This is a genomic window from Agrococcus sp. UYP33, from assembly GCF_054060915.1.
On record NZ_JBSSDR010000001.1, the window covers coordinates 726049 to 781117 of the forward strand.

At 73.5% G+C, this 55069-nt stretch carries 57 protein-coding genes (2 of these 57 running past the window's edge); 26 read left to right on the top strand and 31 right to left on the bottom strand.

Annotated features, from left to right (window positions below):
* From ACVWW9_RS03510 to ACVWW9_RS03535, 6 genes are all read right to left on the bottom strand, one after another.
* Positions 1-319 carry the start of a serine hydrolase domain-containing protein gene (locus tag ACVWW9_RS03510; protein ID WP_456514390.1) on the bottom strand. It extends 866 nt beyond the left edge of the window, so only the first 319 of its 1185 coding nucleotides appear in the window; its start codon is at positions 317-319; its stop codon lies off the left edge, out of view.
* A 5-nt stretch (positions 320-324) separates the two neighbouring features.
* Complete coding sequence (locus ACVWW9_RS03515) at positions 325-1083, bottom strand: SDR family oxidoreductase (protein ID WP_456514391.1); 759 nt, start codon at positions 1081-1083, stop codon at positions 325-327.
* Between the two features lie 149 nt (positions 1084-1232).
* Positions 1233-3428: a DEAD/DEAH box helicase gene (locus tag ACVWW9_RS03520; RefSeq protein ID WP_456514392.1), complete on the bottom strand. Its 2196-nt coding sequence runs from the start codon at positions 3426-3428 to the stop codon at positions 1233-1235.
* A gap of 204 nt (positions 3429-3632) precedes the next feature.
* Positions 3633-4778: a DUF2510 domain-containing protein gene (locus ACVWW9_RS03525; protein ID WP_456514393.1), complete on the bottom strand. Its 1146-nt coding sequence runs from the start codon at positions 4776-4778 to the stop codon at positions 3633-3635.
* 82 nt (positions 4779-4860) lie between these two features.
* A complete protein-coding gene (locus ACVWW9_RS03530; RefSeq protein ID WP_456514394.1) occupies positions 4861-8169 on the bottom strand; it encodes an efflux RND transporter permease subunit in 3309 nt (1102 codons plus the stop codon).
* A gap of 73 nt (positions 8170-8242) precedes the next feature.
* Positions 8243-8986 (bottom strand): MerR family transcriptional regulator, encoded by a 744-nt coding sequence (locus ACVWW9_RS03535; RefSeq protein WP_456514395.1) that lies wholly within the window; start codon positions 8984-8986, stop codon positions 8243-8245.
* A gap of 83 nt (positions 8987-9069) precedes the next feature.
* Here ACVWW9_RS03535 and ACVWW9_RS03540 point away from each other — a divergent pair, with 83 nt between their 5' ends.
* From ACVWW9_RS03540 to ACVWW9_RS03555, 4 genes are all read left to right on the top strand, one after another.
* Complete coding sequence (locus ACVWW9_RS03540; RefSeq protein ID WP_456514396.1) at positions 9070-9465, top strand: CrcB family protein; 396 nt, start codon at positions 9070-9072, stop codon at positions 9463-9465.
* Complete coding sequence (locus tag ACVWW9_RS03545) at positions 9462-9836, top strand: fluoride efflux transporter FluC (protein ID WP_456514397.1); 375 nt, start codon at positions 9462-9464, stop codon at positions 9834-9836. The genes ACVWW9_RS03540 and ACVWW9_RS03545 overlap by 4 nt, the downstream gene beginning before the upstream one ends.
* Positions 9837-9976: 140 nt before the next feature.
* Positions 9977-10201 carry a DUF3073 domain-containing protein gene (locus ACVWW9_RS03550; RefSeq protein ID WP_354258375.1) on the top strand — a complete coding sequence of 75 codons (225 nt, stop codon included), beginning with the start codon at positions 9977-9979 and terminating at the stop codon, positions 10199-10201.
* A 70-nt stretch (positions 10202-10271) separates the two neighbouring features.
* Complete coding sequence (locus tag ACVWW9_RS03555) at positions 10272-11732, top strand: L-serine ammonia-lyase (RefSeq protein ID WP_456515401.1); 1461 nt, start codon at positions 10272-10274, stop codon at positions 11730-11732.
* A gap of 70 nt (positions 11733-11802) precedes the next feature.
* Here ACVWW9_RS03555 and ACVWW9_RS03560 read toward each other — a convergent pair whose 3' ends face one another.
* From ACVWW9_RS03560 to purM, 3 genes are all read right to left on the bottom strand, one after another.
* Positions 11803-12180, bottom strand: a complete 378-nt coding sequence (locus ACVWW9_RS03560; protein WP_354258372.1) for a hypothetical protein — start codon at positions 12178-12180, stop codon at positions 11803-11805.
* Positions 12181-12266: 86 nt separating this feature from the next.
* Positions 12267-12866 (bottom strand): DUF4190 domain-containing protein, encoded by a 600-nt coding sequence (locus ACVWW9_RS03565; RefSeq protein ID WP_456514398.1) that lies wholly within the window; start codon positions 12864-12866, stop codon positions 12267-12269.
* A gap of 109 nt (positions 12867-12975) precedes the next feature.
* Positions 12976-14073 carry a phosphoribosylformylglycinamidine cyclo-ligase gene (gene purM / locus ACVWW9_RS03570; RefSeq protein ID WP_456514399.1) on the bottom strand — a complete coding sequence of 366 codons (1098 nt, stop codon included), beginning with the start codon at positions 14071-14073 and terminating at the stop codon, positions 12976-12978.
* A 159-nt stretch (positions 14074-14232) separates the two neighbouring features.
* Here purM and tdh point away from each other — a divergent pair, with 159 nt between their 5' ends.
* From tdh to ACVWW9_RS03590, 4 genes are all read left to right on the top strand, one after another.
* A complete protein-coding gene (gene tdh, locus ACVWW9_RS03575; RefSeq protein WP_456514400.1) occupies positions 14233-15321 on the top strand; it encodes an L-threonine 3-dehydrogenase in 1089 nt (362 codons plus the stop codon).
* 3 nt (positions 15322-15324) lie between these two features.
* Complete coding sequence (locus ACVWW9_RS03580; RefSeq protein ID WP_456514401.1) at positions 15325-16503, top strand: glycine C-acetyltransferase; 1179 nt, start codon at positions 15325-15327, stop codon at positions 16501-16503.
* A 7-nt stretch (positions 16504-16510) separates the two neighbouring features.
* On the top strand, positions 16511-17107 hold the full coding sequence (locus ACVWW9_RS03585; RefSeq protein WP_456514402.1) for a hypothetical protein: 597 nt from the start codon (positions 16511-16513) through the stop codon (positions 17105-17107).
* A gap of 158 nt (positions 17108-17265) precedes the next feature.
* The gene (locus ACVWW9_RS03590; RefSeq protein WP_456514403.1) at positions 17266-18951 is read left to right on the top strand and encodes a hypothetical protein; all 1686 of its coding nucleotides are present in this window, start codon (positions 17266-17268) and stop codon (positions 18949-18951) included.
* 24 nt (positions 18952-18975) lie between these two features.
* Here ACVWW9_RS03590 and ACVWW9_RS03595 read toward each other — a convergent pair whose 3' ends face one another.
* Positions 18976-20160 carry a glycosyltransferase family 4 protein gene (locus ACVWW9_RS03595; RefSeq protein ID WP_456514404.1) on the bottom strand — a complete coding sequence of 395 codons (1185 nt, stop codon included), beginning with the start codon at positions 20158-20160 and terminating at the stop codon, positions 18976-18978.
* 184 nt (positions 20161-20344) lie between these two features.
* On the opposite strand from ACVWW9_RS03595, the gene purF reads away from it, so the two are divergent.
* Positions 20345-21802, top strand: coding sequence for an amidophosphoribosyltransferase (purF, locus tag ACVWW9_RS03600; RefSeq protein WP_354258350.1), 1458 nt, complete (start codon positions 20345-20347; stop codon positions 21800-21802).
* A 13-nt stretch (positions 21803-21815) separates the two neighbouring features.
* Here the strand turns inward: purF and ACVWW9_RS03605 are convergent, their stop codons facing one another.
* The 6 genes from ACVWW9_RS03605 to ACVWW9_RS03630 all read right to left on the bottom strand — a co-directional run bounded on the left by ACVWW9_RS03605 (position 21816) and on the right by ACVWW9_RS03630 (position 26199).
* On the bottom strand, positions 21816-22886 hold the full coding sequence (locus ACVWW9_RS03605) for a hypothetical protein (protein WP_456514405.1): 1071 nt from the start codon (positions 22884-22886) through the stop codon (positions 21816-21818).
* Between the two features lies 1 nt (position 22887).
* Positions 22888-23403 (bottom strand): hypothetical protein, encoded by a 516-nt coding sequence (locus tag ACVWW9_RS03610; RefSeq protein ID WP_456514406.1) that lies wholly within the window; start codon positions 23401-23403, stop codon positions 22888-22890.
* A gap of 88 nt (positions 23404-23491) precedes the next feature.
* Positions 23492-24418: a hypothetical protein gene (locus ACVWW9_RS03615; RefSeq protein WP_456514407.1), complete on the bottom strand. Its 927-nt coding sequence runs from the start codon at positions 24416-24418 to the stop codon at positions 23492-23494.
* Positions 24419-24487: 69 nt separating this feature from the next.
* On the bottom strand, positions 24488-24880 hold the full coding sequence (locus ACVWW9_RS03620) for a sterol carrier family protein (RefSeq protein ID WP_456514408.1): 393 nt from the start codon (positions 24878-24880) through the stop codon (positions 24488-24490).
* 9 nt (positions 24881-24889) lie between these two features.
* On the bottom strand, positions 24890-25720 hold the full coding sequence (locus ACVWW9_RS03625) for a cytochrome c oxidase assembly protein (RefSeq protein ID WP_456514409.1): 831 nt from the start codon (positions 25718-25720) through the stop codon (positions 24890-24892).
* Positions 25717-26199 (bottom strand): DUF2243 domain-containing protein, encoded by a 483-nt coding sequence (locus ACVWW9_RS03630; RefSeq protein WP_456514410.1) that lies wholly within the window; start codon positions 26197-26199, stop codon positions 25717-25719. The genes ACVWW9_RS03625 and ACVWW9_RS03630 overlap by 4 nt, the downstream gene beginning before the upstream one ends.
* Before the next feature lie 163 nt (positions 26200-26362).
* Between ACVWW9_RS03630 and purD the strand changes: the two genes are divergently transcribed.
* Both purD and ACVWW9_RS03640 read left to right on the top strand, forming a co-directional pair.
* A complete protein-coding gene (purD, locus tag ACVWW9_RS03635) occupies positions 26363-27622 on the top strand; it encodes a phosphoribosylamine--glycine ligase (protein WP_456514411.1) in 1260 nt (419 codons plus the stop codon).
* Positions 27619-28509 (top strand): phosphoribosylaminoimidazolesuccinocarboxamide synthase, encoded by an 891-nt coding sequence (locus ACVWW9_RS03640; RefSeq protein WP_456514412.1) that lies wholly within the window; start codon positions 27619-27621, stop codon positions 28507-28509. Before purD ends, ACVWW9_RS03640 begins: the two co-directional genes overlap by 4 nt.
* A 30-nt stretch (positions 28510-28539) precedes the next feature.
* Here the strand turns inward: ACVWW9_RS03640 and ACVWW9_RS03645 are convergent, their stop codons facing one another.
* Complete coding sequence (locus tag ACVWW9_RS03645; protein ID WP_456514413.1) at positions 28540-29595, bottom strand: epimerase; 1056 nt, start codon at positions 29593-29595, stop codon at positions 28540-28542.
* A 94-nt stretch (positions 29596-29689) separates the two neighbouring features.
* Between ACVWW9_RS03645 and ACVWW9_RS03650 the strand changes: the two genes are divergently transcribed.
* On the top strand, positions 29690-30391 hold the full coding sequence (locus ACVWW9_RS03650) for a DUF4166 domain-containing protein (protein WP_456514414.1): 702 nt from the start codon (positions 29690-29692) through the stop codon (positions 30389-30391).
* 11 nt (positions 30392-30402) lie between these two features.
* On the opposite strand, the gene ypfJ is transcribed toward ACVWW9_RS03650, so the two are convergent.
* Positions 30403-31305 carry a KPN_02809 family neutral zinc metallopeptidase gene (ypfJ, locus tag ACVWW9_RS03655; RefSeq protein ID WP_354258322.1) on the bottom strand — a complete coding sequence of 301 codons (903 nt, stop codon included), beginning with the start codon at positions 31303-31305 and terminating at the stop codon, positions 30403-30405.
* A 136-nt stretch (positions 31306-31441) separates the two neighbouring features.
* On the opposite strand from ypfJ, the gene purS reads away from it, so the two are divergent.
* From purS to ACVWW9_RS03685, 6 genes are all read left to right on the top strand, one after another.
* Positions 31442-31714 (top strand): phosphoribosylformylglycinamidine synthase subunit PurS, encoded by a 273-nt coding sequence (purS, locus tag ACVWW9_RS03660; protein ID WP_123696361.1) that lies wholly within the window; start codon positions 31442-31444, stop codon positions 31712-31714.
* The gene (gene purQ, locus ACVWW9_RS03665) at positions 31711-32400 is read left to right on the top strand and encodes a phosphoribosylformylglycinamidine synthase subunit PurQ (protein WP_456514415.1); all 690 of its coding nucleotides are present in this window, start codon (positions 31711-31713) and stop codon (positions 32398-32400) included. Before purS ends, purQ begins: the two co-directional genes overlap by 4 nt.
* A 174-nt stretch (positions 32401-32574) precedes the next feature.
* A complete protein-coding gene (locus tag ACVWW9_RS03670; protein ID WP_456514416.1) occupies positions 32575-33069 on the top strand; it encodes a DUF3817 domain-containing protein in 495 nt (164 codons plus the stop codon).
* A 137-nt stretch (positions 33070-33206) separates the two neighbouring features.
* Positions 33207-35507, top strand: coding sequence for a phosphoribosylformylglycinamidine synthase subunit PurL (gene purL / locus ACVWW9_RS03675; RefSeq protein WP_456514417.1), 2301 nt, complete (start codon positions 33207-33209; stop codon positions 35505-35507).
* Between the two features lie 120 nt (positions 35508-35627).
* Positions 35628-36065 carry a DUF1761 domain-containing protein gene (locus ACVWW9_RS03680; RefSeq protein WP_354258310.1) on the top strand — a complete coding sequence of 146 codons (438 nt, stop codon included), beginning with the start codon at positions 35628-35630 and terminating at the stop codon, positions 36063-36065.
* Entirely contained in the window at positions 36062-36532 is a 471-nt protein-coding gene (locus ACVWW9_RS03685) for an SRPBCC family protein (protein ID WP_456514418.1), read from the top strand. The genes ACVWW9_RS03680 and ACVWW9_RS03685 overlap by 4 nt, the downstream gene beginning before the upstream one ends.
* Positions 36533-36565: 33 nt before the next feature.
* On the opposite strand, the gene ACVWW9_RS03690 is transcribed toward ACVWW9_RS03685, so the two are convergent.
* Both ACVWW9_RS03690 and ACVWW9_RS03695 read right to left on the bottom strand, forming a co-directional pair.
* Entirely contained in the window at positions 36566-36856 is a 291-nt protein-coding gene (locus ACVWW9_RS03690; protein ID WP_123696366.1) for a chorismate mutase, read from the bottom strand.
* A 9-nt stretch (positions 36857-36865) separates the two neighbouring features.
* Positions 36866-37456, bottom strand: coding sequence for a GNAT family N-acetyltransferase (locus ACVWW9_RS03695; RefSeq protein WP_354258303.1), 591 nt, complete (start codon positions 37454-37456; stop codon positions 36866-36868).
* A gap of 89 nt (positions 37457-37545) precedes the next feature.
* On the opposite strand from ACVWW9_RS03695, the gene ACVWW9_RS03700 reads away from it, so the two are divergent.
* A complete protein-coding gene (locus tag ACVWW9_RS03700) occupies positions 37546-38172 on the top strand; it encodes a maleylpyruvate isomerase N-terminal domain-containing protein (protein WP_456514419.1) in 627 nt (208 codons plus the stop codon).
* 6 nt (positions 38173-38178) lie between these two features.
* Here the strand turns inward: ACVWW9_RS03700 and ACVWW9_RS03705 are convergent, their stop codons facing one another.
* Together ACVWW9_RS03705 and ACVWW9_RS03710 are read right to left on the bottom strand one after the other, a co-directional pair.
* On the bottom strand, positions 38179-39696 hold the full coding sequence (locus ACVWW9_RS03705) for a glycosyltransferase family 2 protein (protein ID WP_456514420.1): 1518 nt from the start codon (positions 39694-39696) through the stop codon (positions 38179-38181).
* A 196-nt stretch (positions 39697-39892) separates the two neighbouring features.
* Positions 39893-41179 (bottom strand): adenylosuccinate synthase, encoded by a 1287-nt coding sequence (locus ACVWW9_RS03710; protein WP_456514421.1) that lies wholly within the window; start codon positions 41177-41179, stop codon positions 39893-39895.
* A 286-nt stretch (positions 41180-41465) separates the two neighbouring features.
* Between ACVWW9_RS03710 and ACVWW9_RS03715 the strand changes: the two genes are divergently transcribed.
* Entirely contained in the window at positions 41466-41960 is a 495-nt protein-coding gene (locus ACVWW9_RS03715; protein ID WP_456514422.1) for an FBP domain-containing protein, read from the top strand.
* Between the two features lie 36 nt (positions 41961-41996).
* Here the strand turns inward: ACVWW9_RS03715 and ACVWW9_RS03720 are convergent, their stop codons facing one another.
* From ACVWW9_RS03720 to ACVWW9_RS03735, 4 genes are read right to left on the bottom strand one after another with little or no spacing between them, the layout of a single operon-like run.
* Complete coding sequence (locus tag ACVWW9_RS03720; RefSeq protein WP_456514423.1) at positions 41997-42938, bottom strand: sugar kinase; 942 nt, start codon at positions 42936-42938, stop codon at positions 41997-41999.
* The gene (locus tag ACVWW9_RS03725) at positions 42935-43561 is read right to left on the bottom strand and encodes a bifunctional 4-hydroxy-2-oxoglutarate aldolase/2-dehydro-3-deoxy-phosphogluconate aldolase (RefSeq protein ID WP_456514424.1); all 627 of its coding nucleotides are present in this window, start codon (positions 43559-43561) and stop codon (positions 42935-42937) included. Before ACVWW9_RS03725 ends, ACVWW9_RS03720 begins: the two co-directional genes overlap by 4 nt.
* Positions 43558-44313, bottom strand: coding sequence for an SDR family oxidoreductase (locus ACVWW9_RS03730; RefSeq protein ID WP_456514425.1), 756 nt, complete (start codon positions 44311-44313; stop codon positions 43558-43560). The genes ACVWW9_RS03725 and ACVWW9_RS03730 overlap by 4 nt, the downstream gene beginning before the upstream one ends.
* Positions 44310-45332, bottom strand: coding sequence for a zinc-dependent alcohol dehydrogenase (locus ACVWW9_RS03735; RefSeq protein WP_456514426.1), 1023 nt, complete (start codon positions 45330-45332; stop codon positions 44310-44312). The genes ACVWW9_RS03730 and ACVWW9_RS03735 overlap by 4 nt, the downstream gene beginning before the upstream one ends.
* Before the next feature lie 154 nt (positions 45333-45486).
* Here ACVWW9_RS03735 and ACVWW9_RS03740 point away from each other — a divergent pair, with 154 nt between their 5' ends.
* Genes ACVWW9_RS03740 through ACVWW9_RS03760 form a run of 5 tightly spaced genes read left to right on the top strand, consistent with a single transcriptional unit; the run spans position 45487 to position 50006 of the window.
* Positions 45487-46512: a TRAP transporter substrate-binding protein gene (locus tag ACVWW9_RS03740; protein ID WP_354258276.1), complete on the top strand. Its 1026-nt coding sequence runs from the start codon at positions 45487-45489 to the stop codon at positions 46510-46512.
* Between the two features lie 17 nt (positions 46513-46529).
* Positions 46530-47048, top strand: coding sequence for a TRAP transporter small permease (locus tag ACVWW9_RS03745; RefSeq protein WP_456514427.1), 519 nt, complete (start codon positions 46530-46532; stop codon positions 47046-47048).
* On the top strand, positions 47045-48352 hold the full coding sequence (locus ACVWW9_RS03750; protein ID WP_456514428.1) for a TRAP transporter large permease: 1308 nt from the start codon (positions 47045-47047) through the stop codon (positions 48350-48352). Before ACVWW9_RS03745 ends, ACVWW9_RS03750 begins: the two co-directional genes overlap by 4 nt.
* A 23-nt stretch (positions 48353-48375) precedes the next feature.
* Positions 48376-49209 carry a 5-dehydro-4-deoxy-D-glucuronate isomerase gene (gene kduI / locus ACVWW9_RS03755; protein WP_456514429.1) on the top strand — a complete coding sequence of 278 codons (834 nt, stop codon included), beginning with the start codon at positions 48376-48378 and terminating at the stop codon, positions 49207-49209.
* An 8-nt stretch (positions 49210-49217) separates the two neighbouring features.
* Positions 49218-50006, top strand: coding sequence for an IclR family transcriptional regulator (locus tag ACVWW9_RS03760; RefSeq protein ID WP_456514430.1), 789 nt, complete (start codon positions 49218-49220; stop codon positions 50004-50006).
* 127 nt (positions 50007-50133) lie between these two features.
* On the opposite strand, the gene ACVWW9_RS03765 is transcribed toward ACVWW9_RS03760, so the two are convergent.
* The 3 genes from ACVWW9_RS03765 to ACVWW9_RS03775 all read right to left on the bottom strand — a co-directional run bounded on the left by ACVWW9_RS03765 (position 50134) and on the right by ACVWW9_RS03775 (position 52471).
* A complete protein-coding gene (locus tag ACVWW9_RS03765; RefSeq protein WP_456514431.1) occupies positions 50134-51462 on the bottom strand; it encodes a TIGR01777 family oxidoreductase in 1329 nt (442 codons plus the stop codon).
* 63 nt (positions 51463-51525) lie between these two features.
* Positions 51526-52008 (bottom strand): SRPBCC family protein, encoded by a 483-nt coding sequence (locus ACVWW9_RS03770; RefSeq protein WP_456514432.1) that lies wholly within the window; start codon positions 52006-52008, stop codon positions 51526-51528.
* A gap of 40 nt (positions 52009-52048) precedes the next feature.
* Complete coding sequence (locus ACVWW9_RS03775; protein ID WP_456514433.1) at positions 52049-52471, bottom strand: SRPBCC family protein; 423 nt, start codon at positions 52469-52471, stop codon at positions 52049-52051.
* A 141-nt stretch (positions 52472-52612) separates the two neighbouring features.
* Between ACVWW9_RS03775 and argG the strand changes: the two genes are divergently transcribed.
* Positions 52613-54034 (top strand): argininosuccinate synthase, encoded by a 1422-nt coding sequence (gene argG, locus ACVWW9_RS03780; RefSeq protein WP_456514434.1) that lies wholly within the window; start codon positions 52613-52615, stop codon positions 54032-54034.
* Positions 54035-54078: 44 nt separating this feature from the next.
* Here the strand turns inward: argG and ACVWW9_RS03785 are convergent, their stop codons facing one another.
* Together ACVWW9_RS03785 and ACVWW9_RS03790 are read right to left on the bottom strand one after the other, a co-directional pair.
* Positions 54079-54777, bottom strand: a complete 699-nt coding sequence (locus ACVWW9_RS03785; RefSeq protein ID WP_354258253.1) for a glycosyltransferase — start codon at positions 54775-54777, stop codon at positions 54079-54081.
* A 14-nt stretch (positions 54778-54791) separates the two neighbouring features.
* Positions 54792-55069, bottom strand: partial view of a PIG-L family deacetylase gene (locus ACVWW9_RS03790; protein ID WP_354258250.1) — the final stretch only. Its footprint extends 1024 nt past the window's final position; the window shows 278 of its 1302 coding nt (coding positions 1025-1302); its start codon lies off the right edge, out of view; the stop codon is at positions 54792-54794.

Consider the following 55069-nt stretch of genomic DNA (forward strand, 5'->3'; position numbering starts at 1 on the left):
CGGTGTCGTCGAGCTCCGCCGCCGGATGCCGCAGCACGCGCGGCTCGGCGAGCTCCGGCAGCCACTCGACGACCGGCGCGTCGAGTCGCAGCACGCCGCGGTCGACGAGCGCCAGGGCGGCCGCGGCGATGATCGGCTTCGTGACCGACGCGATCCGGAAGACGGTGTCCCGCGTCATCCGGGCACCGCCGATGGCCCGCTCGCCGGCGACCGCGATGGCTGTGCCCTCGGCGTCGGCGATGGCCGCCACGACGCCCGGCACGCCGTGCTGCTCGACCGCCTCGTCGGCGACCTGCTGCAGCGCGTCCCGGAGCTCCATGGCGGTCAGCGCCTGCGCGCCAGCCACTCCTCGAACGAGACCTTGCCCTTGCGCTCCTCGGTGAGGTTCGCGCCGCTGCGCAGGTAGTCGAGCATCGTGGGCGGGAACGGGCCGTTCACGATGAGGCCGCGCGCGCCGGTCGCGGTCTGCCAGGCGCGGGCGAGGTCGCGGGAGACGCGCACCTGCGGACCGGCGAAGTCGATGATCTGCTGCCCGGACGGCGCCGTCGCCTCGTCGGCGACGAGCTCGGCCACCTCGGCGACGTCGACCGGCTGGAGCCGGCCGCCGAGGAACACGGGGATGGCGCCGACCGCGGCGCCCGCCTCGAAGAAGTCGACCGACCACTCGTGGAACTGCGACGCCCGCACGACGGCGACCTCGAGCGAGGAGCCGAGGTAGGTCAGCTCCTGCTCGTGCTTCTTGCGGTGGTACTGCAGCTTCGAGCGGTCCACGCCCAGGATCGACAGCAGCACCGCACGGTGGACGCCCGCGCGCTCGGCGGCGGCGACCACGTTCCTGGCGCCGATCGTGAAGGGCTTGAGGTCGAGCGGATTCCGCGAGTTCGAGGCGTCGACGACGACGTCGGCGTCCTCGAGCGCGGCGTCGAGCCCCTCGCCTGAGACGATGTCGGCCTTCGCGCCGGGGGCACCGGCGATGGCCTTCCCGGAGCGCGACACCGGCACCGCCTGCGCGCCCCGACGGCCGAGCGCCCGCACGATCGCCGCTCCCGCATTCCCGGATCCACCGATGACGACGACGCGCATGCCTTCACGCTACGCCAGCGCCAGCACAACGCAAGCCCGTTCGGGCGCACGCGCGGCAGACGGCCCGGATCACGAGGATCCGGGCCGTCTGGCCCTGACGGGCGTGCGTCGTGCGGCAGGCGTCCGGAGGACCGGATGCCCGCCGGGGCTCACTCCGCGGCGGCCTCGGCCATCTGCGCGTCGGCGGCTGCCGAGCCGGCCGTGAGCGTCTCGAGGATCTCGGAGGCCGGGCGCACGGGGATCATCGGCGCCTTGATCTCTGCCCGCTGCAGCAGCTGCTGCATGCGCTTCTGGCGCGCGGGTGCGATCACGGTGACGACGCGACCGTCGTTGCCCGCGCGGCCGGTGCGGCCCGAGCGGTGCAGGTAGGTCTTGTACTCGTCCGGCGGGTCGGCCTGCACGACGAGCGCCACATCGTCGATGTGGATGCCTCGAGCGGCGACATCCGTCGCGACGAGCACGTCGATCTTGCCCCGGCGCAGCTTCTCGAGCGCGCGGTTGCGCTGCGACTGCGACAGGTCGCCGTGGAGGCTCGCCGCGGCGATGCCCGCGTCGTCGAACTGCTCGGCGAGCCGGTCGGCGTAGGCGCGGGTGCGCGTGAAGACGATGATGCGACCCGGGTTGCGCACGATCTGCTCGAGCACCGCATCCTTGTCGAAGCGGTCGGCCACGAGCACCTGGTGCTCGATCGTCGACGTCGCCTGGTCCTCGCCGGCGACCTCGTGCACCGCGGGCTCCGGCAGGAACTCGCGCACGATGGTCGCGACCTCGGAGTCGAGCGTCGCCGAGAAGAGCAGCTTCTGGCTGCCGGGGCGCGTGCCCCGGAGGATGCGCTGCACGGGCTCGAGGAAGCCGAGCTCGCACATGTGGTCGGCCTCGTCGACCACGGCGATCTCGACGCCGCCGAGGTTGAGGCGGCCCTGCTGGACGAGGTCCTCGATGCGACCGGCGGTGCCGATCACGATGTCGACGCCGCGGCGCAGCGACTCGACCTGGCGGTCCTGCTTGACGCCGCCGACGATGACGGTCGTGAAGACGCCCACGGCGCGGCCGAGGCCCATGACCGTGTGGTTGATCTGCTGCGCGAGCTCGCGCGTCGGCGCGAGGATGAGCGCGCGGGGCGGGCGGCCGATCTCACGGCGCTCCGGGCGGTTGCGCATGAGCAGCTCGATGATCGGGGCGCCGAACGCGATCGTCTTGCCGGAGCCGGTGCGGCCGCGGCCGAGCACGTCGCGACCCGCGAGCACGTCGGGGATCGTGGCGGCCTGGATCGGGAAGGGCGTCGGTGCGCCCATCGACTTCAGCGCACCGGCGATGCCGGTGCCGAGGCCGAGGTCGGCGAAGGTGATGCCCTCGATGTCCTCGGCGCGGGTGGCCTGCGCCTCGAGGCGCTCGAGGACGACGTCCTCCTTGGGCGCGAAGGGCTTCGACTCGGCCGACGGGTAGTACGTGCTGTCGCGGCGCGGGCGCTCGTCGAAGCGGCGGTCGTCGCGGCGCGGGCGGTCGTCGCGGGCGGGACGGCGGTCGTCGAAGCGACGCTCGCCACCGCGGTCGTCACGGGCGGGACGGCGGTCCCCACCACGGTCGTCACGAGCCGGACGGCGGTCGTCGAAGCGACGCTCGCCACCGCGGTCGTCACGGGCCGGACGGCGGTCGTCGAAGCGACGCTCGCCACCACGGTCGTCACGAGCCGGACGGCGGTCGTCGAAGCGACGCTCGCCACCACGGTCATCACGAGCCGGACGACGGTCGTCGAAGCGACGCTCACCACCGCGGTCATCACGAGCCGGACGGCGGTCGTCGAAGCGACGCTCACCACCGCGGTCATCACGGGCCGGACGGCGGTCGTCGAAGCCACGGTCGTCGCGGGCGGGACGGCGGTCGTCGAAGCGACGCTCCCCACCGCGGTCGTCACGAGCCGGACGGCGGTCGTCGAAGCGACGCTCACCGCCACGGCTGTCGAAGCCGCGCTCGGGGGCGGCGCCCCGTCCGCGACCGTTGTGCTCGTCGCGGGCACGGTCGAAGCCGCGCGGCCGCTCGCCGCGGTGCAGGCGGTCGTCGCGCTGGTGGTCGCGGCCGCCCTGGGCGCCGCCGCGGGTGCGGAACGCCGGACCGCGACGATCGTCGCGGTTGCGCTCCTCGGGCGGGGTCCAGTTGGGGCGGCGCGAGGCGCTCTCGGCGCCACGGCCGGCGTCGCGGCGGTCGCGGTCGTCGCGGTTCCAGCGGCTTTTCGAGGGCTGCTCGTCGCGGTGCCCGCGGTGCCCGGGGCTGCGGGAGCCGGGGCGGTTCGTCTGTCGGTCGGTCGATCGGTTCGCGCCGTAGGGGCGCTCGTCATTCCGTGCCATCGCTCATCTCGGGATTGCGCGCAAGATCGAAGCTCGCGCTGGTAGAGCCGCAGTCATCGCGGGATCATCTGGTCAACCGCGAGGACGCTCGCGGGAACTCCGGCCGCGGCGACACTCCATGTGGCGCACACAAACACGCCTGTCCCGAGCCGACCTGTCCACCTTACGGCATTGGCGTGGCGAGCGACAGGGGCAAAGGTCCGGTCAGCCCGGCAGGTCCTGCACGCGCACCCCTGCTCGCATGACCGACGACGTCCACTGGCGACCGTCGAACCAGCGGGCATCCGCACGCCGGTAGGGGTCGGGGTACCAGGCGGGCTGAGCCTGCCCCGTGCTGGCCGTTGGCAGCCCGACCGGGCGCGGGGCGCCGTCGTGGGGTGTGGCGGCGGCGGCGCGCGTCCCCGGCGCGGCCTGCGCGTGCTGCTGCGCGACCCAGGCCTCGTAGGCGCGCGCCTGCTGCTCCTGCGCCTCGCGCTCCAGTCGGTCGAACTCCGCGGGCGTGAGGATGGGCGGGGGCTGCTTCCGCTGCCCGAACGACGGGGGCTGAGCCTGCGGCCGCTGCTGCGGCGGCGCTGCGTGCTGCGAGGGTGGCGCCGACCGTGGCGGCACGGCCTGCTGGGGAGCCGGCTGCTGCGGTGCCGGCTGCTGCGGTGCCAGCTGCTGGGGTGCAGGCTGCTGGGGCGCAGGTCGGGACGTCGGCTGCGACGGCGACGGCCGGGAGGCCGGCACGACCGGGTCGACGAGCGCGCCCTGCTGCTGGCCGAACGACGAGGCGCGCGGCGGCACGGAGGCGGTCGAGCCCGGTGTCGGACCGACGGGCGGCAGCGGCGCGGGCTGCTGCGTCGCCGCCGGCTGCACGGGTGCCGACTGCATCGGCGCCGACCGCACGACAGGCGAGGCAGGCTGCGGCGGCGGCATCGTGCCTGCCATCCGCAGCCCCGCCTGGGCCACCTGCCGGCCTCCGCCAATGTGCGGCGTCGGCACCGACGAGGCGGCGGGCGGCGCGAGCGTGCGGGCGTCGCGCGCCGCGTAGTAGTGCATCGACGAGTCGGCCGGCCATTGGCCGTCGATCCGCAGGTGCGAGGCGCCACCCGGCTGCATCGGCGGAACGAAGGTGAGCCGGGTGCCGGTGCCGGCAGGCGCGCGCACCGTGATCTTCGCGCCCTCCACCTGGCCGGAGGTGCGGGTCACGAACACCGTCACCGGCAGGTCGCCCGCGGGCACGTGCAGGGTCGTGTCGCCCCAGTCCAGCGGCACGCGCAGCCCGCCGATGTCGAGGGTCGGCGGCTGCCGGTAGGCGTCGATGCGACCGTCCTGGCTCGCGCAGTGGACGATGAGGAAGCTCGGCACCGGCATCCTCCTTCCCTGCTCGACGGGATCGACGGGCAGGGCCATTCAACCAACGCGCTGTGCGCGTGGGCTGTGAGTGCGGTCAGCGAGCGCCTGCCTCGGCGAGCTCGCCGCGCCGGTCGGCCCGCGTGCCCTTGCCGACGCGGATGCGCCGGCGCTCGATCGCGCCCTCCACGACGAGGTAGAGCACGGGCAGCACCACGAGCGTCAGCAGCGTCGACGAGATGAGGCCCCCGATCACGACGATCGCGAGCGGCTGCGAGATGAAGCCGCCCTGACCGGTGAGCCCCGCCGCCATCGGGATGAGCGCGAAGATCGTCGCCGCCGCCGTCATGAGGATGGGCCGCAGTCGGCGCTCGGCGCCCTCGACGAGGGCATCGCGCACGCTGAGCCCCCGGTCGCGGTACTGGTTCACGAGGTCGATGAGCACGATCGCGTTCGTCACCACGATGCCGACGAGCATGAGCACGCCGACCATCGAGGCGACGCCGAGCGGCACGCCGGTGATGAGCTGCATCGCGATCGCGCCGGTCGCGGCGAACGGCACCGAGACGAGCAGCAGGAACGGCTGCAGCAGGCTCTTGAAGGTCGCGACCATGACGACGTAGACGAGCAGCACGGCGATGAGCGCCGCGATCCCGAGCTGCGTGAACGCATCCGTGATCTGCGTCGCGACGCCGCCCACGGTCGCGGTCGCGCCGTCTGCGAGCTCGAGCTCGCCGAGCGCGCTCTGCACGCCGCCCGAGATGCCGCCGACGTCGGCGGCGTCCGGCGTGACCGTCACGGTCGCGGTGCGGGCGCCGTCGCTCGTCTCGATCGAGACGGGGCCCTCGATCTGCGAGACCTCCGCGACGTCGGCGAGCGGGAGCGGGCCGTTCGGGGTCGGCAGCTCGAGCTCGCGCAGCTCGTCGAGCGTCGCGGCAGGCGCGATCGCGTCGAGCCAGATGCGCACGAGCGAGCCCTCGAGCTGGATCTCGCCCACCGGGGTCGGCTGCATCGCCTGCGCGACGAGGCCCGAGACGGCGGCTTCGCTCAGCCCCAGGCTCGCGGCGAGCTCGCGGTCGACGGCGACCTGCACGAGCGGCTGCGCGCCCTCGAGCGAGTCGGTCACCTGCGCGACGCCCTCGAGGCCCGTGACGGCGTCGACGACGGATGCGGTGGCCGCGTCGAGCGCGTCGGGCGTCGGCGCCTGCACGTCGATCGCGATGTCGCTGCCGCCGAGCCCCGCGGACTGGCCGACAGTGATCTCGCCCTCCGCGCTCTCGGCGGTGGCGAGGATGCGCTCGCGCAGCGCCGGCATGTCGGTGCCCTCCGCGGCGATCACGCCGTAGGAGATGGCGCCGCCACCACCGCCGCCCGTGAAGGCCGCGAACGAGGAGGCGCCGCTCGAGACGGTCGCCGAGACGGTCTCGACGCCCTCGAGCTGCTCGAGCTCGGTCGTGAGCGACTGCGCGGCGTCGAGCTGCGTGTCGAGCGATGCGCCCGGCTCGAGCGCCTGCGAGACCTGCACGGTGGTCTGGCCGTCGTCGCCGAGGAAGTTCGTCGCGAGGAGCGGGAACGCCGCCACGCTCGCGCCGAGGATCGCGACCGCGCCGACGAGCACGAGCCACGGGCGGCGCAGGGTGGCGAGCAGGATCGGCCGGTAGCCGCGCCGCAGCCGGTCGCGGCGCTCCGGGGCGTCCGCGGGGCGGGGCGCCGCCTCGTCGGCGACGGCCGACGTGGCGGTGGCCGACGTGGCGGTGGTCTCGGATGCGCGGTGACGGCCGGGCAGGCGGCGGCCGAGCAGGCGGCGGCGGCGCGTCGGGCGCGGCTCGGCGACGACGGCAGCGGCGGGGGCGGCCGCCGCGGCCTGGGCGTCGACGTCCACGGCCTCCTTCGGCCGCTTGAGCAGCCACGAGGCGAGCACGGGCACGATCGTCAGCGAGACGATGAGCGACGAGAGCAGCGCGAGCGTGACGGTCAGCGCGAAGGGCCGGAAGAGCTCTCCGGTGATGTCGCTCACGAAGGCGAGCGGCAGGAACACGATGACGGTCGTGATGGTCGAGGCGGTGATCGCGCCGGCGACCTCGCGCACCGCATCCACGATCGCCCGCGACCTGCTGGCGCTGAAGGCCAGGTGGCGCTTGATGTTCTCGATCACGACGATCGAGTCGTCGACGACGCGGCCGATCGAGATCGTGAGCGCACCGAGCGTGAGCACGTTGAGCGAGTAGCCGAAGCCCCACATGCCGATGAAGGTCATGAGCACGGAGATCGGGATCGACACCGCCGTGACGAGGGTCGAGCGCAGCGACCAGAGGAACACGAGGATGACGAGCACGGCGAAGACGAGGCCGAGCACGCCCTCGACGGCGAGCGCCTCGATGGAGTGCTCGATGTAGGGCGCCTGGTCGAGCACCGTCGTGAAGGTGACGTCGTCGCCGAGCTCGGACTGCAGGCCGGGCAGCAGCTCCTGCACGGCGTGGGAGACGTCGACGGTGTTCGACGCCTGCGTCTTCGTGATGGAGAGGATGATCGCGGGCTCGCCGTCGACGAGGGCGATGGACGAGACCGGGTCCTGCTCGAGGGCGACGTCGGCGACGTCGGCGATCGTCAGGGTGTCGGCCGGCGGTGCGTTCGCGGGGTTCGCGGGATCGGGCTCGGCGGCCTGCTCGCGGCTGAGCGGGAGGCTCGCGACATCGTCGACGGAAGCGAGCCGCTCGCCGATCTGCACGCTGAGCGTCTGGTCGCCGTCGTCGACCGTGCCGCCGGGCAGCAGCTGGCCGTGCTCGTCGATCGCCTCGGTGATGTCGAGCCGCGACAGGCCCGCGGCCGCGAGCGCCGCGTCGTCCGGGTCGATCGTGATGCGCTGGCCCGGGGCGCCCTGCAGCTGCACTGCGCGCACGCCCTCGGTGCGCTCGAGCTGCGGCACCGCGACCGTCTCGATGCGGTCGACGAGCGCAGCCTGGTCACCGGGGCTCGAGATCGCGATGCGCAGCACCGGGAAGTCGGCGATCGAGCCGGTGAGCACGGTCGGCTCGGCGTTCTCGGGCAGCTGGGAGAGGATGCGGTTGACCGCCTGCTGCACCCGCTGCTCGGTGGTCGGGATGTTGATGCCGTAGGTGAACTCGGCGAACACGACGCTCGAGCTCGTCGACGACGTGCCGGTCGTGCCCTCGAGCCCTGGCACCGACTGGATCGCGCGCTCGATCGGACCCGTGACGTCCTCGCTCATGATCTCGGGGCTCGCCCCGGGCAGCGTCGTCGTGACGACAACGGCGGGGAGCTCGAGCTCGGGGGTGAGCTCGGTCTTGAGGCTGGAGAGGGCGACCCCGCCGAAGATGGCGATGCAGATCGTCGCGAGGACGATGAGCGCACGGTTCTTCAGGCTGGCGAGCGAGAGCAGATGCACCTGGCGATCCTCGCATCACCGGCTGTGGGGCGGATATGGGGGCTGACCCCCGCATCCGCCCCACGTCCTGCGCCTACCGCTGCCGCCGCTCGGCGAACACCCGCATGGCGTCGCGGACGTACTCGGCGCCGTCGGCGCCGCCATAGTTGGCCGCGAACCGCGGGTCCGCGACGTACATGTCGCCCATGCTCGCGAACATCGCGGGGTCGGGCTCGGCCGTCTGCCAGCCGGCGCCGATCCAGCGGTAGTGGCGCTCCGCGAGCGCCTGCACCCGCTCCGAGTCGGCGGGCTCACCCGCCTCGCGCGCCGCGGCGTAGCCCGCGGCGATGTCGCGGTGCTCCTGCTGGAAGCCGCGCTTGTCGTCGTCCGACATGCCCTTCCACCAGCGCTGCCCGCGCTGCCAGGCGTCGGCGCCCCAGCGCTCGGTCACCTCCTGCTCGTACTGGCCCTGGTCGAACCCGTCGAGCGCTCCCTCTGCCGTCATGGCGGCTCCTCCCTCTCGTGCCCGCAGCGTCTGCTCGACGGCGCGGATCTGCCTCTGGATGCGGTCGGCCTCGCGCCCGAGGTCGGCGAGGTGCCCCGAGAGCGCCTCCTCGTCGGACGCGCGCTCCAGGCTCTCGGCGATCGCGGGGATCCCCACGCCCAGCCCGCGCAGCAGCAGGATGCGCTGCAGGCGGGCGAGCGATGCCTCGTCGTACCAGCGCATCCCGCCCGCGTCGGTGCGGGCGGGGGCGAGGATGCCGACGGCGTCGTAGTGCCGCAGGGTGCGGCTCGAGACGCCGGCGAGCTTCGCGATGCGCTGGATCGACCACTCCATATCGACGACGCTACGGGTTGACGTTGCGTCAACGTCAACCCCCTCGCGTCGGCCCGCTCGCTCCGCCGCCTACGCTGGCTCGCATGCGCCTCGCCCGTTCCGTGCTCGCCGTCGCGGCGGGCGGCGCGATCGGCACGGCCGCGCGAGCGCTGCTCGAGGCCGCGATCGCCGACTGGTGGGCGCTGCTGGCGGTGAACGCCGTCGGCTGCGCGCTGCTCGGCCTCGCGGTCGCCGCGCTCGCGGGCGCGCCCGACTGGCTGCGGCACGGGATCGGCGCGGGGCTCCTCGGCGGCTTCACGACCTTCAGCGCGATCGCGGTGGCGAGCGCCTCGGCGAGCGCCGCGGGCGACGGGTGGTCCGCGCTCGTGCCGGCGCTGCCGGGCATCGCGATCGCTGTCGGCATGCTGCTCGCCTGCCTGCTCGCCGCCTGGGCGGGGCTCGCGCTCGGCCGTCGCCTCGCCCGCGGGCGGGCCGCGTGACGCCGCTCGAGCTGCTGGCGATCGCCGGCGCGGGCGGCATCGGCGCGGTCGTCCGCTTCCTGGCGGGTGCGCTCGCGCGCGAGCGCCCGGTGCGTGCCACGATCGCCGTGAACCTCGTCGCGAGCCTGCTCGCCGGCATCCTCACGAGCCTGCTCGTGCTCGACGACGCGTGGCGCGCGATCCTCGTGACCGGCTTCTGCGGCGGACTCTCGACCTACTCGGCGTTCGCGGTGCAGGCGGTCGAGCAGCTGGAGCACCGGCGCACCGGCCAGGCGCTCGCGACGGTCGCGGTCACGGTCGTCGGCGGGGCGATCGCCGCATCCGCAGGCCTGCTCGTTGGCGCGATGCTCGCGCCGGCGACCGCGGCCTGAGGAAGCGGAACCCTATCCCCACGCATCGCGGGGCCACAGCCGACAGGCGGGCTCGATGCTAGGATGGAGGTTGGACTTAAACCGCAGTTCTCTCACCGTTCGCCGGCCCCGGGCCGGCGCAGTCCGCAAGGGGGTCCAGCATGGGACGTGGTCGGCAGAAGGCCAAGCACACGAAGCTGGCGCGCGAGCTGAAGTCGTTCAGCCCGAACATCAACTACAACGTCCTCGCGGCAGAGCTGGGAGCGACCCCCGAGGCCGGCCCCGACGCCGAGAAGTGGGCCGACTACGCGGAGTACGCGCCGGCCACCGAGACCGACGACGACGACGACTACGCTGACGAGTACCAGACGGGCCGCAGCGCCTGAGCCACCACCCCGGCTCCGCTGCGCCTAGGCGAAGGAGCCGATCGTGACCTCGCACGTGCCCACCGCACCGCTGAACGCGCCCGCCGCCCTCGGCAGGCATGCCACCGAGACGGCGCCGGTCTTCGAATCGCTCTCGGTGCTCGACCTGTTCAAGATCGGCATCGGCCCGTCGTCGTCGCACACCGTCGGCCCGATGCGGGCCGCGCTCGACTTCGTCGTGCAGGCGGATGCGTCGGGTCGCTTCGACGAGATCGTACGGCTGCGAGTCGACCTGTTCGGCTCGCTCGGCGCGACCGGCTCCGGGCACGGCACCGACACGGCGATCATGCTCGGCCTCTCGGGCCTCGCGCCCGACACCGTCGAGACGCCGCAGATCGCCGAGACGCTCGAGCGCATCCGCTCGACCACCGAGCTGCGCCTCGGCGGCCGCCGCCCGGTCGCGTTCGACGAGGCGAAGGTCTTCGTCTTCCGCCCGCTGACCGTGCGCCCCGAGCACCCCAACGCGCTGCGGATCACCGCGTACGACGCCGACGACGAGACGATCGCGACCGCCGGATACTACTCGATCGGCGGCGGCTTCGTCATGCGGCACGACGAGGGCGACGTGCTCTCCCCCGTGCCGGCGCCGGCGATCCAGGCGCATCCGATGCCCTTCCCCTTCTCGCACGGCGACGAGCTCGTCGCGCGCTGCCGCGAGACCGGCATGTCGGTCGCCGAGCTCATGCTCGAGAACGAGACCGCCTGGCGCCCGCGGGAGCAGACGATCGCGCAGCTCGAGCGCATCTGGGAGGTCATGCAGGAGTGCGTGGCGCACGGCATCGCCACCGACGGCATCCTGCCGGGCGGGCTCGACGTGAAGCGGCGCTCGAAGGACTGGCAGGAGAAGCTGCTCGCGCGCGACGCCGCCCCGAAGACCGGCAGGCCCGACCTGCTCGAGGGCATGGAGTGGGTGAACCTCTACGCGCTCGCCGTGAACGAGGAGAACGCCGCGGGTGCGCGCGTCGTGACCGCGCCCACGAACGGCGCCGCGGGCATCATCCCCGCCGTCATGCACTACGCCGACCGCTTCGCGAACTGCGTCGACGACGAGGTGCCGTGGCACGTGCGCTTCCTGCTCGTCGCCGGTGCGATCGGCATCATCATCAAGTCGAACGCGTCGATCTCGGGCGCGGAGGTCGGCTGCCAGGGCGAGGTCGGCTCGGCGTGCGCGATGGCCGCGGCGGGGTTCGCCGCGGTGCTCGGCGCGACGCCCGAGCAGATCGAGAACGCGGCAGAGATCGGCATCGAGCACAACCTGGGCCTCACGTGCGACCCGATCAAGGGGCTCGTGCAGATCCCGTGCATCGAGCGCAACGCGATGGCGAGCGTGAAGGCCATCAACGCGGCGCGGATGGCGCAGCAGGGCGACGGCACCCACTACGTGAGCCTCGACACCGCCGTCGAGACGATGCGCCGCACCGGCGCCGACATGAGCGACAAGTACAAGGAGACCTCGCTCGGCGGGCTCGCCGTGGCGTTCATCGAGTGCTGAGCGCGGCATCCGCCGCCGCGCACGACGAAGGGCCCGCCGATCGGCGGGCCCTTCGTCGTCGAGCGATGGGTCAGTAGCCGGTGGTCGCGTAGGGCGCGACCGCGGCGAAGATGATGCCGAACAGCACGACGGGCCAGAAGATGAACGCCCAGATGAAGCCGAGCACCGAGGTCACGAGGCCCCAGATCGCCATCGTCTTGCCGGCGGGCTCCTTCGCGAGGCCGATGCCCGAGAGCACCGCGCCGGCGATGGCGTTGATCCAGATGGGGATGATGATGCTGGAGATGCCGAGGATGAGTCCCCACATCGACAGCTTCTTCGAGGTGGAGGGAGCAGCGCTGTAGCTGGGCGAGCTGCCCTGGTAGGGCTGGTAGCCGCTGGCGGGCTGGTAGCCGCTGTCGGCCGGCTGGTAGCCGCCCTGGGGCTGCTCAGGAGGGGTGTAGGTCATCGTGGTTCCTCGCGTGACGAAGGCTGGTGCAGGGACGCGGGACGCGTCGGCTCCAGCGTAGGGCCGATCGCCGGACGACGGCAGGGTCAGACGGCGCCGGCCGTGAGGACCATCGCCATGAGCACGCCGAAGAGCGGCAGCAGGTAGAACAGCAGCACGAAGAGCAGGCCGATCGCCGAGGCGATGAGCCCCACGATCGCCATGACCCTGCCGGCCGGCTCGCGCTTGAGGGCGATGAAGCCGAAGACGATGCCGAGGATCGGCACGACGACGAGCGTCCACGCGAAGACGAACGAGCAGAGCCCGAGCACGAGCGCGGTGATCGACAGGCCGCGCTGCGGCTGCGGCGCGTAGGCGTAGACGGGCGTGCGGTAGACCGGTGCGCCGTAGTGGGTGACGCTCGACGCCTGCGCGGCGGCGGGGTGGATGAGCGGCGCGTCGCGGCCCTCGAGCGGCGGCTGGCCGTAGCGGGCCGTGGGCTGCGGCGGCGCGTAGCCGGGGCCGGGGCGGGCCTTCGCGCTGCCCGGCCGCGGGTCGTTGTACTGCTGCGGGGCGCCGTACTGCGGCGCCGCGTAGCGCTGCGGCTGCCGCGGCTCGCGCTTCGGCTCGTCGGCGCTCGCCGACGGCGGCGACTGCACGGCCGGCGACGCGTCGCGCGGCCGGAAGCGATCCGGATCTGGCTGCATCCCGTACCTCCCTGTGCTCGTCGACGTGTGCTGCTCGGCTCGATGCAGGGCAACCATAGGCCGCCCGGGTCCGAGTCTCCTGGACGTCCCGTGGCAGCTGCGTGGGCGCTCAGCGGTAGGCGCCGGCCAGTCGCACGGCCCCGCCGTCGACGCCCTTGGCGCCCTGCACCCATCCCGCGCCCTGCAGCGCGTCGGTGCCGATCGGCTCGACGCGGCCGACGGTGGCGGCGGCGATGCCGGCCCGCTCGCTCGCGGCGACGACCGACGTGGCGTCGGCCTCGTCGACGACGACGAGCATCCCGAGGCCGAGGTTCCAGGTGCCCTCGGCCTGCGTGAGCGGGAAGCCGCCCAGCTGCGCGAGCGCGCCGAACACCGCGGGCACCTGCCAGCCGCTGCGGTTGATCTCGGCCGACATGCCCTGCGGCAGCACGCGCGCGAGGTTGGCGGCGATGCCGCCGCCGGTGACGTGCGAGATGGAGCGGATGCCGAGGCCCTCGTCGAGCATGCCGAGCAGCGGGAGCGTGTAGAGCCTGGTCGGCTCGAGCAGCACCTCGGCGGCGACGCCGCCCAGGTCGTCGACCCGGTCGGTGAGGGCGATGCCGCGCTCCGCGAGGATGTGGCGCACGAGCGAGAACCCGTTGGAGTGCAGCCCCGACGAGGCCATCGCGACCACGACGTCGCCGGTCTGCACGCGCTCGGCGCCCAGCACCGCATCCGCCTCGACGATGCCGACCGCGGCGCCCGCGACGTCGTAGTCGTCGGGCTCCATGACGCCCGGGTGCTCGGCCGTCTCGCCGCCGACGAGCGCGGTGCCGGTGGCCTCGCAGCCGAGCGCGATGCCGCGCACGATGTCGGCGATGCGCTCGGGCACGACGCGGCCGCACGCGATGTAGTCGGTCATGAAGAGCGGCTTCGCGCCCACCACGACGATGTCGTCGACGACCATGCCCACGAGGTCCTGGCCGATGGTGTCGTGCTTGTCGATCGCCTGCGCGAGCGCGATCTTCGTGCCGACGCCGTCGGTCGACGTGGCGAGCAGCGGCTTCGCGTAGGCGCCGGCCGCCGAGAGGTCGAACAGGCCGGCGAAGCCGCCGACGCCGCCGAGCACGCCGGGGCCGTGCGTGCGCGACACGGCGGCCTTCATGAGCTCCACCGCGCGGTCGCCCGCCTCGGTGTCGACGCCGGCGGACGCATACGGATCGGTCATGCTCCCAGGCTACCGAGCCCCGACACCGCGGGTGATCCTCGACGGAGCGATCGGCGGCGCGAGGGGATCGTGCCCTCGCGCCACCAGCTGCTCCGTTGGGAGTCCAGCGCGGATGGTTGGATGGGGGCGGCACACCCACCACTGTCGACGGAGACGCCCATGCATGCACTCGTGACCCGAGGCAGGCCAGGACTCGAGCTGATCGAGCTGCCCGAGCCCGAGACCCCCGCTGGCCACGTCAAGGTGCGCGTGCTGCGCGCCGGCATCTGCGGCACCGACCTCCACATCGACGCGTGGGATGCGTGGGCGCAGTCCGCGGTCACGCCCGGCCTCACCGTCGGGCACGAGTTCTGCGGCGAGATCGTCGAGGTGGGCGAGGGCGTCACCGACTACGCCGTCGGCCAGATCATGTCGGGCGAGGGCCACGTCGTCTGCGGCCACTGCCGCAACTGCCGCGCCGGGCGCCGTCACCTGTGCATCCGCACGTCGAACCTCGGGGTGCAGCGCGACGGCTGCTTCGCCGAGTACGTCGTGCTCCCCGCGTCGAACGTGTGGGTGCACCCGGGCGTGACCGCCGGCTCGGCGACGCCCGACCAGCTCGACGTCTTCGGCATCTACGACCCGTTCGGCAACGCCGTGCACACGGCGCTGAAGTTCCCGGTGATCGGCGAGGACGTGCTCGTCACCGGCGCCGGCCCGATCGGGCTCATGGCGGCGATGGTCGCCCGGCACGCGGGCGCGCGCCACATCGTCATCACCGACATCGCCGAGCCGCGCCTCGAGCTCGCGCGGTCGCTGGGGTTCCGCGCGCTCGACCCGCGCGGCGACGCCGATGGGCGCTCGCCGCTCGCGGCCGTGCAGCACGAGCTCGGCATGCAGGAAGGCTTCGACGTCGCGCTCGAGATGTCGGGCGCGCCGAGCGCGCTCGGGAACATCATCGAGAACCTGAACTTCGGCGGCCGGATCGCCGTGCTGGGGCTGCCGTCGCGGCCGATCGAGATCGACTTCGGCAAGGTCGTCTCGCACATGCTGACGATCCAGGGCATCTACGGCCGCGAGATGTACGAGACCTGGTACGCCATGTCGGCGATGGCGCAGACCGGGCTCGACGTGGCCCCCGTCATCACCGACCGCTTCGCCTTCGCCGACTGGCAGGGCGCGTTCGACCGCGCGCGATCGGGCGCGGCCGGCAAGGTCATCCTCGACTTCACCAGCACCGACACCAGCACCGACTCACAGGGAGCCTGAACCGTGTTCTCCGCCCGCGCATCCATCACCGAAGAGCTCGCCGACATCGAGGCCGCGGGCCTCACGAAGCGCGAGCGGCCGCTCGACTCGCCGCAGTCGGCGACCGTCGTCGCGGGCGGCGCGGAGGTGCTCAACTTCTGCGCGAACAACTACCTCGGCCTCGCCGACCACCCGCAGATCGTCGAGGCGGCGAAGGCCGCGCTCGACGACTGGGGCTTCGGGATGGCCTCGGTGCGGTTCATCTGCGGCACCCAGACCCAGCACCTCGAGCTCGAGTCGCGGCTCGCGACGTTCCTCGGCCAGGACGCCTGCATCCTCTACTCGTCGTGCTTCGACGCGAACGGCGGGCTCTTCGAGACGCTGCTCAGCGCTGACGACGCCGTGATCTCGGACGCGCTCAACCACGCGTCGATCATCGACGGCATCCGGCTGTCGAAGGCCGCCCGCTACCGCTACGCCAACCGCGACATGGCCGAGCTCGAGGCGCGGCTGCAGGAGTCGGCCGGCGCGCGCCGCCGCCTCATCGTCACGGACGGCGTGTTCTCGATGGACGGCTACCTCGCCCCGCTCGAGGCGATCTGCGACCTCGCCGAGCGCTACGACGCGATGGTGATGGTCGACGACTCGCACGCGGTGGGGTTCACCGGGCCGTCGGGCGCCGGCACCCCCGAGCTCGCCGGGGTGCAGGACCGGGTCGACATCATCTCCGGCACGCTCGGCAAGGCGCTCGGCGGCGCCTCCGGCGGCTACATCGCGGCGCGCGCTGAGATCGTCGACCTGCTGCGCCAGCGCTCGCGGCCCTACCTGTTCTCGAATGCGCTCGCGCCGTCGGTCGTGGCGGGATCGCTCGCCGCGCTCGACCTCGTCGAGGGCGCTGGCGAGCTGCGCGAGCGGCTGCAGCGCAACACCGTGCGCTTCCGGGAGGGCATGGAGGCGGCGGGCTTCGAGCTGCTGCCCGGCGAGCACCCGATCACCGCGGTGATGTTCCACGACGCGCGGCTCGCGGGCCGGATGGCGGATGCGATGCTCGAGGAGGGCGTGTACGTCACGGCGTTCTCGTTCCCCGTCGTGCCCAAGGGCCAGGCGCGCATCCGGGTGCAGCTCTCCGCAGCGCACTCGGACGACGACGTCGATCGCGCGGTCGCGGCCTTCGCGGCCTCGCGCGACCGCGTCGCCGCCTGATCGCGCCGTGGGGCTGCTCGACCGCTGGCGACGTCGCCGCACCGACGTCAGCGTGCGGCTGAACCTGCCGCTCGAGCCGATGCATCGCGGCGACTGGTACGAGGATGCGCTCATCCGGCGCTTCAAGGAGCAGCGCCGCGGCAACCGCATGACGGGCGGCGGCACCGAGCTCGACGCGGATCGCCGCATCGTCGCGGCGGTCGTCGACGTCGCGCTCGTCGATCCCGTCGACGACGAGCTCGACGACCTGATCGACCTGCTCGTCGAGCAGTGCGCACCGAGGGGCTCCTCCCTCTCGATGCTCGGCCGCGCGAAGGTCGAGTTCGGCGAGTGCGGCGTGCTCGCGCTGCACCTGCCCGCCGCGGCGCCGCCCGATGTCCGCTACGAGCACGTGCCCTGCACGTACGCGGCCATGGACTTCATGGAGCAGCTGCCCGACGCCGCCGACGGCGTCTTCGTCGTGCAGACGTGGTGGAGCGACGCCGACGGGACGACCGTGTACATCTCGGCGCCCGATCTCGAGCGGGCACGGGCGATCGTCGAGCCGATGATCGCGGCGCACCCGGTCGGCGCCGGCCACGCGTTCGAGGTGCTGGTGCCCTGAGCGCGGGGCCGTCGTGAGCCGGCGGCGACCGCGGGCGAACGCGCATCCGCACTCGCCGCGACCACCATCGGGGTACACGAGGTCATAGACGCCCGCCCTGGCCGCGCGTACCTTCGACGCCATGTCGCGGATCGCGACCGAGCGCGGAGGAGGTCTGCGTGGCGAGCGACGTCGAAGGGCCCGCGCGCCGGGACCGCCGCTGGGCGAGGGTCGCCGCGGCCGCACTCGGCGCGCTCGCCCTCTGCTCGCTCGGCGTGCCGCTGCTCCACCAGACGCTGACGCAGGCCGCCGCCACGCGCCTGAGCGACGGCACGCTCGCGGCACCGGACCTCGGCACGGTCGACCTCGGCGGGCTCGACGGCCCGGCGACGGGCGGTGACGCCCCCGGCGACCGCTCGCTGGTCGCGGTCGCCGACGGCACCGCTGCTCGCGGCGACGGCCCGGCCGTGCACGTCACGGCCTTCGCGGGCGGATCGCGCACGGAGACGGCGCTCGGGCTCCGCGGCGATGTGCTCGGCGTCGCCCTCTCGCCGACGGCGGACCTGCTCGCGGCCGTGGACGCGACCGGCGCGCTGTCGCTGTTCGAGGTCGAGGGTGCCGACGCGTCACCGCTCAGCGCGACGACCGTGGAGCTCGACGGCGCGGCCGGCGCGGCGGTCGCGACGAGCGCCGACGGCGCGTACGTGGCGGTGGCGCCCGCGGGCTCCCACCGGCTGCAGCTGCGCAGCCGCGGGAGCGGCCCCGCTCGCGAGGTGGACCTCGATCGGGAGATCACCGCCGTCGCGGCCGGACCGGCATCGACCGTGTACGCGCTCACCGACAACGCGGTGTTCGTGCTCGACGCGGCGGCGGGGCGTGTGCTCGACTCCGCCATCCCCCCGAGCGGTGGCCCGACGGGCGTGGCGCTCGTCGACGACGGCGCCGCGGTCGCCGTCTGGAACGACGCCGAGCTGCTGCTGCTCGACCCCCGCTCGCTGCACGCCTCCGCGCGCTACGACCCCGCGGATCCGATCAGCGGCGCCGCCGACGGGTCGACGGTCGGCACGCTCATGGTCGCCACCGGCGGATCCGTCCCTCGCCTGGCGCTCGTCGAGCTGGGCTCGGGCGCGACCCTCTCGGAGATCCGCCTCAGCACCCCGCTGGCGACGGCCGCCCTCGGCCACACCCGCGACGCCGGGTCGCTGCTCGTCGCCACGACGCACGGCGTCGCGCTCGGCTCCTGGAGCGCGTCGCGCGTGCCCTGGGCGACGTGGTGGGCGGTCGCGGCCTCGCTCGCGCTGCTGGCCGGCGTCTGCGTCGTCCTCGCCGTGCGGGCCGACCGCCCGCGCGCGATGGTCGCGACGGCCCCGATCATCGCCGAGACCTACCCGGCGGTGCTCGCGGTGCCGACCCGCGAGCTCGCCGAGCGCCTGACGCAGCCCGGGCTCTCGCGAGCGCCGCCGGAGGACGCGCCGCGACCCGGCGAGTCCATCGCCGACCGCATGGCGGCGCTGTCGTTCGACGTCGTCGCACCGGCGGACGAGCAGCGGGTCGTCGAGCTCATCCGGTCGGAGGCGCTGGGCACGACCGACGACACGACGCAGCTCGCCGTCGACCGCATCCTCGTCGGGAGCACGGTCACCGGCGGCGTGCGCAGGCACGGCGTGCGGGTGGCGACCTTCGTCGTGGACCTCTCCCCCGCTGCCGACGGCGCGACGCGCGCCCGCTTCCGGGTGCGGTGGTTCCTGCCGACGCCCGCGATGGTGCCGTTCGTGGCGGTCGACGACGAGCACAGCGTGGCGCTCGAGCCGCTGCGCGAGCTCTCGGAGCGGCTCGCCGACCGGCTGCAGCACCCGGGGGCCTGACCGGGTCTGGGCATCCTCCGCGCCTCAGGCGATCCAGGCGCGACCGGAGGGCGCGACCCGCGATCGCGCCGCGAGGCGGTCGTGCGCGGCGAGCAGCCGGTCGACGTGCACGGCGGGCGAGGCCTCCGATGCGAGCGCCGCCGCGCCGAGCGCTGCGTCGAGGAGCGCCGACCGGTCGGCGACCAGGCCCAGGATCGTCGCCGCCAGCCCGGCTGCGGTCGGAGTCTCGGCGGCGATCGCGGCGGGTCGGAACTCCGCCGCCAGCACGGGGTCGCTCACGATGATCGGGCGCCCCGCGCGGAACGCCTCGAGCGCGACCATCGGCTGGTTGTCGAAGCCGCACGAGGTGATGACCGCCGCGTCGGCGTGGCCGAGCAGCGCCGCGACCTCGTGCGGCGCGACGCGGCCGTGCGCGACGACAGAGGCCGATCGCGCGCGGCGGGGCAGCCGGCCACCGGCGACGTCGAGCCGCACGCGCCCTGGGCCCAGCGCCGCATCCACCAGGCGCATCGCTTCGAGCGCGACGTCGAGCCGCTTCTCGGGCGCAAAGCGTCCGGCCCACACGAGCCGCAGCTCGTCCGTGCGCGATCGTCGGGCCGACGGCATCGCTCCCACCGCGTTCCCGATCACGGTCACGTGCTCGACGCCCGCGGCACCCAGCGCCGCCGCCTGGTGCCTCGACGGCGACACCACGAGGTCCGCAGCCATGCACGCGCGCCAGGTCATGCCGCGGAGCGCCGAGTCGAGTGGGCGGTCCGCCGTGCGCGGCGCCGCTCCGCGCAGCCCCGTCAGCGCAGCGTGGAGCGCCGTCACCACGGGCGCGAGCGGCGCGGCGATGCGCGGGGCGCGCCAGAAGAACGTGTGGCCGACATGCATCGTGGGCGTCGTCCGGGCGCGCGCGACCGCGATCGCGGCAGCCGCCAGGCCCAGCTCCGAGTGCACGACCACCAGGTCGATGCGCTCGTCGTCCATCAGGCGGGCGAGCACGCGACGCGTGCGCGCGCCGTTCACCACGATGGGCAGCGCGACACCGGGCACCGCACCCCACGACGCGGCTCGCCGCAGGGTCGCGCCGACCGCCGCGAGCGCGGCGTCTCCCGGCGCGTCCGGGGCGATGACGGTCACGGCGTGGCCGGCGGCCAGCAGTGCCGCGGCCTGCTGGCGCAGCGCCGCCTGGGCGCCGCCGAGGTACTCGAGTCGGTAGTCCATGACGAGGAGGACGCGGCGGGGCTGCACACCTCCACGATGCGCGGTGCCGCCCGTCGACGCCCTCGACCTCCGGGCCGAGGACCCTCGTCCTCGAGGACGATCTTCGTCCGGCTCCCGGGGCGCGGCTCGGCACGCGCGCCTCGGTAGACTGGACTCCTCCCCCCGCGACAGAAGGAGCTCGCCTGTGTGCGGCATCGTCGGCATCGTCTCCGACTCGAGCGTCAACCAGCAGGTCTACGACGCACTCGCGCTCCTCCAGCACCGCGGGCAGGACTCCACCGGCATCGCGACGGCCGAGCACCGCTCGATCCACGTCAAGAAGGCCAAGGGCCAGGTGCGCGAGGCGTTCCGCACCCGCGACATGCGGGCGCTGCTCGGCAAGATCGGCCTCGGCCACGTGCGCTACGCCACCCGCGGCGAGGCGACCAACGAGCTGGAGGCGCAGCCGTTCTACGTGAACGCGCCCTACGGCATCGTGCTCGTGCACAACGGCAACCTCACGAACACGCGCGAGCTCGAGCACGCGCTCGCGACCGTCGACCACCGGCACGTCAACACCGGCAGCGACACCGAGATGCTCGTCAACGTGCTCGGCTCCGAGCTGCAGACGCTCGTCAAGGGCGGCGACCTCGACGCCGAGCGGCTGTTCACCGCCGTGCGCCGCGTGCACGAGCGGGTCGAGGGCTCCTACGGCGTCATCGCGCTCATCGCCGGCCACGGCCTGCTCGCCTTCCGCGACCCATTCGGCATCCGCCCGCTCGTGCTCGGCTCGCGGCTCGCCGAGAGCGGCCGCACGGAGTGGATGGTCGCGAGCGAGTCGGTGGCGCTCACCGGTTCCGGCTTCCACATCGAGCGCGACGTCGCGCCGGGCGAGGCCGTGTTCATCACCCCCGACGGCGAGCTCGCCTCCGCGCAGACGCACGACGCCCCGGTGCTGCTGCCGTGCTCGTTCGAGTACGTCTACCTCGCGCGCCCCGACTCGGTGATGAACGGCATCAACGTCTACGAGTCGCGCCTGCGCATGGGTGAGCGGCTCGCCGACACGATCGAGCGCTACACGCCCTCCGGCGCGATCGACGTCGTCATGCCCATCCCCGACTCGTCGCGGCCCGCCGCGATGGAGGTCGCGCGCCGGCTCGGCATCGAGTACCGCGAGGGCTTCTACAAGAACCGCTACGTCGGCCGCACCTTCATCATGCCCGGGCAGCAGGAGCGCAAGAAGTCGGTGAAGCAGAAGCTCAACGCGCTCGAGAGCGAGTTCCGCGGCAAGAACGTGCTCGTCGTCGACGACTCGATCGTGCGGGGCACGACGAGCCGCGAGATCGTCGAGATGATGCGCTCGGTCGGCACGAACTCCGTCACGTTCACCTCGGCGGCGCCACCCGTGCGCTACCCGCACGTCTACGGCATCAACATGCCGTCGCGCGCCGAGCTGATCGCCTCCGGCCGCTCGATCCCGCAGGTCAACGACGCGCTCGGCAGCGACTTCCTCGTCTACCAAGAGGTCGACGACCTGCAGCGCGCCATCCTCGACGGCTCCGACATCCAGGGCCTCGACATGTCGTGCTTCACCGGCGAGTACGTCACGGGCACCGTCACCGACGAGTACCTCGACTGGGTGGAGCGCACCCAGCTCAGCTGACCGCTCCTGCGGGTCAGTCGACCCGCTCGCGCGGGGCGGGAGCCCACGCGCCGAGGCCCGCCACCAGGCAGGCGATGGATGCGCCGAGCACCACGTCGGGCAGCGGCACGCTCGTGAGCAGCAGGGCCGCGACCGCGGCACCGAGCGCTGCCGCAAGCAGCAGCAGCGTCACCGCGCGCGGCGGGAACGTCACGCCGGAGCGTCGCGCGAGCTCGGCGAGCGCGACCGCTGCCGCGAGCGCGATGCCGAGCACCACGGCGCTCAGCAGGTCGAGGGCGCCGGGGCGCGCGATGGGCGCGGCGAGGGCTGCGGCCCCCGCGAGCGTCGCGAGCAGCGCACCGCCGCGGCCGAGCCCCAGTCGCGCCACGAGGCGCGCGAGCGGCGGGCCCGCGAGCCCGCCGATCGCCAGGGTGAGCGCGGCTGGTCCGGCCGGCTGCGGCTCCTCGGCGCCGAGCGCCGAGAGGGCGGGGCGCAGCGCGACCACCGCTGCCGCGCCGGCCACCGCGACCGCGAGCAGCGGCAGCAGCCGCGCCGGCGGCGCCGCCGCGACGTCGGCGGGCTCGGTCTGCGGCTCGACGTCGGCCACCCTGCGGAGCAGCAGCGCGAGCGCCGCGAGCTGGAGCAGCACGACGACCCCGAGCACGACGAGCGCCGGCTGGCCGAGCGCCGATGCCCCGGCGACGAGCGCGGCGCCGCCCGCGAGGGCGAGCAGGCTCGGCGCGAGCCGCACGCGCGGCGCGAGGCTCGGATCGGCAGCGGCGGCGCCGCTCATCGCGCGCGCATGCATGCCGGCTGCGGCGGCCAGCGGCGCGACGAGCACGGCGGCCCGCAGGTCGCCCGCGAGCAGCGACGCGAGCCCGCCCGCGACGACCGCCACGATCGACAGGACGAGCGCGCCGACGGCGATGCTGCGCGGTCGGGCGCGGAGCGGCAGGAGCACGGCGATCGCAGCGGTGCCCGCGGCGACGGCGGCGCCCAGCGCGAGCGATGCGGGCGCGATCGGCTGCGAGGCGACGAGCGCCGCGGCCGCAGCCCAACCGGCGCACGCGAGGGCGTGCGCCAGCCCGAGCCGCGCACGCGGCACGTCAGGCCTCGCGCGGGCGGTCGTCGTCGGCGCCCCGGTCGCGCGCATCCGTGCGCCCGGCGCCGTCGACGTCCAGCGCGGTGGGCGCGGCGTCCACGCCGGAGGCACTGTCGAGGTGCTCGAACGCCCCCTCGCCCGCGTCGGCCGCGGCGAGCTCGTCGAGCGTCTCCCGCTCGCGCGTCTCGACCCGCTCGGCGACGGCGGTGCGCGTGCCCTTCGCGAGCGAGCGGTCGACGATGAGCGCGACGATGCCGCCGATCGCGGCGCCCGCGACGAAGCCGATGACGAGCACGAGGCCGATGACGGCGGTCGTGTCGACCGGCTGCCCGGCCTCGTTGACGGCGGGCTCCGCGATCGACGACAGGATCCAGGCCGTGACGATGCCGAGCACCGATCCGATCGCCATGAAGACGCCGTACCTGGGCGAGCGTCGCACGGTCACGCTCAGCTCTTCGCGCGTGGTCTCGTGCTGCTCGCCCTCGTCGCCCTGCGGGGTCGGCTCGCGCGTGGCATCCATGCCGACCAGCATCCCACGCGCCCACCGGTGCGTCCGCAACCGGGCCGGTGGCCGACGTGCTCTCGGCCCGCGGTGACGCGGTCGAGCGTCAGCGGCGGTGCTGCCGGAGCGAGTTCAGGCTGAGCGACGTCTTCGAGAGCGCGGAGGTGCGGAGCGACGACCGCGTGAGCGACGAGCCGTGGTGCACCGTGCGCTCGTGGTCCGCGAGGTCGAGGCGCCCGATGAGCGCCGCGACCTCGTCGGACGGGTTCGGCAGCTGCCGCTGCTGCACGCGCGCGGCCTCATCGGAGGCCGCCTGGCGCACGCGCTGCGCGGCCTGCGTGCCGGCGTCGCCGATGCGCGTCGCCTGCTGCACGCTCGTGTCGACGCGCTGCCGCAGCTCCTCGATGCGACCGAGCCGCTCCCCGCCCGGTGCACCCGCGCGCGGCTGCTGCTGGGGCTGGGGCGCTCGCTGCTGCGGCTGCGGCGCCGGTCGCTGCTGCTGCGGCTGCGGCGGGCGCTGCTGCTGCGGCGGGCGCTGCTGCGGGGGCCGCTGCTGCTGCGCGACCGGCTGCCCGGATCGGCGCGCGCGCTCGGCCTCGACCTCGCGGCCGAGCGACTCGATGCGCTCGAACCAGCCCTGCTGGCCCGACGACTGCAGGTGCTCCGCCTGCGCCCGGGCCTCGCCGTAGCGCTGCCCGACCTCGGTGCGCGCCTGCTGGACGCCGCCCCGCACCTGCTGCACACCGCCGCGCACCTGCGCCTGCGCCCGCTGCGTGGCGCCGCGCATGAGCGAGCGCAGCGAGCCGAAGCCGCCGCGCAGCATGAGGAAGCCGACGAAGGTCGCACCGGCCGCGAACAGCAGCGGCGTGAGCGCCATCTCGATCGCGCGCTCGGGACCGACGACGAGCGCCGTCTGCGCGACCCAGCCGATCCACTGCCAGAGCGCCGGGACCCCGTTGAAGAGCAGGATGACGCCGATCACCGTCACGACGAGGGGACCGATGAATCCCTGCGGACGGACGACCTGGGCCATGGTCTCAGTATGGGGGCACCGGCTGGGATCCGGGCGGCGTGGTCACCGCAGTGCGCGAGCGCCGTCGCGTCAGCGCTCCACCGGGCGCTCCACCGGCGGGCGCTCCACCGGACGCACGAGCGGCAGCCACGGCGAGACGTCGGCGCGCACGCCGGACGCGCGCACGACGCCGCGACCGACTGCCTCCGCCCACGTCTCGGCGCCGGTCGCGAGCGCGAGCCACGTCGCGACATCGGTCTCGATGACGTTCGGCGGCGTGCCCCGCGTGTGACCGGGTCCCTCGACGGCCTGCACGGCACCGAAGGGCGGCACTCGCACCTCGACGCTCTTGCCCGGCGCCCGCTCGCCGAGGCACTGCAGCGTGTAGCGCACGGCGAGCGCCGTGTCGGCGCGCGCGGCGCCCGGCTGCAGCGCTGCGCGCACGGCGTCGACGCCGTCGAGGTCGGGGATGCGCTTCGGCATCCCGCCAGGCTACGCGGCCGCCACGGCCCGCGCCGCCCGCACGCGGGGTCGGGTCGCTGCGAACCAGCCGAGGCCGAGCAGCACGAGGAGCGTCACGTCGACGACATCGCCGCCGTAGTACATGAGCTGCGACGCCGCCTGCGCGTCGACCGGGTCGAACCCGGCGGGCGGATGCGCGAAGAGCCGCTTCGCGAGCATCGAGTGCACCGCGATGAAGGCCAGCAGCACCCCGGCCCGCACGGCGAGCCGGGCGCGGTGCGGGTCGGGGTCCCGCCCCACGAGCGAGGCGGTGAAGAGGTAGCCCGCGAGCAGGATGTGGAGGTGGACGACCGCGTGCACGAACGCGGAGCCGTGCATGAGTGCGAACAGCCCCGCTTCGTCGGCTGCGGTGCCGTAGAGCAGCCACAGCCCGCCGGCGTTCAGCAGGCCGGCGACGACCGGATGCGTGAGCCACCGCACCGGGGGCCGGCGGAGGAGGCGCGAGAGCGCGCGCGCCTCGTCGACCGGCAGCGCCCGCAGCGCGAGCGTGACGGGTGCCCCGAGCACGAGCAGCAGCGGCGCGACCATGCCGAGCAGCAGGTGCCCGGCCATGTGCGCGGTGAGGCTCTCGTGCGCGGCCCTCGCGATCGGCCCGATGGCGAGCGCGGCGCAGGCGAGGCCCGCCAACCAGCACGCGGACCGGGCGAGCGGCCAGGGGCTCCGCCGGCGCGACGTCCAGAGTGCGATGGCGTAGAGCGCGGCGACGACGCCGAGCGCCGTGAGGCCGGCGCCCTCGACGACGGCCCACGCATCGGCGGCGGTGCCATGCTGGTGCGCGGCGGCCGCGACCGGCGCGCTCACGCCCGGCGCCGCGTCCGCCAGAGCACGACGAGGCCGGCGACGAGCAGGACCGCGGCCGATCCGGTCCACGCCAGGTCGTAGGGCAGCAGGTCGACGTCGTAGCGCACCTGGTGGATGCCGAGCAGCTTGTGGTTGACGAGGGCGTCGAGCAGCTGGAAGCCGCCGAGCCCCGCGAGCACCGCGCCGGTCCACCGGCCCCACGGCACCGCGTCGCGCCGCCGGGCGTCAGCGAGCAGGAACAGCCCTGCGACCGTCATGCCCCACGCCACGGCGTGGAAGAGGCCGTCCGCCGCGAGCGCCACCTCGGTCGTGGAGAGGTCGTAGAAGTGGTGCCACTGCAGCAGCAGGTGCAGCACGAACAGGTCGACGACCGACGCGGCGATGCCGGCCCCGAAGAGCACCCCGGAGAGCACGAGCCGCCGGTCGGTCGTCGAGCGCTCGACGCGATCGGGCGTCGGGCGTGCGTCGGCGCTCGTCACGGTGCGCTCCCCTCGGGTGTCGTCGCGCCCATCCTCCGCACGGCGGCTCGGCGGTGTCAACGACCGCGGGGCGAGCCCGCCAGGGCCCGACGTCCAGCGCACTCATCGCCGATGCATCCGTGCGCGCGACACCGCGCACTCCCAGGCTTCGTACAATGGAGCGGTGCGGATCCTCGTTCTCGGCAGCGGCGCGCGCGAGCACGCCATCATCGCGGCACTCCTGGCGGAGGGCGGCCACGAGATCACGGCCGCGCCCGGCAACGCCGGCATCGCGCAGGACGTCGAGGCGGTGCGCATCGACATCAAGCACCCGGAGCTCGTCACCGAGCTCGCCGTCGACGGCGCCTTCGACCTGGTCGTGATCGGCCCGGAGGCGCCCCTCGTCGCCGGCGTCGCGGATGCGCTCCGCAAGGCGGGCGTGCCCGCGTTCGGCCCGACGAAGGCCGCGGCCGCCATCGAGGGCTCCAAGTCGTTCGCCAAGGCGGTCATGGCGCGCGCGGGCGTGCCGACGGGCGCCGACACCACCGCGACGACGCTCGACGAGGTGCGCGCCGCGCTCGACGCGTCGCCGCCGCCGTGGGTGCTGAAGGCCGACGGCCTCGCCGCCGGCAAGGGCGTCATCGTCACCGACGACCGCGCGGCCGCCGAGGCGCACGCGGAGGCGTTCCTGCCGGACGGGCCGCTGCTCATCGAGGAGTTCCTCGCCGGCCCCGAGGTGAGCCTCTTCGTGATCACCGACGGCGTGCACGCCGTGCCGCTCGCGCCCGCGCAGGACTTCAAGCGCCTCGGCGACGGCGACGCCGGGCCGAACACCGGCGGCATGGGCGCCTACTCGCCGCTCCCCTGGCTCGCCGACCGCTACGGCAGCGAGCAGGCGTTCGTCGACGAGGTGGTGCAGACGGTCGCGCTGCCGACGATCCGCGCCATGGCCGACGCCGGCACGCCGTTCACGGGCCTGCTCTACTGCGGCCTCATCGTCACCGACGACGGCGTGAAGGTCATCGAGTTCAACGCGCGCTTCGGCGATCCCGAGACGCAGGTCGTGCTGCCGCGCGTCGAGTCGGGCCTCGGCGACGTGCTGCTCGCCGCCGCGAACGGCTCGCTCGACGCGGCGCCGCCGCTCGTCTGGAGCGACGCCGCCGCCGTCGCGGTCGTGCTCGCGAGCGAGGGCTACCCCGGCGACCCGATCACCGGCCGGCCCGTCACGGGCGTCGACGAGGCGGCCAGCCTCGAGGGCGTGCAGGTGCTGCACGCCGCGACCGGCGCCGGCGAGCACGGCCTCACCGCGACCGGCGGGCGCGTGCTCAACGTGGTCGGCACCGGCCCGACGATCGCCGAGGCTCGCGAGCGCGCCTACGCAGGCCTCGCGCGGATCGGGCTCGAGGGCGGCCAGGCGCGCACCGACATCGCGGCCGGCGCGTGACCGACGCGCCCGCGCTCGAGGGCTGGGACCTCGCCTACAGCGGCAAGGTGCGCGACCTGTACGTGCCCACGGGGCTCGACCTCGCGAGCGCGCCCGAGATGCTCATGGTCGCCTCCGACCGGGTGTCGGCGTTCGACCACGTGCTCGAGCCGGCCATCCCCGGCAAGGGCGAGCTGCTCACGACGCTCACGCGCTGGTGGATCGATCGGCTCGGGCTGCCCTCGCAGCTCGCGCCCGAGGGCGACGAGCGCACACCGGCCGCTGTGCGCGGACGCGGGATGCTCGTGCGCACGCTCGACATGCTGCCCGTCGAGTGCGTCGTGCGTGGGCGCGTGACGGGCTCGGGGCTCAAGGAGTACCAGCAGGCGGGTTCGATCTCGGGCGTCGAGCTGCCCGAGGGCCTCGTCGACGGCGACGCGCTGCCGCAGCCGATCTACACGCCCGCGTGGAAGGCGCCGCAGGGCCAGCACGACGAGAACGTCTCGTTCGAGCGCACCGTCGAGCTCGTCGGGGCGGAGGACGCGGCCGCGATCCGCGACCTGTCGCTGCGCGTCTTCGAGCAGGGCGCCGCGATCGCGGCGGAGGCGGGGCTCGTGCTCGCCGACACCAAATTCGAGTTCGGGCGGGACCGCATCACCGGCGAGCTCGTGCTCGCGGATGAGGTGCTCACCTCGGACTCGTCGCGGTACTGGGACGCTGCGCCGCTCGCCGAGGGCCGTGTCGAGTCGTTCGACAAGCAGATCGTGCGCGACTGGCTCAGCGAGCACTGGGACGGCGAGGGCGAGCCGCCCGTACTGCCGCCCGAGATCGTCGAGCGCACCGCGGCGCGCTACCGGGAGCTGCTGCAGCGGCTGACCGGCGGCGAGGGCGAGCCGCTCGTCGGCTAGGGCCGTCCGTCGGCTGAGGCGGCTCGTCGGTCAGCGCGCGACCGGTCGCCGCGCATCCCGCGCCTCCGCCCGGGTCCGGCGGCCCAGCACATCCGCGAGCGCCTCCTCCAGGTCGGGGTGCGCGAAGACGAAGCCGGCGTCCTGGAGACGGGCCGGCAGCACCAACCGGCTCTTCAGCACGAGCTCCGGCTCGGTGCGCAGCAGCCACATCGCGGGCTCGAGCATCCACCGCCACGACGGCAGCCCGATCGGCATCCCGACGCGCTCCCTGAGCAGCCGCATGAGCGTGCGGTTGTCGCGCGGATGCGGGCTCGCGACGTTGATGACGCCGTCGAGGTCGTCGCGGTCGACGATGAAGCGCATCGCGCCGATGACGTCGTCGACGTGCACCCAGCTGAAGCGCTGCCGGCCGCGCGTGCGGTACCAGGGCGGTCGCTCGCCGGTGGGGTCGGGGCCGATGCCCCGGTAGCGGCGGTGCGGCGGGCACCAGCCGTCGTGCTGCGGTCCGCCCAGGCCCGTGCGCGCGAGCGTGGCGAGGAGCCGGGTGGCCGGACCGTCGCCGAGCACGATCGCCATCCGCAGCGCGACGCGGCGGGTGCGCGGCAGCTCGCCCGCGAACAGCTCCCGCTCCCACGCCCGAGCGACGTCGACGGAGAACCCTGCGCCGAGCTCCCCGGCCTGCTCGGTGTTCGCGCGATCGGTGGCGTGCCGGTAGATGGTCGCGGTGGAGGCGTTCAGCCAGACGCGCGGCGGGGACGCTGCCGCGGCCACCGCCTCGCGCAGCATCCGCGTGGTGTCGACCCGCGAGCGGTAGATCTCGTCGCGGTTCCGGTCGTGGTAGCGGCAGTTCACCGACCGCCCCGCGAGGTTCACGAGCAGCGCGGCACCATCGACGGCCCGGGCGATCGAGCCGGCGTCGCCCCAGTGAGCGGCCTCTGTGCGGCCGATGCGCGTCACCTCGTACCCGTCCTCCAGGAGCGCGCGCACGACCGCCGACCCGACGAAGCCGCTGGCGCCCGCGACGACGGCGCGAGGCGGCGATGGGGGTGCGGATGCGTCTGCAGAAGCGTGCACGGGTGCGTCCATGCCGCAACCCTAGTACACTTCTGAACATGTTCAGTTCCTGGATCCCCGGTCGGCCCGACGCACTCGGGTCGTCGCTGCTCCTCCCCCGCTGCGCATGAGCGCATCGGTGTACGAGCGGGTGCTCGGAGAGCGCTTCGCCGAGCTCGACCCGACCCTCCGCCGGTACTGCGGCGTCGTGCCGGCCGGGCAGGTCGGCCGCGGCGAGGGCGTCTACGCGATCGCCGGCTCGCGCTGGCGGATGCTGCGCCCGATCCTGCGCCTGCTCGCCGCCCGCGACGTGCTCTTCCCCGAGCGCGGCACCGGCGTCGGGCTGCGGGTCGAGAACCGCTACGACGCCGACGGCGCGCTGCACGCGGTGCGCACCTTCGCCTTCCCGCACGTGGAGCGGCGCATGGTCGATGCCATGCGCGTCGAGCGCGGCACGCTCATCGACCGCCTCGGTGCGCGCGGAGGGCTCGAGGTCGCGCTCGACGCGGAGGTGCGGGACGGCGGGCTCATGCTCACGTCGCGCCGGATCGCGTGGCGGGTCGGCGCGCTGCGGGTGCCGCTGCCGCCGATCGCCGGCGTGCGCGTCACCGAGCGCGTCGACGCGGCATCTGGGCGGCAGCACGTCGACGTCCGCGTGCGCGCCGTCGTGCTCGGCGAGGTGTTCCGCTACACGGGCGCGTTCGACTACCGCGTGGAGGATGAGCGTGGATCGACACCGGGCTCAGGTCCGGGACGGCGAGGCGGCGAGACGTCTGGGGGCGGAACCGATGGAGACCAGACCGCTGAGCCCCAGACCTCGGGGACCTAGACCGCGGGGACCTAGACCTCTGGGGCGTTCCAGGTGTCGCAGGCGCCGACGCCCTCGTTGTAGCCGGTCGACAGCCAACGCATCCGCTGCTCGCTCGAGCCGTGCGTCCAGCCCTCCGGGTTCACGCCGCCGCCGCCCATCTGCTGCAGGGCGTCATCGCCGATCGTGTTCGCCGCGTTCAGGGCGTCGTTCATCTCCTGCTGCGTCGGCGCGATCAGCACCGGCGCGCCGCCGTCGTCGTCGCGCGTCTGCGAGGCGCCCGCGATCCACGCGCCGGCGTAGCAGTCGGCCTGCAGCTCGCTGCGCACGGCCGACGACTGCGGCCCGGTGTCGCCCTGCTGCACGCGCTCGAGCTGGCCCGTGATGCCCTGGATGTGGTGGCCCCACTCGTGCGCGAGCACGTAGAGCTGCGCGAGCGAGCCGCCCGAGGCGCCGAACTGGTCGCGCATCTGCTGGAAGAACGTGGTGTCGATGTAGATGCGCTGGTCGGGCGGGCAGTAGAACGGCCCGACCGCGCTCGTCGCGCTGCCGCATCCGGTCTCGACCTGCCGGTCGAACAGCTGCACCGAGGGGTCTGCGTACTGGATGCTGTTCGCGGCCGCCGTCTCGGTCCAGAAGCGCGAGAGCGAGTCAGCCCCGCCCTCCATGCGGCAGGTGACGTTGCTCGGGTCGTTGGCCTCCTCGCCGGTGCAGCCGGTGACCTCCTCGCCCTGCGACTGGGTCTGCGACTGCGGCTCGATCGGCGAGCCCGGCGCGAGACCGGTCAGGTCGACGCCGAACACCATCGAGACGATCACGAGGATGACGGTCAGGATGCCGCCGCCGCCGACCGCGATCGCGCCGCCGCCGCGGCCGCCACCACCGCCCCGGCTCACCGTGCTGGTGTCGAAGTTCGCGTCGCCCCTGAAGGTCATGGACAGACAATAGCCCGGCGGCGGTGCGGGGCCGCCGGGAATCCGGGCGCCGCGGACGGCACCGGCCGCCGACGGCATCCGCCGCATCCGTAGACTGGAGGCGCACCCCCACCCCTCGAGCCCCAGGGAGCGACCCATGGCCCTCATCGTCGTCGACGTCATGCCGAAGGCGGAGATCCTCGATCCGCAGGGCAAGGCGGTCACCCGCGCGCTCGCACGGCTCGGCCACGGGGCGGTGGGCGACGTGCGCGTCGGCAAGCGCTTCGAGCTGCAGGTCGACGGACCGGTGACGGACGCGCTGCTCGCCGAGGTGCGCCAGGTCGCCGACGACGTGCTCGCGAACACGGTCATCGAGGACGTCGTCGACATCCACGTCGTGGACGAGGCGGCGCAGGGAGCCTCGCTGTGAGGGTCGGCGTCATCACCTTCCCCGGCACGCTCGACGACCGGGACGCGCAGCGCGCTGTGCGGCTCTCGGGCCACGAGCCGGTCGCGCTCTGGCACGGCGAGCACGACCTGCACGGCGTCGACGCGCTCGTGCTGCCGGGCGGCTTCTCGTACGGCGACTACCTGCGCTGCGGCGCGATCGCCGCGCGCTCGCCGATCATGACCGAGGTCGTCGACGCGGCCGAGCGCGGCATGCCGGTGCTCGGCATCTGCAACGGCTTCCAGATGCTCACCGAGGCGCGGCTGCTGCCGGGCGGCCTCGTGCGCAACCAGACGGGCGTCTTCGTGCGCCGCGACCAGGTGCTGCGCGTGGAGCGCACCTCGACCGACTGGACGAACCGGTTCGCGGAGAGCCAGGAGATCGTCATCCCCCTGAAGAACGGCGAGGGCCGCTTCGTGGCGACGCCCGACGAGGTCGCGCGCATCGAGGGCGAGGGGCTCGTCGTGTTCCGCTACGTCGGCGACGACCCCAACGGCTCCGTCGACGCGATCGCCGGCCTCGCGAACGCGAAGGGCAACGTCGTCGGCCTCATGCCGCATCCGGAGCACGCCGTCGAGCTCGGCTTCGGCCCGACGACGACGCGCATGAAGGCGGGCCTCGACGGCCTCGACATCTTCAAGTCGGCGCTCGAGCGCATCGCCGCCTGACGGCCTGACCCGCCTCTCCCTCCCGCACCCCGCATCTCCTCCCCGACCGCGTCCGCACAACGCAAGCCGCCGCGCCTCGGTCAGCCGCGGACCGTGCGGCCGACGCCGCCGACCCGCGCGATCACCGATTCGGGCTTGCGTTGTGCACCAGGACAGGGAATGTAGGCTGGCTACATGACGGATGCGACGCGCACGACCTCGACCGGACTGACGCCCAAGCGGGTCTACCGCTCGCTCGCGATCGCGGAGGCCGTCACCTGGACGCTGCTCATCGCGGCGATGATCGCGAAGTATGGCTTCGAGGCCGACGCGCTCGTGCCCATCGCCGGCCCCATCCACGGCTTCGTCTTCCTCGCCTACGCGGCGATGCAGCTCGTCATCGGCCGCAACCAGCGCTGGTCGGTCGGCACGGTGCTGCTCGGCATCGTCACGGCGGTCGTGCCCTACGCCACCGTGCCGTGGGAGCGCCGCCTCGAGCGGCGCGGCGCGCTCGAGGGCGCCTGGCGCACCGAGCCGGGCGATGACCCGCGCGACGCGACCGCGCTCGACCGCGCGTTCCGCTGGGGCGTGACCCACCCGATCCTGCTCGCCGTCGTCGCCCTCATCGTTGTGGCCGTCGTGTTCGCGGCGCTGCTCACCGCTGGCCCGCCGAGCGAGTGGTTCGCCTGAGCGCTCGCCGCTGAGCCCTGCAGCGGGCACGGGCGACCGAGCACGGGTGACCGAGCACCGTCGCCGACCCGCGACCGGCCCGGCGCGGCCCGCTCGATAGGATCGAGGGACCGCAGAGCAGAGCTCCGAGGAGAGTCGTGACCGCTTCCACCCAGCGCCCCACCGTCGAGCGAGACACCGTCGACCGCGCAGCCGCGACCCCGGAGCGCGAGCAGCCGTTCGCCGCCCTCGGGCTCAAGCCCGACGAGTACGCGCGCATCCGCGACATCCTCGGCCGCCGCCCGACGAGCGCCGAGCTCGCGATGTACTCGGTCATGTGGAGCGAGCACTGCTCCTACAAGTCGTCGAAGACGCACCTGCGCACGTTCGGGCAGAAGGTCACGCCCGAGATGACCGAGCGCCTCATGGTCGGCATGGGCCAGAACGCGGGCGTCATCGACGTCGGCGAGGGCTGGGCCGTCACCTTCAAGATCGAGAGCCACAACCACCCGTCGTTCGTCGAGCCGTTCCAGGGCGCCGCGACCGGCGTCGGCGGCATCGTCCGCGACATCATCTCGATGGGTGCGCGCCCGGTCGCGGTGATGGATGCGCTGCGGTTCGGCGCGATCGACCACCCCGACACCGCCCGCGTCGTGCACGGCGTCGTCGGCGGCATCTCGTTCTACGGCAACTGCCTCGGCCTGCCGAACATTGGCGGCGAGACGGTCTTCGACGCCGTCTACCAGGGCAACCCGCTCGTGAACGCGCTCGCCGTCGGCGTGCTGCGGCACGAGGACCTCCACCTCGCGAACGCGACCGGCGTCGGCAACAAGGTCGTGCTCTTCGGCGCCCGCACGGGTGGCGACGGCATCGGCGGCGCATCCATCCTCGCCTCGGAGTCCTTCGACGACGAGGGCCCCACGAAGCGCCCCGCGGTGCAGGTGGGCGACCCGTTCGCCGAGAAGGTGCTCATCGAGTGCTGCCTCGAGCTCTACGCCGCGGGCGTGGTCGAGGGCATCCAGGACCTCGGCGCCGCCGGCATCTCGTGCGCCACGAGCGAGCTCGCGGCGAACGGCGACTCGGGCATGAAGGTCGAGCTCGACCACGTGCTGCTCCGCGACCCCACGCTCACGGCCGAGGAGATCCTCATGTCGGAGTCGCAGGAGCGCATGATGGCGATCGTCGACCCGGCGAAGCTCGACGAGTTCCTCGCCATCACCGGCAAGTGGGACGTCGAGACGAGCGTGCTGGGCGAGGTCACCGGCGACGGCCGGCTCGTCATCACCCACACCGGCGACGTGATCGTCGACGTCGACCCGAAGACGGTCGCGGTCGACTCCCCCGTCTACGACCGCCCGATGGCGCGCCCCGACTGGCAGGACGCGCTGCAGGCCGACACCGCCGCGACGCTCGACCGCGCGACCGGCGAGGCGCTCGGCGACCAGCTGCTGATGCTCGCCGGCTCGGCGAACCTGGCCGACGCATCCTGGATCACCGACCAGTACGATGACTACGTGCTCGGCAACACGGCCCTCTCGACGCCCGATGACGCCGGCATGGTGCGCATCGACGAGGAGTCGGGGCTCGGCTTCTCGGTCGCGGTCGACGCCAACGGCCGCTACTGCCAGCTCGACCCGCGCGAGGGCGCGAAGCTCGCGCTCGCCGAGGCGTACCGCAACGTCGCCGTCTCGGGCGCGACGCCGGTGGGCGTGAGCGACTGCCTGAACTTCGGCAACCCCGAGATCCCCGCCGTGATGTGGCAGTTCGCCGAGGCCGTCGACGGCCTCGCCGACGGCTGCGTCGAGCTCGGCATCCCGGTGACGGGCGGCAACGTGTCGTTCTACAACCAGACCGGCGAGACGCAGATCCACCCGACGCCCGTCGTCGGCGTGCTCGGCATCATCGACGACGTCGACCGCCGCCTGCCCTCCGGCTGGCAGGACGACGGCCAGGCGCTCTTCCTGCTCGGCACCACCCGCGACGAGCTCGACGGCTCCGCGTGGGCCGGCGCGGTGCACGACCACCTCGGCGGCCTGCCGCCCAAGGCCGACCTCGCCGCCGAGAAGGCGCTCGCCGGGCTCATGCACGGCATCGCGTTCGAGGGCCTCGCCACCGCCGCCCACGACCTCTCCGAGGGCGGGCTCGGCATGGCCGTCGTCGAGGGCGCGCTGCGCTTCGGCATCGGCGCGCGCATCTGGCTCACGGGCATCACCGAGCGCGACGGCATCGACGACACCGCAGCGCTCTTCTCGGAGTCGGGCGCCCGCGCGCTCGTCGCGGTCGCCCGCGAGGACGAGGTCAAGTTCACCGGCATGTGCGAGGCGCGCGGCGTGCCCGTGCTCCGAATCGGCGTGACGGATGCCACGAGCGGCGCGATCGAGATCCAGGACGTCGCGCGCCTCTCCCTCGACGACCTCCGCACCGCCAACCGCGCCCCAATCCGGGGCCGCTTCGCCTGACCGCTGCTTCCTCAACCGGGCCGGTGGTCGCGCGGCGCAATAGTCGCGTCGGCCGACCACTGGCCCGGTTGAGACCAGGTCGTGATGTCCGCGCGAGGCGGGGAAGCCTATGCTTCAGCCATGGAGCCAACCGTCCCGGCGATCAACATCCTCGCCGTCCTGCTCGCGACCGTCGTCGCCATGGCGGTGGGCTTCGTCTACTACCACCCGAAGGTGCTCGGCACCTCGTGGATGCGGGCGATCGGCCATGACCGCGAGTCGATGGGCCGCGGCGTCAAGCCGTGGATCTATCCGCTCATCATCGTGTGCGCCTTCGTCACCGCGTGGGTGCTCGCGGGTGCCGCCTGGATGAGCCACGAGTTCTACGGCGGCTCCTTCCTGCTCAACGCGCTCGTCACCGCCTGGATCCTCTTCGTCGGCTTCACGCTCGCCCGCGTCGTCGTGCACGACGCCTTCGACCCGCGCGGCTTCCGCGTCACCGGCCACACGGCGCTCAACGAGCTGCTCGTGATCACCGCGATGGCCCTCGTCATCGGCCTCTGGCCGCCGGCAGCATGAGCGACATCACCCTCACGCTCGAGCGGTCGATCGCGGCGCCGCCGACCGCGGTCTGGAGCGTCCTCACCGACATCGAGCGGTCCGCGACGGTGCTCACGGGCGTCACGCGCGTCGAGCGCCTCGCGGGCGTCGGCTACAGCATCGGCACGCGATGGCGCGAGACCCGCAAGGCGCTGGGCGCGGAGTCGACCGAGGAGATGGAGGTCGTCGGCATCGACGAGGGCCGCTCCACGATCATCGCCGCGGAGGCGCACGGCATGACGTACCGCACCGAGCTCACGCTCGAGCCGGTGCCCTCGGACGGCGGCGTGGGCACGCTGCTGCGGATGCGCTTCAGCGGCACCCTGCTGTCGCCCTCGTGGGTGCAGCGCGTCATGGCGAAGCTGACCGCCCCCATCGGCATGGCGATGACGCGGAAGATGATGCGCCAGGACCTCGACGACATCGCGGCGGCCGCCGAGCGCTGAGCGTCGGCGCCGCCTCCGCGCCTCTCCTGAGCGCTACTCGCCGCCGGCGATCCGCTCGTGGTGGTGGATGACCTCGGCGATCACGAAGGTGATGAACTTCTCGGCGAACTCGGGGTCGAGGTCGGCGTCCTCCGCGAGGCGCCGCAGCCGGGCGATCTGCGTGCGCTCCCGGCCGGGGTCCGACGGCGGCATGCCGTGCCGCGCCTTCAGCTCGCCGACCGCCTGCGTGAGCTTGAACCGCTCCGCGAGCGTGTGGATGAGGACGGCGTCGACGTTGTCGATCGAGCGCCGCAGGCGCTGCAGCTGGTCGTCGGGCGAGCTCATGCCCCCAGCCTAGGTCGCGCGGGCGTCGAGCCGCGCCTCGAGGCCGCGGCGCACGGCCGGCCACTCGGGGGCGATGATCGAGTAGACGACGGTGTCGCGCAGCGTGCCCTTGTAGATCTGGTGGCTCCGCAGCACGCCGTCGAGCTTCGCGCCCAGCCGCTCGATCGCGTCGCGCGACTGCCGGTTGTGCCAGTGGGTGCGAAACTCCACCGCGATGCAGCCGAGCTCGTCGAACGCGCGCTCGAGCATGAGCAGCTTGATCGCCGGGTTGATACCGGACCCCTGCGCCGACGCCGCCATCCACGTCGACCCGATCTCGAGCCGTGGCGTCTCCGCCTCGATGTGCATGTAGGTCGTCATCCCCACTGCGCGGCCGCCGGCGACGATCGCCCACGGCGCCATCGTGCCCTCGGCGTGCAGGCCGAGGCGGCGATCGATCTCTGCGCCCACCGCATCCGGCTCTGGCACCGACGTGTACCAGGCGCGACGCCACAGGTCGCCCTCGGCGGCGGCCGCGGCGAGCGCGGGCGCGTGGTCGTGCGACAGCGGCTCGAGGGTGACGAGCGGATGCGTCAGGACGGGCAGGTCGAGGATGCTCACCTCCTCATTCTGCCGGGCAGCGCTCGCCGCCCCGCCCGCGTCGCAGCGCAGGCGTTGCCCGCCCTCGCGCCGCGTGCGACGATGCGCGCATGACGGTGCACTTCGGTCGAGCCGCGTTCGAGCTCGTCGACCTCGTGGCGCTCGTGCCGCCCGAGCGCTTCGGCGACCCGGGCCTCGGCGAGTGGACGCTCCGCGAGCTGATCGGGCACACCTCGCGCGCGCTCTCAACGGTCGTCGGCTACCTCGCGCAGCCCGAGCCGCGCGAGCTCACGGTGCCGAGCGCGAGCGACTACCTCGAGGTGGTGCTGCGGCAGAGGGGCGATGACGACGCGATCGCCGCCCGAGGCCGCGAGAGCGCGTCGATGCTCGGCGACGACCCGGTCGGGGCCATCGCCGACCTCGCCACGACCGCTGTCGAGGCCGTCGATCGCGCCGGGCTCGACCGGCTGGTCGCGATCGGCGAGCCGGCCGCGGGCGTCTCGATGCGCCTCGACGAGTACCTGCGCACGCGCGTCTTCGAGCTCACGGTGCACGGGATCGACATCGCCGACGCCGCGTCGGTCGCGTGGTCGCCGCCGCCCGCGCACCTGCTCGACGCGGTGCAGCTCGCGGCGGCGAACGCATCCGCCCGCGGCGTGGGCGAGGAGGCGCTGCGCTTCCTCACCGGACGCAGGCCGGATGCGGGGCTGGAGGGCGTGCTGCGCGCGGGCGGTTGAGCGGGGTCAGCCGACCCGCTCGCCCACCGCGTCGCGCCACCCGAAGGCGAGGGCGGTCGCCGCGATGACGACGAACGGTGCGGCGATCTCTGGGCGGCCCGCCCACAGCACGGCGACGGCGAGCGCGAGCACGGCCACGGTGAGCTCGAGCGCGCGGCGGCGCACGACCACGGTGGCGCTGCCGCCCGCGCGCTCCTTCGGCGTGATGCGGAACCGGGCGCGGCCGGAGACGGCCACCGCGACCACGGCGCGCGCCGCGACCACGCCGATCGAGGCGTAGAGCATCGAGGCGCGGACCGCGAAGGCGATCCCCGACGGCAGCCCGCGCGAGCGGCAGCGGTGCAGCGCCTCCGGCACGAGCGGCACGAGGCTGAGGACCGCGAGCGGCAGGCCGAGCTGCCACGGGAAGGCGGCGATGCCGGTGACGGCGCCGACGACGGAGTAGGCGAACAGGGCGAGCGGCACGAGCGCGGCGAGCACCGGCACGAGCAGCTCGAGCGCGAGGTCGACGCGACGGCGCACGCGCAGCCTCGGGTCGACGAGGCTCCTGCGCGAGCGCACGAGCAGCTGCACCGCGCCCTCGGCGAACTTGCCGAACTGCACCGCGAAGGCCGTGTGGTCGACAGGCGCGTCCTCGACCGAGACGAGCTCCGGCGCGGCGACGATCGACCAGCCGCGACGCTCGAGCTCGATCGTGAGCGCGGTGTCCTCCATGACGACCTCGGGGAACCCGCCCGCGTCGCGGAGCGCCGCGACGTCGAGCATGGCGCCGCGCCCCGAGAAGTCGACGACGCCGAGCACCGCTCGGGCCGCGAGCTTCGTGTCGGCGTGGCGGGTGAAGAGGCCGGAGAAGTCCCGGGCGAACGAGGTGTCGCCGTCGCGCGACCGGATGCGGCCCTGCACGACGGCGGCCTCGGGGTGCGCGGCGAAGCGCGCGAGCGCCCCCGCCACGAAGCCCTCGCCGACCTCCTGGTCGGCGTCGAGCACGACGACGTGGTCGACCTCGTGGCCGTGCGCGCGCAGCCACGCGTTGAGGTTGCCGGCCTTGGCGCCGGTGCGGGACCCGCGCCGGTGCACCTCGATGCCGTCGGCCTCGAGCTCGGCGACGCGGGCGCGCGTCTCGGGCAGGCGCGAGTCGTCGAGGACGACGGTGCGCGTGCGCGCATGGGTCTGACGAGCGCTCCGCCGCACGACGTCGGCGCGGAAGTCGTCGGCCGTCGGGTAGAGGATCGCGACGCGCGCGCCGGTCATCGGCGTCGATGCGGGCGCCGGCCTGGCACGGACGGTGAGCGACACGACGAGCAGCACGAGCTGCCGCAGCCCCACGAGCAGCGCGAGGCCGATGAGGCCCGCGGTGAGCACCAGCGCAGCCCAGCCGACGGGCTCGGCCGGCGTCGCGAGCGCAGCCAGCAGCGCGCCGGCACCCGCTGCGAGCGCCGCCCATCCCGCGGCGAGCACGAGCACCGCGGTGACGCCGATCGTCGGTGTGCGGACGGAGGCTCGTGTCGGGCCGATCCGGGTCAACGTCGCCTCCCTCTCGGTGCACGGCCGATCCGGGCACGCTCGGAGGCTAGCCGGTGAGCCTCCGAGCGCGGTGCAGGATTCATCCGAATGGAGGAGGCGGGCGCCACCGGCTCATCCCGGACGGCGGTCGGCGCGCGGGTCCAGTGGACGCCGCTCCGTCGCTGAGGCTCCGTCGCTGAGACTCCGTCGCTGAGGCTCAGTCGATGAGGTCGTGCAGCTGCACGATCTCGTCGCGCGCGGGCCCGACGCCGATCGCCGAGATGCGGCTGCCGGAGCAGTCCTCGAGGAACCGCACGTAGGCCTGCGCGTTCGCGGGCAGGTCGGAGAAGTCGCGGGCGCCGGTGATGTCCTCGGTCCAGCCGGGCAGCTCCTCGTAGATCGGCTTGGCGTGGTGGAAGTCCGACTGCGAGACCGGCATCTCGTCGAAGCGCACGCCGTCGACCTCGTAGGCGACGCAGACGGGGATTCGCTCGATGCCGGTGAGCACGTCGAGCTTCGTGAGCACGATGTCGGTGAGCCCGTTCACGCGCGAGGCGTAGCGCGTCAGCAGGGTGTCGTTCCAGCCGCAGCGGCGCGGGCGGCCGGTCGTGGTGCCGAACTCGAAGCCGTTGCTGCGCAGCAGGTCGCCCCACTCGTCGAACAGCTCGGTCGGGAACGGGCCGGCGCCCACGCGGGTCGTGTAGGCCTTCACGATGCCGATGACGCGGTCGAGCCGCGCGGGCGCGACGCCCGAGCCCGACGCGGCGCCGGCCGCGGTCGCGGTCGACGAGGTCACGAACGGGTAGGTGCCGTGGTCGATGTCGAGCATCGTCGCCTGGCCTGCCTCGAACACGACGGTCTTGCCGGCGTCGAGCGCCTGCGACAGCTCGAGCCCGGTGTCGCCCACCATCGGGCGGATGCGCTCGACGTACGAGGTCAGGTCGTCGAAGACCTCGTCGACGGTGACCGCGCGCCGGTTGTAGACCTTCGTGAGCATGTGGTTCTTGACGTCGAGCGCGCCCTCGATCTTCTGGCGCAGGATCGACTCGTCGAAGAGGTCCTGGATGCGGATGCCGACGCGGTTGATCTTGTCGGCGTAGGCCGGGCCGATGCCGCGGCCGGTGGTGCCGATCGAGCGCTTGCCGAGGAACCGCTCGGTGACCTTGTCGAGCGTGCGGTGGTAGTCGGTGATGACGTGCGCGTTCGCCGAGATGCGCAGCTTCGACACGTCGACGCCGCGCGCCGAGAGCGCGGTCAGCTCGTCGAAGAGCACCTCGAGGTCGATGACGACGCCGTTGCCGATGACCGGGGTGACGCCCTCGGTGAGGATGCCCGACGGCAGCAGGTGCAGCGCGTACTTCTCGTTGCCGACCACGACCGTGTGCCCGGCGTTGTTGCCGCCGTTGAACTTCACGACGTAGTCGGTGCGGCTGCCGAGCAGGTCGGTGGCCTTGCCCTTGCCCTCATCGCCCCACTGGGCGCCGATGATGACGATTCCTGGCATGGGGCATCCCTTCGACGGGTTCGCGTACACCCCACCCTATCGAGCGCCCGGCCCCCACCCGGTGCGGGCGCGTACGCTGGACGGGTGAGCTTCGCAGCAGCGACGCCCTCGAGGCGTGAGGAGGTCGTCGGCGGCAACCCCGTCGGCGGCAGGTAGTCGCCGCGCCCGGTCCGCGTCCATCGCCGACCGGCCCGCGGCACCGCGATGGCCCGCACGGGCCCATCTCGGCGTGCCCTCCCCCACCCATCGCCGATCGCGTCGACCGGCCCTCGAGAGACGATCCACCATGCTGCCCATCACCCCTGTCGACCTCCGCGCCGCGTTCGTGAACGCGAGCCGCAAGGAAGTCGCGAGCGTCACCCTCCCCGACTGGTTCGACGACGCCGACTGGGCGTCGCTCGACTACCTCGGCTGGCGCGACCCGAAGATCGCGCGGCGCGCGTACGTCGTGGCGCCCACGCTCGACGGCGAGCACGTCGGCATCGTGCTGCGCCGCGCCGACGCGGCGCCGCGCGCCCGAGCCCAGTGCTCGTGGTGCCAGGACGTGCGGCTGCCGAACGACGTCGTGTTTTACAGCGCGAAGCTCGCCGGCGCGGCCGGGCGCCGCGGCGACACCGTCGGCACGCTGCTGTGCGAGGACTTCGAGTGCTCGCGCAACGCGCGGAAGCTGCCCCCGCTCGCCTACGAGGGCTACGACCTCGAGGCGGCGAGGGTGCGGCGCATCGACGAGCTGCGGATGCGCGCGGCCGGCTTCGCCGATGCGGTCGTGCGGGAGCGCTGACGCCCGCCCCGCGAGCCCCGCGCCCGGGTCGTGCGATCAGCGCTGGACGGGGTCGCCGCCGACCAGGAGCCGCGCGATGGCGGCGCGGTCGGGGGCGGCCTCCCAGTCACCGGGGGCCGTGCACGCGAGTGCGCCGCAGGCCGCGGCGGTGCGGAGCCGCTCGCCCAGCGAGGCGCCGGCGAGCAGCTCGGCGAGGTAGCCGGCCACGAACGCGTCGCCCGCGCCGACGGTGTCGACCGCGTGCACCGGGAACGCCGCCTGGGTGGCCCGATCGCCGTCCGCGAGCGCGGTGGCGCCGTCGGCGCCGCGCTTCACGACCACCTGGGCCGGCCCGAGCGCGGCGAGCGCCGCGATCTGCGCGTCGGTGTCGCGCTCGCCGGTGAGCAGCTCCGCCTCGTCATCGCCCGCGAAGACGACGTCGGCACGGGCGGCGAGGGCGCGGTACGCCGGCACCGCGCGCTCGGCATCCCACAGGCGCGAGCGGTGGTTCACGTCGAACGACACGATCGTGCCGCCCTCGTGCGCCGCATCGACCGCGGCGTCGAGCGCTGCCCGAGGCGCGTCGCCCAGCGCCGCGGTGATGCCCGTGACGTGCAGCACCCGGGCGCCGCGGATGCGGTCGAGGTCGAGGTGCTCCGGCGCGAGCCGCGATCCTGCGCTGCCCGCGCGGTAGTACGAGACGGCGCTCGAGCCAGCCGATGGCCGCTCCTTGAGCATGAGCGCGGTGGGCGCCTCCGGGTCGCGCGTGACGGCCGCGCCGACGCCCTCGGCGCGCAGCTGCCGCTCGACGAGGCGGCCGAGCGCGTCGTCGCCGAGCCGGCCCATCCACGTCACCGGCACGCCGAGCCGGGCGAGCCCGATCGCGACGTTGCTCTCGGCGCCGCCGAACCCGAGGTCCATCGTCGGCACGAGCTCGAGCCGGCCGATGCGCGAGGCGACGAGCAGCCCGAGCGACTCGCCGAGCGCGACGACGCTCACGGCGACACCCGCTCGGACGCCTGCTGGATCGCGACGGCCTCGCGAGCCGCCTCGGCGACCGCCTCGGCGCCCGCCGCGATGCGGGCGGGTGACGCGATCCACGAGCCGCTCGCGGCGAAGACCGCGGGGTGCGCGAGGTACTCGGCGAGGTTCGCGGCGCTCACGCCGCCGCTCGGCATGAACCGCACGCCAGGGAACACCGGCGCGAGCGCGCCGATCATGCCGAGGCCGCCGACGACGCCCGCGGGGAACAGCTTCAGCCGGTCGAGACCGAGCCGGATGCCGCGCTGCACGTCGCTCGGCGTCATGACGCCGGGGAGCACGGGCACGCCGGCGGCGAGGGCGGCCTCGACGATCTCCTCGTCGAGGCCGGGCGCCACGACGAAGCCGGCGCCCGCGTCGAGCGCGCTGCGCAGCTGCCGGATGGACAGCACCGTGCCGGCGCCGACGAGCACGTCGCCGCGCGCGGCGATCCGGGCGATCGCGTCGAGCCCCCACTCGTTGCGCAGGGCGACCTCGAGCACCGGCAGACCGCCGGCGACGAGGCCGTCGGCGAGCGCGTCGGCCGACGCGGCGTCCGCGACGGTCGCGAGCGGCACGACCCCGCCGAGCACGGCGGTCATCGGCCCATCCAGCCGCCGTCGACCGGCAGCGTGACGCCCGTGACGTAGGCGGCGGCGGGGCTCGCGAGGAAGACGGTGGCGCCCTGCAGGTCGTCGGGCCGGCCCCAGCGGCCGGCGGGGATGCGCTCGAGGATCGACTGCGAGCGGTCCTCGTCGGCCCGCAGCGCCGCGGTGTTGTCGGTGGCGATGTACCCGGGAGCGATCGCGTTCACGGTCACGCCGCGGCCCGACCACTCGTTGCTGAGCGCCTTCACGAGTCCGGCGATGCCGGACTTCGCCGCGGTGTAGCCGGGCACGTTGATGCCGCCCTGGAAGCTCAGCAGGCTCGCCGTGAAGACGATGCGCCCGGAGCCGCGGGCGAGCATGCCCTGCGCGAGCGCCTGGGTGAGCACGAACTGGCTGCGGAGGTTGACGTCGAGCACCTCGTCCCACCACTCGAGCGGGTGCTCGGCCGCGGGGGCGCGCTGGATGGTGCCCGCGTTGTTCACGAGGATGTCGGCGCGGTCGCCGACTGCCTCGGCGAAGCCGAGCACGGCGTCGCGGTCGCGGAAGTCGACGGCGTGGCCCTCGAAGGCGCGACCGAGGTGGCGCACGCGGCGGCCGATCTCGCCGCCGTCGGCCTCCTGGCTCGACGAGGCGGCGATGATGTCGGCGCCCGCCATCGCGAGCGCCTCGGCCATCGCGAAGCCGATGCCGCGGCGGGCGCCGGTGACAACCGCGGTGCTGCCGGTGAGGTCGAAGGAGATGCTCATGCGCCGACCCCCTGCACGTCGACGAGGATCTTCATCGCGGCGGCCGACAGGAGCGCCTCGAAGGCCTCCATGGTCGCGTCGAGCGGCACGACGCGCGTGATGAGCGCATCCGCCGGCACCTGCCCGGCGGCGAGCAGCTCGATCGCGCGCTCGAAGTCCTCCCGCTCGTAGACGCGGGCGCCGAGCACCTCGAGCTCGCGCCAGAAGATGCGGTGCAGGTCGACCGGCACCGGCTCCGGGTGGATCGCGACGAAGACGACGCGGCCGCGCGTGCGCGCATGACGGGTGGCGTCGAGCGCGGTGCCGCGCGTGCCGGCGACCTCGAAGACGACGTCGGCGCCGGCGCCGGCGGTCCGCTCCTCGACGACCGCGGCGAGATTGCCCTCGATCGGGTCGACGACGATCGCGCCCTGCTGCGCGGCGAAGTCGCGGCGGGCGGCGTCGGGCTCCGCGAGGATCACGGTCGCGCCGGTCGCGCGGGCCACGACGGCGATGAGCTGCCCGATGGGGCCGCCGCCGATGACGACGGCCGTCTCGCCCGCCGCGAGGCGCGAGCGGCGCACGTCGTGCACGGCCACCGCGAGCGGCTCGACGAGCGCGGCGTGCTGCAGCGAGAGGCCCTCGGGCAGCGGCACGACGACGGAGGCGGGCACGGTCCACAGCTCCTGCAGGGCGCCGGGCGAGTCGATGCCGACGAAGTCGAGGCGCTGGCAGATGTGCTGGTGGCCCGCGGCACAGGCGGCGCACGAGCCGCACCAGCGGAGCGGCATGACGGTGACGGGAGCGCCGACCGCGAGGTCGACGCCGTCGCCGACCGCCTCGATGACGCCGCTCATCTCGTGGCCGATCGTCGCGGGCATGTCGACCCGGGCATCCATGTGGCCCTGCACGATGTGCAGGTCGGTGCCGCAGATGCCGTTGTAGGCGACGCGGATGCGCACCTCGCCTGCCGCGGGCGCCTGGGCGTCGGCCTCGCCGACCTCCACGCGTCCTCCGCCGATGTACTTCGCTGCTCGCAACGCCGTCTCCTCTTCGAGCTGGTGGCTGCGCGCGAAACTCGGTTCTATTTCGTGTTCCGTGTGGCGCAACTCGGTTCTATCTGGTTAGAGTAGCCCCCGACCCACCCACTCGCGCAAGTGCGACCGGGATGGCGACTCAACGAGGAGGAACCCCATGCAGGGACGACGGATGCTCGGAGCCATCGGCGCCGCAGCGGTCATGACGCTGGCGCTCGCATCGTGCTCGAGCGCAGCCGGCGGCGAGGGAGAAGAGGGCGGCGCGCAGCAGCCGACCGTCTTCCGGGTCGCCTTCAACCAGAACGCCGAGCACCCGCAGGCGCAGGCGCTCACCGAGCTCTCGGACGCGCTCGAGGAGCGCACCGACGGCGCGTACTCGCTCGAGCTCTACACCGACGAGACGCTCGGCGACCAGGCCGCGACGATCGAGCAGGTGCAGGCCGGCACGATCGACTTCGCGATGGTCGCGGGCAGCCTGCTCGAGAACTTCGAGTCGGACATGTCGGTGGTCAACCTGCCGTACCTCTACGAGTCGCCCGAGCACCAGATGAGCGTGCTCAACGACGAGGCGATCGTCGGCGACCTCTACGACGCGCTGCTCGAGGACGGCATCGACGTGATGGCCGCGTACCACGGCGGCGTGCGCAACGTGTACTCGAGCGCCGGCCCCGTCGAGACGCCCGCTGACCTCAGCGGCCAGAAGATCCGCGTGATCGGCTCCGACACCAACGTCCGCATGATGGAGCTCATGGGCGGCGTCGGCACGCCGATGGCCCAGGGCGAGGTCTACACCGCCATCCAGTCGGGCGTGCTCGACGGCGCCGAGAACAACGAGCTCATCTACTCGTCGCTCTCGCACGCGGAGATCGCCGGCTTCTACTCGCGCACCGAGCACCTCATGATGCCCGACTACCTCATCGCCGCACCGTCGGTCATGGAGGGCATGGACGAGGAGACGACGGCCATCTTCGAGGAGCTGCTCGCCGCATCCGTCGACACCGAGCTCGAGCGCTTCGCCGCCGCCGTCGAGGAGTCGGTCGCCGCTGCCGAGGAGGCCGGCGCCCAGTTCAGCGACGCAGACGTCGAGGCGTTCCGCGAGGCCGTGCTGCCGCTCCACGAGGAGCGCGTCACGACCGAGCGCACGCAGACGATCTACGACGCCATCGAGGCGGCGCGCGGCTGATGGCCATGAGGAAGCTCATGACGACCGCTCGAGCCTGGCTCGACGGCACCCTCCGCGCGATCTGCGTCGTGCTCTTCGCCGTGCTCGTGCTGCTCGTCGCGTGGCAGGTCTTCACCCGCCTCGTGCTGGGCGAGCCGAGCGCCTGGTCGGAGGAGGCCGCCCGCTACGCCTTCGTGTGGGTCAGCCTCATCGGCATCGCGATCGCGGTCGGCGAGAAGGCCGACGTCATCATGGACTTCCTCGTCGAGCGCCTGCCGCGCTCCCTGCAGCGGGTCGCCGACATCATCGCCTACCTCGCGACGCTCGCGTTCGTGCTGTACGTGATGGTGCTCGGCGGCCTGCAGCAGTCGATGCTCGCCTGGGCGCAGAAGAACCCGCTGCTGCCGCTCTCGCAGGGCCAGCTCTACCTGGTGCTGCCGATCTCCGGCGTGCTCCTCACCATCTACCTGCTCATCCACATCGTCGGGACCTTCTCGAGCCGCTACGTCGGCCACGTGGGCACGCCCGACGAGGACCTCGAGGCGGCCGCACTGTGATCGACCCCGGCACCATCACCGCGATCCTCGTGGGCGGCCTCGTGCTGCTGCTCGCGATCGGCGCGCCCGTCTCCATCTCGATCGCGCTCCCCAGCGCGCTCTGCATGCTGCTCATCGTCGACTTCGACCGCGGCGCCATCACGTCCGCGCAGCAGATGCTCGGCGGCGCGAACTCGTTCGCCCTGCTCGCCATCCCGTTCTTCGTGCTCGCCGGCGTCATCATGAACAACGGCGGCATCGCCGAGCGGCTCGTGAACCTCGGGCGCGTGCTCGTCGGCCGCACGCCCGCCCCGCTCGCGCAGACGAACATCCTCGCGAACGCGATCTTCGGCACGGTCTCGGGCTCGGCGGTCGCCTCGGCCGCCGCCGTCGGCTCGACCATGGCGCCGATGCAGAAGAAGGCCGGCTACGACCCCGCGTTCAGCGCGGCCGTCAACGTCGCGTCCGCTCCGGCCGGCATGCTCATCCCGCCGAGCAACACGCTCATCGTCTACTCGCTCGCCGCGGGCGGCACGTCGGTCGGCGCGCTCTTCCTGGCCGGCTACGTGCCCGGCATCCTGTGGGCGCTCGCCTGCGCGGTCGTGGTCTTCGTGTACGCGCGCCGCCACCCCGACCTCAAGGGCGAGTCGTTCCCCGGCATGGCCGTCTTCCTCAACACCTTGTGGCGCGCGGTCCCGTCGCTCGGCCTCATCGTCGTCGCGATCGGCGGCATCGTCGCCGGCTTCTTCACCCCCACCGAGGGCTCGGCCATCGCCGTGCTCTACGCCCTCGGCCTGTCGTTCCTCTACCGGACGATCTCGGTGAAGGACCTGCCGCGCATCCTCTACGACGCCTGCCGCACGAGCGCCATCGTGATCTTCCTCATCGCGGTGTCGACGATCATGTCGTACGTCATGACCTACTCCCGGCTGCCGCAGCTCATCGCGGAGTCGCTCTTCGGCTGGACCGACTCCAAGGTCGTCGTGCTGCTCATCATGATGCTCGTGCTGCTCGTGATCGGCATCCCGCTCGACCCGACGCCCGCGATCCTCATCTTCACGCCGATCTTCCTGCCCATCGCCGTCTCGTACGGGATCGACCCCGTGCACTTCGGCATCATGATGGTCTTCAACCTCTCGATCGCGGTGATCTCGCCGCCGTCGGCGCCGGTGCTCTTCGTCGGCACGCAGGTCGCCAAGGCCCGCCTCGAGTCCGTCATCGGACGCCTGTGGCCGTTCCTGGCCGTGCTCGTCGTGATGCTCTTCGTCATCGTCTTCGTCCCGCAGCTCTCGCTGTGGCTCCCCGGCCTCGCCGGACTCCTCTGATCCCCGACCGGAAGGAAGCACCCATGACCCCCGTCTACGGACCCACCTCGCCCGAGCAGGTCACCGGCTCGACGCAGCAGCAGCTGCGCGACCGCTACCTCGTCGAGGACCTCTTCGTGCCGGGCGCCGTGCGCACGGTCGTGACGCACTACGACCGCGTCGTCGCGGTCGGCGCGGTGCCGACGGATGCGCCGCTCGCCCTCGAGGCGGTGCCGGAGATCCGCAGCGAGCAGTTCCTCGACCACCGCGAGATCGGCATCGTCAACATCGGTGCGGCCGGCACGGTCGTCGCCGATGGCGAGCGGCACGCGATGGCGAACGGCGCGTGCCTGTACCTCGGCCGCGGCGTGCGCGACGTCTCGTTCGAGAGCGACGACGCGGCGACGCCGGCGCGCTTCTACGGCTTCTCGGCGCCCGCCCACACCACCTACCCCACCGCGCTCGTCGAGCCGGGTCAGGGAACGGTGCGCGAGCTCGGCGACCCGCTGACCTCGAACCGCCGCACGCTCAACCAGTACATCCACGAGAACGGCGTGCGCAGCTGCCAGGTCGTCATGGGCGTGACGCAGCTCCACCCGGGCAGCATGTGGAACACGATGCCGTCGCACACGCACGACCGCCGCACCGAGTTCTACGTCTACTTCGACGTCGACGCGGACGCCCGGGTCGTGCACCTCATGGGCCAGCCGCAGGAGACGCGGCACCTGCTCGTGGCCGACGGCGGACTCGTGCTCTCGCCCTCCTGGTCGATCCACTCGGGTGTGGGAACATCCAACTACTCGTTCGTGTGGGCCATGGCCGGTGAGAACCAGTCGTTCGACGACATGGACGGCGTCGCGATCGTCGACATGAGATGAGGCGGACCATGACCCTGGAGCACAGGACGCTCGACGCGAGCCCCGCGCCGTCGGTGGGGGCGAGCGAGAAGACGCTCCGCGTGCTCGAGGCCGCGATCCTGCACGACCGCTTCACCGACATCGTCGAGGAGACGGGGCTCGCGAAGGCGACCGTGCACCGCATCCTCGCGACACTCGTCGAGCAGGAGTTCATCTCGGGTGACAGCGACCGCGGCTACCAGCCCGGCGCGCGCTTCCTGGGCATCGCGGGCAGCGCGATCTCGCGGCTCGACATCTCGGCGATCGCCGAGCCGATCGTCGACGAGCTCGTGCGCGAGGTCGACTGCACGATCCACGTCGGCATGTTGAACGGCTTCGAGATGGTCTACGCGCTGCGGCGCGACTCCTCGAAGCCCTACCGGATGGGCTCGCGCGTCGGCCTCTCGCTGCCGATGCACTGCTCCGGGATGGGCAAGGCCGTGCTCTCGTCGTGGACGCCCGAGCAGGTCGACCGGCTCATCGCCGACGTCGGCCTGCCGGCCCGCACGGACGACACGATCACCGATCCGGCCGCGCTCCACGAGGAGCTCGCCCGCGTGCGGGCCCGCGGCTACGCGATGGACCTCGGCGAGAACGAGCGCGGCACGGTCTGCGTCTCGGCGCCCATCCGCGACCACCTCGGCCGCGTCACCTACGGGCTGTCGATCTCGTCGATCGCGCTCGAGCACCCGGGCTCGAGCATCGAGCAGTTCGCCCCGCAGGCGATCGCCGCTGCCGAGGCGATCTCGCGCGCGCTCGGCTCCCCCGCCGCCCGCTGACGGCGCCGCCCGCATCCGGGTGGTCACGACCCGCCGTGCGGGTGGTCACGACGCGCCGTCGCCGACGCTCGGGCGCGGCGTGTCGTGACCACGCGGCGGTGCGGTTCCGGCGGCCGCGGCGCTGCGGCTAGGCGAAGCGGCCGAGCTGGTGCCGGAGGGCGTCCTCGAGGGCCGGGCGGCGGAAGCGGTGGCCGAGCTCGGCCAGCCGGGACGGCACGACCCGCTGGTTCGCGAGCGCGAGCTCGCGCATCCCCTGCTCGCCGAGCAGCACGCGCGGCCCGAGCGCCGGCGTCGGCAGCAGCGCCGGCCGGTGCAGCACCGCCGCGAGCGTCGCGGCGTAGTCGCCCTGCCGCACCGGCTCGGGCGCGACGGCGTTGATGGCGCCGGACATCCGCTCGTCGACGAGGGCGCGGGCGTAGATGTCGACGAGGTCGTCGAGGTCGATCCACGACTGCCAGTGGCGGCCGCCCGCGAGCGGCCCGCCGAGGCCTGCCGCGTAGAGCGGGCGCAGCACCTGGAGCACGCCGCCGCGGGGCGTCTGGACGAGACCCGTGCGGATGAGCGCCGTGCGCACGCCGCCCTCGGAGGCCGCCGCGGTGTCGGCCTCCCAGTCGACGGTGACGTCGGCGAGGAAGCCGTCGCCCGGATCGCTCGCCTCGCTGAGCACCTCGTCGCCGCGGTCGTCGCCGTAGATGCCGATGGCGGATGCGCTGATGAACGCGCCCACGCCGCTCGCCACCGCGAGCTCGGCCAGGCGGCGGGTCGGCCCGATCCGGCTGTCGCGGATCCGCTCGCGGTGCTCGTCGCCGAAGCGGCCGAAGATCGAGGCGCCCGCGAGGTGGACGACCGCGTCGACGCCGTCGAGCAGGTCGGCGGCCGGCGCATCCGGATCCCAGCGGCGCTCGCCCGCTCCCGGCTCGTGCCGCACGAGCCGCACCACCTCGTGGCCGCCGGTGGTGAGGAACGCCGCGAGGGCGGTGCCGATGAGTCCGGAGGCGCCCGTCATCGCGATCGTCATGGGGGCTGCGGCGAGCTCGTGGTGCCGCGCCAGGTCGTCGGCGAGCTGCCGGTGGCGGTAGACGAACATCGGCCGCAGCAGCCGCGATCCCACCTGCGTGTCGACGCGGTCGCGCATGACGGTCTCGCCGCCCTGCGGCTCGAGCCGGTGCTCGTGCCGCCAGCGGAGCGGGCCGAGGGCGGCAGAGGAGAGGCCGGGCATCCGCTCGTCCACGAACGCGCGGCCGGGCTCGAAGCCGGCCGGGTCGTGCTGCGCGACCCACACCTGCCCGCCGGGCAGCGCGAGCTCGGCGCGGCCGTCCTCGAGCGAGGTCGCCTCCCGGCGCACGGAGCCCGGCAGCCACGGCGGCATCAGCCGCTGCAGCGCCCCCGGCCGCTCGTGCCAGGCGAAGACCTCGTCGGGCGAGGCGTCGATCGTGCTCCAGTGCTGGATGCCCATGACGCGAACGTACGCCCCGCTCCTGTGCCGGAGCACAGGAGCGGGGCGTACGGGTGGCGGTGCTTAGTGGCCGGTGCTGTCGGGAGCGCGGTCGATGTCGCCCTCCCAGCCGGACTCGGCCGCGAGCTGCGCGGGCGCCTCCTCGGCGATCTCCTTGAACCGCTTGAGGTCCTTGCCGATCTGCGCGTCGTCGACCTGCAGCAGCGCGCCCGCAGCCTCGACGATGCCCTGCGGCTTCCAGTCGATCTGCACGTTCACGCGCGTCTGGTCGTCGTCGATCCGGTGGAAGGTGACGACACCGGCGTGGGTCTCGCCGTCAGTGCTGCGCCAGGCGACGCGCTCATCCTGGTGCTGCTCGGTGATCTCGGCGTCGAACTCGCGCTCCACGCCGGCGATCGAGACGACCCAGTGCAGCTTCGCGTCGGTGAGCTGGGTGATGGACTCCACGCCGCCCATGAAGCGGGGGAACTCCTCGAACCTCGTCCACAGCGCGTAGACGGCGCTGATGGGGGCCTTGACGTCGATGCTGTCGGTGACCTGCGGCATTGCGATGCTCCTCTTGCTGTCGTCGTACGGATTGGCGATGCTACGCGGCGGCGGCGTGCAGACCCTGGACGAGCATCCGGAATCGGTGGAAGTCACAGCGGACGCTCAGTTCATCCAGTTCCGGCACATCGGCGGCGGTCTGGTGGCCGGGCGGCGACCACTTGACGTGCACCGTCACGCGCGTCGTCTCGGGGTCGAGCTCGGCGAGCTGCACCGACCACGCCATCGTGGTCGCGTCGACGCTCGTCCACGCGATGCGCTCGTCGGGCACGAGCTCCGTGATCACGGCGTAGAAGGTCTCCGGCACGCCGGCGATCGAGACGCGCCAGCGCAACCGCGCCTTCGTCTCGGCGAAGACCGACTCCACGCCGGTCATGAACTCGGGGAACAGCTCGAACGACGTCAGCACGCGGAAGACGTCCTCGCGGGGCGCTGCGACGTCGAACGACTCATCGATCTGCATCTTCGCCTCCGATCTCATCGTCCTGGGGCACCGCGTTGTACCCCATAGCCGATGGTCCCACGGTGCGCGGCGCGCAACAAGCCGATCCGGCCCGTTCCCAGGCGGCGCACAGCAACCGGGCCCGACCGTAGGATTGAGGCCATGTCCAAGGTCCTCTCCTCCCTCCCCGTCGGCGAGCGCGTCGGCATCGCCTTCTCCGGAGGCCTCGACACGTCGTGCGCCGTCGCGTGGATGCGGCACAACGGCGCCGTGCCCTTCACGTACACCGCCGACATCGGGCAGTACGACGAGCCCGACATCGACGCGGTGCCCGGCCGTGCGAACGAGTACGGCGCGGAGGCCGCGCGCCTCGTCGACGCAAAGGCGTCGCTCGTGGAGGAGGGCCTCGTGGCCCTCGCGACGGGCGCGTTCCACATCCGCTCCGGCGGCCGCACCTACTTCAACACGACGCCGCTCGGCCGTGCCGTGACCGGCATGCTGCTCGTGCGCGCCATGAAGGAGGACGGCGTCGAGATCTGGGGCGACGGATCGACCTACAAGGGCAACGACATCGAGCGGTTCTACCGCTACGGCCTGATGGCCAACCCCGCGCTGCGCATCTACAAGCCGTGGCTCGACCAGCGCTTCGTCACCGAGCTGGGCGGCCGCAAGGAGATGTCGGAGTGGCTCGTCGAGCACGGCTACCCCTACCGCGACGCCACCGAGAAGGCCTACTCGACCGACGCGAACATCTGGGGCGCGACGCACGAGGCGAAGACGCTCGAGCACCTCGACGAGTCGATGGAGATCGTGCAGCCCATCATGGGCGTGCGGTTCTGGGACGAGTCGGTGTCGATCCCGACCGAGGACGTCGCCATCCGCTTCGAGGCCGGACGGCCGGTCGCCATCAACGGCGCGGAGTTCCCGGATGCCGTCGCGCTGGTCATGGAGGCGAACGCGATCGGCGGTCGCCACGGCCTCGGCATGAGCGACCAGATCGAGAACCGCATCATCGAGGCGAAGAGCCGCGGCATCTACGAGGCGCCGGGGATGGCGCTGCTGCACATCGCCTACGAGCGGCTCATGAACGCGATCCACAACGAGGACACGGTCGCGACCTACCACGAGCAGGGTCGTCGGCTCGGTCGCCTCATGTACGAGGGCCGGTGGCTCGACCCGCAGTCACTCATGCTGCGCGAGTCGATCCAGCGCTGGGTGGGCTCGTCGGTCACCGGCGAGGTCGTGCTGCGACTGCGCCGCGGCGAGGACTACACGATCGTCGACACCCGGGGCGAGGGCTTCTCGTACCACCCCGACAAGCTGTCGATGGAGCGCGTCGGCGACGCCGCGTTCGGTCCGGAGGACCGCATCGGCCAGCTGACGATGCGCAACCTCGACATCGCCGACTCGCGCTCGCGGCTCGAGGCCTACGCCGCAGCCGGGCTCATCGAGGGCGAGACGAAGGCGCTGCTCGGCGCCCTCGAGGCGGGCCGCGCCGACGAGATCGTCGCGTCGCCCACCGACGACCCCGAGGCGCTCGAGCAGTGGAACGACCGCGCGGCGATGGATCTGGGCACGGACTAGCGCCCGGAGGGCGCTCGATCGGGCGCAGAGAGGGCCGCGCAGGGCTAGTCGATGAGCGGCTGCCCGCGCCCCTCGAGCACCGCCAGGTAGGTTGCGAAGCCGCCGTCGACGCGGCTGCGAGTGCGATCCGACGTGCGCACCGGGGCTCGTCGTCGAAGGTCGAGCACCGCGCCGTGCGCACGAAGCCGGGCGACGAGGTCCACGTCCTCGTGAAGCCGCATCGGCGCGACGCCGCCCACGCGAGCGAGCGCGTCGGCCCGCACGCCGAGGTTCGCGCCCTGCACCGCCGCTCCGGCCGGCAGGGCGTCATGCGCGGCGTGCCACGCCTCGAGCACGCGCTGCGGCAGGTGCGAACCGTCGGGCACGACGCGTCCGATGTGCAGGTCCGCACCGTCGTGCGCGGCCGCGACGTGGTCGAGCAGCCAGCGTGCCGGCACGGTGCTGTCCGCGTCGGTCATGGCGATCCACGTCGCCGCAGGTTCGGCGTCGGGCCAGCGGGCGAGCCCGTGCTGGATCCCGGCGCGCCGCGCCTCACCCACGGCGGCCGCCTCGATCTCGACCACCTCGGCGCCCGCCGCGCGGGCGGTCATTGCGGTCGCGTCGACGCACGCGTCGGCGACGACGACGACCGCCGTCTCGATGCCCGGCTGGCGTGCCGCGAGCGCTGCGCGAGCGACGTCGATGCTCGCGATGCACGCTCCCACCGTCGACGCCTCGTCCCGCGCCGGCACGATGACCAGCACGCGAGCGATCGGCGTCACTCCGGCACCAGCACGTCGAGCAGGAATGCGTCGTCGCGGTGCTCGACCACTCGCCGCAGGCCGCGGATGCCCGCGGCGAGCGCGTGCACCTCCTCGGCGGAGCGGCGCATGTCGTCGCTCTCGCCTCGCCAGTGGCACAGCACGAGGTGCGCGCCACGGTCGCGGGCCTGCTCGACGACGTGCAGCAGGTCGGCGTCGGCGATGTACGAGCCGAGCTCGCTCAGCACGACGAGGTCGACGTCGGCGGCGGGCAGGCCGTCGGCAGCGGTGCGGT

Excerpts from the sequence above, each read along its gene's own strand:
- ACVWW9_RS03670 (WP_456514416.1), top strand. The coding sequence starts at position 32,575 with ATGACGGATGCGACGCGCACGACCTCGACCGGACTGACGCCCAAGCGG.
- ACVWW9_RS03560 (WP_354258372.1), bottom strand. The coding sequence starts at position 12,180 with ATGACCTACACCCCTCCTGAGCAGCCCCAGGGCGGCTACCAGCCGGCC.
- ACVWW9_RS03710 (WP_456514421.1), bottom strand. The coding sequence starts at position 41,179 with ATGCCAGGAATCGTCATCATCGGCGCCCAGTGGGGCGATGAGGGCAAG.
- ACVWW9_RS03770 (WP_456514432.1), bottom strand. The coding sequence starts at position 52,008 with ATGCCGCAGGTCACCGACAGCATCGACGTCAAGGCCCCCATCAGCGCC.
- ACVWW9_RS03685 (WP_456514418.1), top strand. The coding sequence starts at position 36,062 with ATGAGCGACATCACCCTCACGCTCGAGCGGTCGATCGCGGCGCCGCCG.
- ACVWW9_RS03715 (WP_456514422.1), top strand. The coding sequence starts at position 41,466 with ATGCTGCCCATCACCCCTGTCGACCTCCGCGCCGCGTTCGTGAACGCG.
- ACVWW9_RS03680 (WP_354258310.1), top strand. The coding sequence starts at position 35,628 with ATGGAGCCAACCGTCCCGGCGATCAACATCCTCGCCGTCCTGCTCGCG.
- purS (WP_123696361.1), top strand. The coding sequence starts at position 31,442 with ATGGCCCTCATCGTCGTCGACGTCATGCCGAAGGCGGAGATCCTCGAT.
- ACVWW9_RS03650 (WP_456514414.1), top strand. The coding sequence starts at position 29,690 with ATGAGCGCATCGGTGTACGAGCGGGTGCTCGGAGAGCGCTTCGCCGAG.
- ACVWW9_RS03645 (WP_456514413.1), bottom strand. The coding sequence starts at position 29,595 with ATGGACGCACCCGTGCACGCTTCTGCAGACGCATCCGCACCCCCATCG.
- ACVWW9_RS03515 (WP_456514391.1), bottom strand. The coding sequence starts at position 1,083 with ATGCGCGTCGTCGTCATCGGTGGATCCGGGAATGCGGGAGCGGCGATC.
- ACVWW9_RS03520 (WP_456514392.1), bottom strand. The coding sequence starts at position 3,428 with ATGGCACGGAATGACGAGCGCCCCTACGGCGCGAACCGATCGACCGAC.
- ACVWW9_RS03775 (WP_456514433.1), bottom strand. The coding sequence starts at position 52,471 with ATGCAGATCGATGAGTCGTTCGACGTCGCAGCGCCCCGCGAGGACGTC.
- ACVWW9_RS03730 (WP_456514425.1), bottom strand. The coding sequence starts at position 44,313 with ATGAGCATCTCCTTCGACCTCACCGGCAGCACCGCGGTTGTCACCGGC.
- argG (WP_456514434.1), top strand. The coding sequence starts at position 52,613 with ATGTCCAAGGTCCTCTCCTCCCTCCCCGTCGGCGAGCGCGTCGGCATC.
- ACVWW9_RS03740 (WP_354258276.1), top strand. The coding sequence starts at position 45,487 with ATGCAGGGACGACGGATGCTCGGAGCCATCGGCGCCGCAGCGGTCATG.
- ACVWW9_RS03700 (WP_456514419.1), top strand. The coding sequence starts at position 37,546 with ATGACGGTGCACTTCGGTCGAGCCGCGTTCGAGCTCGTCGACCTCGTG.
- ACVWW9_RS03565 (WP_456514398.1), bottom strand. The coding sequence starts at position 12,866 with ATGCAGCCAGATCCGGATCGCTTCCGGCCGCGCGACGCGTCGCCGGCC.
- ACVWW9_RS03550 (WP_354258375.1), top strand. The coding sequence starts at position 9,977 with ATGGGACGTGGTCGGCAGAAGGCCAAGCACACGAAGCTGGCGCGCGAG.
- kduI (WP_456514429.1), top strand. The coding sequence starts at position 48,376 with ATGACCCCCGTCTACGGACCCACCTCGCCCGAGCAGGTCACCGGCTCG.
- ACVWW9_RS03725 (WP_456514424.1), bottom strand. The coding sequence starts at position 43,561 with ATGACCGCCGTGCTCGGCGGGGTCGTGCCGCTCGCGACCGTCGCGGAC.
- ACVWW9_RS03760 (WP_456514430.1), top strand. The coding sequence starts at position 49,218 with ATGACCCTGGAGCACAGGACGCTCGACGCGAGCCCCGCGCCGTCGGTG.
- tdh (WP_456514400.1), top strand. The coding sequence starts at position 14,233 with ATGCATGCACTCGTGACCCGAGGCAGGCCAGGACTCGAGCTGATCGAG.
- ACVWW9_RS03535 (WP_456514395.1), bottom strand. The coding sequence starts at position 8,986 with ATGGAGTGGTCGATCCAGCGCATCGCGAAGCTCGCCGGCGTCTCGAGC.
- ACVWW9_RS03610 (WP_456514406.1), bottom strand. The coding sequence starts at position 23,403 with ATGGATGCCACGCGCGAGCCGACCCCGCAGGGCGACGAGGGCGAGCAG.
- ACVWW9_RS03745 (WP_456514427.1), top strand. The coding sequence starts at position 46,530 with ATGACGACCGCTCGAGCCTGGCTCGACGGCACCCTCCGCGCGATCTGC.
- purM (WP_456514399.1), bottom strand. The coding sequence starts at position 14,073 with ATGACCGATCCGTATGCGTCCGCCGGCGTCGACACCGAGGCGGGCGAC.
- ACVWW9_RS03595 (WP_456514404.1), bottom strand. The coding sequence starts at position 20,160 with ATGGACTACCGACTCGAGTACCTCGGCGGCGCCCAGGCGGCGCTGCGC.
- ACVWW9_RS03690 (WP_123696366.1), bottom strand. The coding sequence starts at position 36,856 with ATGAGCTCGCCCGACGACCAGCTGCAGCGCCTGCGGCGCTCGATCGAC.
- ACVWW9_RS03620 (WP_456514408.1), bottom strand. The coding sequence starts at position 24,880 with ATGCCGAAGCGCATCCCCGACCTCGACGGCGTCGACGCCGTGCGCGCA.
- ACVWW9_RS03765 (WP_456514431.1), bottom strand. The coding sequence starts at position 51,462 with ATGGGCATCCAGCACTGGAGCACGATCGACGCCTCGCCCGACGAGGTC.
- ACVWW9_RS03615 (WP_456514407.1), bottom strand. The coding sequence starts at position 24,418 with ATGGCCCAGGTCGTCCGTCCGCAGGGATTCATCGGTCCCCTCGTCGTG.
- ACVWW9_RS03540 (WP_456514396.1), top strand. The coding sequence starts at position 9,070 with ATGCGCCTCGCCCGTTCCGTGCTCGCCGTCGCGGCGGGCGGCGCGATC.
- ypfJ (WP_354258322.1), bottom strand. The coding sequence starts at position 31,305 with ATGACCTTCAGGGGCGACGCGAACTTCGACACCAGCACGGTGAGCCGG.